Source organism: Embleya sp. NPDC050493, assembly GCF_044458105.1.
In the GTDB taxonomy this organism is placed as follows: Bacteria; Actinomycetota; Actinomycetes; order Streptomycetales; family Streptomycetaceae; genus Embleya.
Genome location: NZ_JBITHP010000018.1, coordinates 1 through 44,032, shown reverse-complemented (window position 1 = coordinate 44,032; position 44,032 = coordinate 1). Strand labels below are relative to the sequence as shown.

The 44,032-nt window shown below is 73.0% G+C and carries 28 protein-coding genes; 15 read left to right on the top strand and 13 right to left on the bottom strand.

What is annotated here, in order from left to right; translation table 11 throughout:
• Positions 1-179: 179 nt before the first annotated feature.
• Positions 180-1,154, bottom strand: coding sequence for a sheath polysaccharide-degrading enzyme (locus ACIBM5_RS29560; protein WP_396009712.1), 975 nt, complete (start codon positions 1,152-1,154; stop codon positions 180-182).
• 252 nt (positions 1,155-1,406) lie between these two features.
• The gene (locus ACIBM5_RS29555; protein ID WP_396009574.1) at positions 1,407-2,246 is read right to left on the bottom strand and encodes an NmrA family NAD(P)-binding protein; all 840 of its coding nucleotides are present in this window, start codon (positions 2,244-2,246) and stop codon (positions 1,407-1,409) included.
• A 200-nt stretch (positions 2,247-2,446) separates the two neighbouring features.
• Here ACIBM5_RS29555 and ACIBM5_RS29550 point away from each other — a divergent pair, with 200 nt between their 5' ends.
• Entirely contained in the window at positions 2,447-2,866 is a 420-nt protein-coding gene (locus tag ACIBM5_RS29550) for a helix-turn-helix domain-containing protein (protein WP_396009573.1), read from the top strand.
• A 56-nt stretch (positions 2,867-2,922) separates the two neighbouring features.
• Here ACIBM5_RS29550 and ACIBM5_RS29545 read toward each other — a convergent pair whose 3' ends face one another.
• A complete protein-coding gene (locus tag ACIBM5_RS29545; protein ID WP_396009572.1) occupies positions 2,923-3,510 on the bottom strand; it encodes a ClpP family protease in 588 nt (195 codons plus the stop codon).
• Positions 3,507-4,136 (bottom strand): ClpP family protease, encoded by a 630-nt coding sequence (locus tag ACIBM5_RS29540; RefSeq protein WP_391584564.1) that lies wholly within the window; start codon positions 4,134-4,136, stop codon positions 3,507-3,509. Before ACIBM5_RS29540 ends, ACIBM5_RS29545 begins: the two co-directional genes overlap by 4 nt.
• A gap of 198 nt (positions 4,137-4,334) precedes the next feature.
• Here ACIBM5_RS29540 and ACIBM5_RS29535 point away from each other — a divergent pair, with 198 nt between their 5' ends.
• A complete protein-coding gene (locus ACIBM5_RS29535) occupies positions 4,335-5,543 on the top strand; it encodes a serine hydrolase domain-containing protein (RefSeq protein WP_396009571.1) in 1,209 nt (402 codons plus the stop codon).
• 70 nt (positions 5,544-5,613) lie between these two features.
• On the opposite strand, the gene ACIBM5_RS29530 is transcribed toward ACIBM5_RS29535, so the two are convergent.
• The 6 genes from ACIBM5_RS29530 to ACIBM5_RS29505 form a co-directional block, all read right to left on the bottom strand.
• Positions 5,614-7,110, bottom strand: a complete 1,497-nt coding sequence (locus tag ACIBM5_RS29530; RefSeq protein ID WP_396009570.1) for a purine-cytosine permease family protein — start codon at positions 7,108-7,110, stop codon at positions 5,614-5,616.
• A gap of 26 nt (positions 7,111-7,136) precedes the next feature.
• Entirely contained in the window at positions 7,137-8,417 is a 1,281-nt protein-coding gene (locus ACIBM5_RS29525) for a M20 family metallopeptidase (RefSeq protein WP_396009569.1), read from the bottom strand.
• A complete protein-coding gene (locus ACIBM5_RS29520; RefSeq protein ID WP_396009568.1) occupies positions 8,414-9,355 on the bottom strand; it encodes a DUF1028 domain-containing protein in 942 nt (313 codons plus the stop codon). The genes ACIBM5_RS29525 and ACIBM5_RS29520 overlap by 4 nt, the downstream gene beginning before the upstream one ends.
• A 154-nt stretch (positions 9,356-9,509) precedes the next feature.
• Positions 9,510-10,508, bottom strand: coding sequence for an LLM class flavin-dependent oxidoreductase (locus ACIBM5_RS29515; RefSeq protein WP_396009567.1), 999 nt, complete (start codon positions 10,506-10,508; stop codon positions 9,510-9,512).
• A gap of 2 nt (positions 10,509-10,510) precedes the next feature.
• Entirely contained in the window at positions 10,511-11,059 is a 549-nt protein-coding gene (locus ACIBM5_RS29510) for a YybH family protein (protein WP_396009566.1), read from the bottom strand.
• Positions 11,056-11,958 carry an alpha/beta fold hydrolase gene (locus tag ACIBM5_RS29505; RefSeq protein ID WP_396009565.1) on the bottom strand — a complete coding sequence of 301 codons (903 nt, stop codon included), beginning with the start codon at positions 11,956-11,958 and terminating at the stop codon, positions 11,056-11,058. Before ACIBM5_RS29505 ends, ACIBM5_RS29510 begins: the two co-directional genes overlap by 4 nt.
• A 101-nt stretch (positions 11,959-12,059) precedes the next feature.
• Here ACIBM5_RS29505 and ACIBM5_RS29500 point away from each other — a divergent pair, with 101 nt between their 5' ends.
• A complete protein-coding gene (locus ACIBM5_RS29500) occupies positions 12,060-12,965 on the top strand; it encodes a MerR family transcriptional regulator (RefSeq protein ID WP_396009564.1) in 906 nt (301 codons plus the stop codon).
• Positions 12,966-13,175: 210 nt separating this feature from the next.
• Here the strand turns inward: ACIBM5_RS29500 and ACIBM5_RS29495 are convergent, their stop codons facing one another.
• Positions 13,176-13,619: a DUF6314 family protein gene (locus ACIBM5_RS29495; RefSeq protein ID WP_396009563.1), complete on the bottom strand. Its 444-nt coding sequence runs from the start codon at positions 13,617-13,619 to the stop codon at positions 13,176-13,178.
• Between the two features lie 242 nt (positions 13,620-13,861).
• Here ACIBM5_RS29495 and ACIBM5_RS29490 point away from each other — a divergent pair, with 242 nt between their 5' ends.
• The 9 genes from ACIBM5_RS29490 to ACIBM5_RS29450 all read left to right on the top strand — a co-directional run bounded on the left by ACIBM5_RS29490 (position 13,862) and on the right by ACIBM5_RS29450 (position 35,808).
• Positions 13,862-18,052: an amino acid adenylation domain-containing protein gene (locus ACIBM5_RS29490; protein WP_396009562.1), complete on the top strand. Its 4,191-nt coding sequence runs from the start codon at positions 13,862-13,864 to the stop codon at positions 18,050-18,052.
• The gene (locus ACIBM5_RS29485; protein WP_396009561.1) at positions 18,049-25,689 is read left to right on the top strand and encodes a beta-ketoacyl synthase N-terminal-like domain-containing protein; all 7,641 of its coding nucleotides are present in this window, start codon (positions 18,049-18,051) and stop codon (positions 25,687-25,689) included. The genes ACIBM5_RS29490 and ACIBM5_RS29485 overlap by 4 nt, the downstream gene beginning before the upstream one ends.
• Positions 25,690-25,789: 100 nt before the next feature.
• Positions 25,790-27,355 (top strand): ABC transporter substrate-binding protein, encoded by a 1,566-nt coding sequence (locus ACIBM5_RS29480; protein WP_396009560.1) that lies wholly within the window; start codon positions 25,790-25,792, stop codon positions 27,353-27,355.
• A gap of 168 nt (positions 27,356-27,523) precedes the next feature.
• Positions 27,524-28,429 carry an ABC transporter permease gene (locus ACIBM5_RS29475; protein WP_396009559.1) on the top strand — a complete coding sequence of 302 codons (906 nt, stop codon included), beginning with the start codon at positions 27,524-27,526 and terminating at the stop codon, positions 28,427-28,429.
• On the top strand, positions 28,426-29,262 hold the full coding sequence (locus ACIBM5_RS29470) for an ABC transporter permease subunit (RefSeq protein WP_396009558.1): 837 nt from the start codon (positions 28,426-28,428) through the stop codon (positions 29,260-29,262). Before ACIBM5_RS29475 ends, ACIBM5_RS29470 begins: the two co-directional genes overlap by 4 nt.
• Complete coding sequence (locus ACIBM5_RS29465) at positions 29,259-30,992, top strand: ABC transporter ATP-binding protein (RefSeq protein ID WP_396009557.1); 1,734 nt, start codon at positions 29,259-29,261, stop codon at positions 30,990-30,992. Before ACIBM5_RS29470 ends, ACIBM5_RS29465 begins: the two co-directional genes overlap by 4 nt.
• Positions 30,989-32,281, top strand: coding sequence for a class I SAM-dependent methyltransferase (locus tag ACIBM5_RS29460; RefSeq protein ID WP_396009556.1), 1,293 nt, complete (start codon positions 30,989-30,991; stop codon positions 32,279-32,281). Before ACIBM5_RS29465 ends, ACIBM5_RS29460 begins: the two co-directional genes overlap by 4 nt.
• Entirely contained in the window at positions 32,271-33,656 is a 1,386-nt protein-coding gene (locus ACIBM5_RS29455) for a class I SAM-dependent methyltransferase (protein WP_396009555.1), read from the top strand. Before ACIBM5_RS29460 ends, ACIBM5_RS29455 begins: the two co-directional genes overlap by 11 nt.
• Positions 33,657-33,831: 175 nt before the next feature.
• The gene (locus ACIBM5_RS29450) at positions 33,832-35,808 is read left to right on the top strand and encodes a condensation domain-containing protein (RefSeq protein ID WP_396009554.1); all 1,977 of its coding nucleotides are present in this window, start codon (positions 33,832-33,834) and stop codon (positions 35,806-35,808) included.
• A 145-nt stretch (positions 35,809-35,953) separates the two neighbouring features.
• On the opposite strand, the gene ACIBM5_RS29445 is transcribed toward ACIBM5_RS29450, so the two are convergent.
• On the bottom strand, positions 35,954-36,976 hold the full coding sequence (locus tag ACIBM5_RS29445) for an NAD(P)/FAD-dependent oxidoreductase (RefSeq protein ID WP_396009553.1): 1,023 nt from the start codon (positions 36,974-36,976) through the stop codon (positions 35,954-35,956).
• A 154-nt stretch (positions 36,977-37,130) separates the two neighbouring features.
• On the opposite strand from ACIBM5_RS29445, the gene ACIBM5_RS29440 reads away from it, so the two are divergent.
• Positions 37,131-37,886 carry a class I SAM-dependent methyltransferase gene (locus ACIBM5_RS29440; protein ID WP_396009552.1) on the top strand — a complete coding sequence of 252 codons (756 nt, stop codon included), beginning with the start codon at positions 37,131-37,133 and terminating at the stop codon, positions 37,884-37,886.
• Positions 37,887-38,136: 250 nt separating this feature from the next.
• Entirely contained in the window at positions 38,137-40,536 is a 2,400-nt protein-coding gene (locus tag ACIBM5_RS29435) for an ATP-binding cassette domain-containing protein (RefSeq protein ID WP_396009551.1), read from the top strand.
• An 89-nt stretch (positions 40,537-40,625) separates the two neighbouring features.
• Here the strand turns inward: ACIBM5_RS29435 and ACIBM5_RS29430 are convergent, their stop codons facing one another.
• Entirely contained in the window at positions 40,626-41,036 is a 411-nt protein-coding gene (locus tag ACIBM5_RS29430; RefSeq protein ID WP_396009550.1) for a Fur family transcriptional regulator, read from the bottom strand.
• Positions 41,037-41,604: 568 nt separating this feature from the next.
• Between ACIBM5_RS29430 and katG the strand changes: the two genes are divergently transcribed.
• Positions 41,605-43,836, top strand: coding sequence for a catalase/peroxidase HPI (gene katG / locus ACIBM5_RS29425; protein ID WP_396009549.1), 2,232 nt, complete (start codon positions 41,605-41,607; stop codon positions 43,834-43,836).
• Positions 43,837-44,032 lie beyond the last annotated feature (196 nt).

Genomic DNA, 44,032 nt, shown 5'->3' with positions numbered 1-44,032 from the left:
AAGGCGTTGCGCCGTGCTTCGCCCTGTTGGGGGCGCGCGCGGTGCGGTGCGCCGCCGCGCTGGGCCGGGGGCGCGTCGTCCCCCTCGGGGGTCTGGGCCCGGTCCCGGCCCGAAGCGATGGACAGGACGATGGCGCGGCCGGATCGACGGCGCGTGGCGCGGTCGCATCGACGACGCGATCAGGGGATGACCGGCACGCCCGGATCGACCAGGCCGTTGCCTCCCGTGAACGTGTTGTCGGCGGTGACCGTGGTCGGGCAGCCGGGGCGGTACGAGACGGGGTGGATCGCGAGTCGGTCGGGGCCGGTCGCACCGGTCAGGTCGGCGTGATTCGTGTGGAAGACCGTGCCACAGCCCCATCCCGGAGCCTGTGCGTGCACCTCGAACCCGTTGTTGGTGGTGTTCCGGCCGGTGTTGTGCTCGATCAGGTAGTCGTTGCCCTTCACGTCGACCCACGAGTCGTCGTAGTTGTTGCCGGTCAGGCCCGTGCCGTCGAAGGTGTTGTCCGCGACCCGGCCGCCGGTGGTGCCCTCCTTCAGGTCCACCGCCTCGCCGCGCACCCCGGGGCCGATCACGTTGCGCAGGATCCGTACCCGGTCGCTGCGGTCGGACAGCGTGTTGGCGGTGCCGACGTACACGCCCTCGCCCATGCCGCGGTTGTCCCGGCCGGTGTCGAAGATGCGCGAGTCCACGATCTCGCCGTCGCTGCTGGAGTTGCGGAAGTGCACGCCCTCCATGGTGAGTTCGTGCACCGTGACGGAGTCCACCAGTACGCCGCGGGCGGCGTCGATCATGATGCCCTTCTGGGCGTGGGTGAGCGTGATGCCACGCACGGTCCAGTAGGAGGCGCCGTTGAGATGGAGGGCGTTGCCGCCGCCGGTGCCGGTGCGCAGCACGGCATTCGCGGAGCCGGCCAAGGTGATCCGCGCATCGGCGCGACCGGCCTTCACCGCTTGGAAGTTGCCCGTGTAGGTGCCGTCGGCGAGGCGGATGGTGTCGCCCGGTACGGCCGCGGCCAACGCCGCCTTGAGTTGCGTCGACGTCGACACGAGCACGACCGACGCGCGCGTGGACGCGGGCGCGGCACCGGCGGACGGGGCGCAGCCGAGCGCGGCGGCGACGGTGGTCACGAGGGCGAGCGAGAGGGTGCGCATGCGCATGGGGGAGCCTTCCGTCGACGTGGTGACGGCACGGATCGTCCCGATGCCGGTCCCCACACCGGCAACGGGCCGAGCAGATGGCATCCAGCGTGCGGCATGAGGGCGTAAAGGTCTAGACCAACATCGGTCCGGATTCATGGCCCGCGGGCGCGCGGCGGCGTCCGGGCCGACGCGTGCCGCTCCACATCCCGGTGTCGAATCCCACCGGGTATGCCGGTCGTGCGCGTCGGCCGTGCGCCCGTGTGCTCAGGCGAAGTCGGCGCGGTGGTCGGCAGCCCACTCGGCGAAGGTGCGGGCCGGGTGACCGGTGAGGCGCTCGACGACGTCCGTGAGCGGTGCGGGCTTGCCGACGGTCGCGGCCATCAGGTCGAACAGGGCGTTGACGAACGGGCCGTCCAGGAACCGGCTCAGCTGCTCGCGGACGTCCGCGTCGGGCAACTCCTCGAACACGAGCGGTCGTCCGAGCACGTCGCCCAGCACCCGCACCTGCTCGGCCTGGGTGAGGGACGCCGGTCCGGCCAGATCGTAGGTGCGGCCGGCGTGCCCGTCGCCGGTCAGCACCGCGGCGGCGACCTCGGCAACGTCGCGCTCGTGCACGACGGACGCGGCGGCATCGGCGTACGCGCCGCGCACCACGTCGGACCCCTTGAGTTGCATCGCGAACGACAGCGCGTTGACGGCGGGAAACAGCAGCCGCAGGAACGTCCACGCGATGCCGCTCTCCGCGATCGCGCGCTCGACACCGGCGTGGTAGGTCGCGATCACGTCCGGCTGCACGTCCGCACCGTCGACCACCGCCCCGGAAGACAGGAACACGATGTGCCGCACACCCGCGTGGGCGGCCTCGGTGAGCAGCGCGTCCGGTGCCATGCCGTAGGGGAGGACGAGAAACAGGGTCCGGGCCCCTTGCAGGGCGGGTCGAAGCGAGGCGGCGTCGGTGAGATCGCCGCGCACGACGTCGACGCCCGCGGGCAGAGCCGCCCTGTCGGGGGTGCGCGACAGCGCCCGTACCGGTGCACCCGCGGCCGCCAGTGCCTCGACGGTCTCGCGTCCGAAATGTGCCGTTGCGCCGACGACCAGAATCATGCCCACTCCCACCGATTGGCTTGCTTGGATGCGATGACCGTAGGCATCGATCAGGAAGAGTCGGTTCCTGAATCCGGCGGGCCCCGCGTTGCGTTCGGGGTCGGGAGACGCAAAGGCCGTGTCCTCGGCTCGACGCCTCGCCGGATTTCGCTGCGGGCGGACAACGGGGAAAGCTCGCGGGGTCCGGCCTACGATGAGGCATGGCCGAGACCGCCCCACCGCTTTCGCACCGTACCGACGACAACAGGCAGGCCGCCCCGGCGCCGGCGCCGAGGCCCGAGCGCACACCCGCGCCCGTGCCGGTGCACCGCCGATCGAGCACGCCCGGTCGCGAGCCGCTGTGGCGGGATGTGCTGGGCGAGCACCTGCGGTCGCTGCGCCACGAACGCGGCGAGACGCTCGTCGAGACGGCGGGCCGTGCCGGCGTTTCGCCGCAGTACCTCTCCGAGGTGGAGCGCGGTATCAAGGAACCGTCGAGCGAGATGATCGCGGCGATGGCCGGCGCACTGGGCGTGGGCCTGGTCGATCTGACCCTCGCGGTGAGCGAAAACCTGCGGAGCACCCGCCCGGCGGGCCGTTCGAACGCGGTCTGCCGCGCCGCCTTCGCCCTGACGGCGTGACGGCACCGCGGTAGCGGCACGATCGGGAGCGGCGCCGGCGCGCCGGGCGGGGTGGGTCATCGCTCGTCGAGTACCACGTCGACGAGTCCGTACTCCTTTGCCGCCGTCGCGGTGAAGACCCGGTCGTGGTCGGTGTCCGCACGCAGGGTGGCCGTGCTTTGGCCGGTGTGCCGGGAGAGGATGTGTTCGATGTCCGCGCGGACGCGCACCACTTCGTCCGCCTGGAGGATCAGGTCCGGAATCGCGCCGCGTCCCTGTGCGGCGGGCTGGTGCAGCACCACCCGCGCATGGGGCAGCGCGGCGCGCTTGCCGGGCGCGCCCGCGGCGAGCAGTACGGCGCCCACCGCGACGGCCTGGCCCACGCACGTGGTGGCGATCTCCGACCGCACGTAGCGCATCGTGTCGTACACCGCCAGCATCGCGCTGGGGTCGCCGCCCTCGCAGTTGATGTAGAACTGGATCTCCTGTTCGTGGTTGTCCGCCTCCAGGAACAACAACTGCGCCACGAGCGCGTTGGCGACGCCCGCGTCGATGGCGGTTCCCAGGTAGACGACGCGCTCCGCGAGCAGGTGCGAATACACGTCCATGATGCGTTCGCCGCGGGAGTCGCGGGTGATGACGTTCGGAATGGCGTAGGTACTCATGCCGAGGCTCCCTGGAATCCGGCGTTCTTGGCGACTCGGCGAGCACCGCGCGGGGCGATCTCGTCGAAGGTCTGGACGATCGCGTCGATGAAGCCGTAGTCGAGGGCCTCCTGTGCGGTGTACCAGCGGTCGTGCAGCGAGTCCTCGAAGACCCGTTCGATGGGCTGGCCGGTGTCCTCCGCGATCAGGCCGAGCACGGTGTCGCGGGTGTGACGCAGGTCGTTGGCCTGCAACTCGATGTCCACGGCCGTCCCGGCGATGCCGGCGGAGCCCTGGTGCATGAGCACCCGCGCGTGCGGCAGCGCCCGGCGCTTGCCCGGTTCTCCCGACGAGAGCAGGAACTGGCCCGCGCTGTAGGCGATACCGAGGACCAGGGTGGACACGTCGCACGGGACGACCCGCATGACATCGCGGATCGCGAGCATCGCCGGCACCGAACCACCGGGCGAGTGAATCCACAACGCGATGTCCGCAGTGGGGTCTTCCGCGGCCAGGGTGAGCAACTGGGTGGTGAGCAACGTGCCGTTGTCGTCGTCCAACGGGCCGTCGAGGAGCAGCACGCGCTGCGCGTACAGCTCGCGCCGCGTGTGCTCGGGGAAAAGCGGGGCCTTCGTGTCATCGCTCATGGCTCCACCCTGGGCCGACGCCCACGGCGACGCCAAGCCGATCTGCCCACAGCGGATCTGCTCCGAGCGGATCGACGCCGTCGGGGCCGTTCGGGTGGACTCGCCGCGCGGCGTTCGTGCGGCGCGGGGCCGGTCCGACGCGAAGGGTGATCTTGGTCGGGCAAGGTCCCCTCGACCCCCCGGAAGAGACGTCCCGTCATGCGCCGTGCCCCCGCCTGTCGCCTCGCCACCGCCCTGTTCGCCCTCTCCGCGCTGGTCCCGCTCACCCTGACCGCGCCCTCGGCCCAGGCCACCCCGGCCACGGCGGCCGTCGCCACCGCCGATCCACACGACGACTGCCCGCCGCACGGCCTGGACCCCGCGCTCGTGGCCCGCCTCGACGAGGCGATCGAGCGCACCCGTCGGGAAGCCGGCATCCCCGGGGTGACCGTGGGCCTGTGGCTGCCCGGCCGGGGCAGCTACGTGCGCTCGACCGGGGTGGCCGACACCGCGACCGGCGCTCCGATGACGCCCGATCTCCACATGCGGATCGGCAGCGAGACCAAGACCTTCACCGTCACGGCCCTGCTGGAACTGGTCGACGACGGCCTGATCGGGCTGGACGATCCGATCTCCGCCTACCTCGACGGCGTTCCCGACGGGGAGCACATCACCATCCGGCAACTGGCGGAGATGCGCAGTGGCCTGTTCTCGTACACCTTCGACCCGGACTTCGTGAACACCCTGCTGGCCGATCCGACCCGCTCGTTCACTCCGCAGGAACTGCTGACGTACGCCTTCCGGCACCCGAACGTCTTCGCCCCGGGGGCGCAGTTCCAGTACTCCAACACCAACACCGTCCTCCTCGGACTCGTCGTGGAGAAGCTCGGCCGGATGCCCCTCGCCGACTTCATCCACAAGCGCGTCACCGGGCCGGCGAGGCTGCACCACACCCTGTTCCCCCGGGGCGCCGAATTCCCGGAGCCGCACGCGCACGGCTACACGAACCAGACACCGACCGGCGCGGTCGCCGACGCGACCGACTGGAACCCGAGTTGGGGCTGGGCGGCCGGCGCGATGATCTCCGACCTGGAGGACCTGCGCCGCTGGGCCAAGGTGGTCGCCACCGGCACCCTGCTCTCCCCGGCTACCCAGGCGGAGCGGGAGAAGTTCATCACGGTGCCCGGCTTCGACGGCGCCGGGTACGGCCTGGGCCTGTTCCGGACCCACGGTTGGGTCGGGCACAACGGCTCGTTGCCGGGCTACGAGAGCGTGACGATGTACCTGCCGGAGCAGGACGCCACGATGGTCATCCTGCTCAACACCGACATCGTGCACGACGGTTACGAGCCGAGCACCCTGGTCGCCCGTGCGGTCACCTCCGTCATCACCCCGGACCACGTCTACGAACTCCCCGCCCAGGGTTGACCCGGCGCCCCGCGACAGGTGTGCCGGGTCGACGACTCCGCGTTCGCGGCAGGCGTCGACCCGGCACGGGTCATCCGGTGACGCGAGGTCTGGAGCGGACGACGGCGTTGCTACCGTCGAGGTGCAACTTGCTGCGCTCGACGGCCTGTTGCTCGGCGTCGAGGTCGAATCCCCGGGTGCCGAGCCAGTAGGCCGCCCCCGAGACCACGAGTCCGACGACGAAGGCGATGTCGGCGCCGTCGAGTGTGTCGACCATGGGTCCCGTGTAGAAGCCGGTGACCATGAACGGCACCAGGGCCGCGACGCCCAGCGCGTAGGAGAGCAGACCGCGCCAACCCCAGCGCCCGTAGATGCTGTTCGGGCTGAAGATCTCGGTGATGGCGTAGTGGCCCCGGCGGACGAAGTAGTAGTCGATCAGGTTCACCGCGGTCCACGGCGCCAGGACGTAGAGGATCAGGGTGATGAAGTCGTTGAAGCTGCCGAGGTATTTCGCCGGCAGGCCCTCGGCCACGGCGAGCGCGAGCGCCGCGCCGGCCAGGATGCCGGCAATGCGGGTGCGTACGGTCAGCGCGATCGGGCGGAAGGCCTGGACGATGCTCAGTCCCGAGAGCATCGCGCCGTAGAGGTTGACACCCATGACCGCGATCGCGCTGGGGACCAGGATGGCGACCACGGCGGTCTTGCCGAAGCCGGTGAACAGGGTGTCGCCGATGTCCTGGAGGTTGACCAGCGCATCGGGTACCGGCACCGAACCGGCGATGAAGTTGCCGAGCACCATGAGCCAGATCGCCGACAACGCGGCCCCGGCATAGGTCCAGCCGATGACGCCGCGTTCGGAGGTGTCCGCGGGCAGGTACCTGGAGTAGTCCGAGACATACACGGCGTACCCGAGTTGGTAGCCGGCCGCCGCGACGAACTGGGCGAGTGCCGCCGCGGGGGTGAAGGCCGAGGAGTGGGCGACCGGGTGCGGCTCCAGGTGCATCAGCGCCAGCACGGTCAGGATCGCGAACACCGGTACCACCAGGTACGGCAGCAGGCGCAGCACGGTGTGCAGCAGGTCGTAGCCGACGATCGCCACGGTGGCCGCGAGCAGCACGATGACGACCGCCCACAGCGTCGCGGAGCCGGGCAGGACCGATTCCAGGACCTGGGAGGCCAGGAGCACGCCGAACGCGCTGAAGCCGATGTACACGCAGATGACGGCGAGCATCGGCACGAGTGCGCCGCGGGTGCCGAACTGGGCGCGGGACTGGATCATCTGGGGCAGGCCCATGGTGGGCCCCTGGTTCGCGTGGAAGGCCATGAAGCAGGTGCCGAACAGGATGCCGAGCACGGTGGCCGTGATCGACCAGCCGATCGACAGGCCCATGACCGGGCCCGCGAAGCCGACGACCATCGTGGTCGGCACGAACTGCCCGGTGAACCAGAACGGCGCCTGATGCCAGGCGCGGCCGTGCCGCTCGGACTGTGGGACGTAGTCGATGGAGCGGGTTTCCAGCACCGGACCGCGGGCGTGCCCGGTTCCTGCTGCCTGCCGGCCTGTCACCGCACCTGAGTGGTCAGCCATGTGCCCTCCTTCGTGTGGGGCAGAATCTACATTTTTCCGGTTGTTTGTCTGCTCTGGTTCCGGTCGGTGGCGGCACCGTCCGCCGCGAAGTCGGCGAACCCCGCCATGGCGCGGGCGAGGGTGCGCGCGGCCGCGGTGAGGTCGTCGAGGGCCACCCACTCGTCGGCGCCGTGCGCCTGACGGATCGAACCCGGGCCGTGGACGACGGTGGGAATGCGCAGGTCGTTGCGCAGGAAGCGGGCGTCGGAGCCGAGGTACAGGCCGACGAAGCCCTGGTCCGGGCCGGCGCCGGGCCCGACCGGGTCCCGGTCCGGCCGGGCGTCGAGCCGGCAGGCGTCGACGAAGTCCGCGAAGGGGTGCGGGAGCGGCAGCTCGGAGGCCTCGCAGAAGAAGGTGGGGACCACGCGGTAGTCGACGTCCGGGCAGGACGCGTCGATCATCGCGAGGATCGAGGCGTGCACGTCCTCGGCGCTCTCCCCGGGCAGCGTGCGCCGGTCGATGGTCAACTCGCAGCTCGGCGCGATCACATTGGCCGCGACACCGCCGCGCACCATCGCCACGTTGCACGTCGGGCTGCCCAGCAGCGGATGCGGGCGGGCATGGAACCGGGCCAGATGCAGCGCGGTGGTGATCCGCGCCGCGTCGGCGACCGCGGACCGTCCCCGCCCCGGGTCGCCGCCGTGCCCGGCGGTGCCGAACACCTCGATCCGAGCCTGCCAGGAGCCGCGTTCGGCCACCGCGACGCGCAACTCGGTGGGCTCGGGGACGATGCACGCGTCGGCCCGCACCAGACCGGCGGCCACCAGTTCGGCCGTGCCGTGATCGCCGCCGGTCTCCTCGTCGGCGACGAGGTGGAACACGATGTCGGCGCCGAGTTCGACCCCGGAGTCGATGCAGGCGCGCAGTCCCTCGATCGCCGCGGCGATGCCGCCCTTCATGTCCGCCGCGCCGCGCCCGATCAGGCGCCCGTCGCGCACGAGACCCTCGAACGGGGGCACCGTCCAGTCCGACTCGACGACCGGTACGACGTCCACGTGGCCGTTGATCAGCAGCGTCGGCCGGCCCGGCGTGCCGCGGCCGTACCCGGCGATCACCGAGGGCCGCCCGGAGCGCGAGGTGAACACGTCGGTGTCGCAGCCGAGCGCGTTCAGGAGGTTCGACAGCGCCGGTACGGCCGCGGACTCCCGGCCGGGTGGATTCCGGGTGTCGATGCGCACAAGTTCGGCCGCCGTCTCGCATACCCGGTCGGCCCGGACGAAGGTCTCGACCGACGGCCGGTTGGGGTCGGCAGCCCGGGCCGGCCTCACGGTCGCACCTCGGCCCTCGGGAGGATCCCGACCCGTTCCAGGCCGCGGGCGAATTCGCGCAATTGCGGCCGAGCGGACGTGAGTTCGGCCAGGAGCGTGCCGCCCGCGTCGAACTCGCCGCAGCGCAGCAGGATCACCGCCCGCCACAGGTCCGCCTCGGAATTGCCGCCCAGGCCGGCCGCGGCCGCCGTGAGCGCCTCGACCATCTCCCGGGCGTCGGCCGCGGCGATGCCCGACGGGTCGCCGATGACCAGGGGAGGGGCGAACAACGCGGCTCCGATCGTGCGGAAGCCTTCGTGCACGGGCAGCAGGCGACGCAACTCGCGCACCGGGTCTGCGTGGTCGTCGACCCGGATGTCGGCGAGCACGTGTCGCCACGGCCGCTCGCCGCGAACGCCGTCGACCACCTTGACCACCGCCGACTGCGACCCTCGGGCGTCGCCGCCGGCCCGCTCGCCGGCGAGGAGCGCGCGCACCAGCCGACGCGCGTGCGTCGACGCCGATTCCGGGTCGCCGTGATCGCCGGGTTCGCCGTGACCGTCGTGTGCGGCGACCATGGCCCGGCACACCTCGTCCGAGGCCAGCATGTTTCCCGCCGCGGCCACGCCTTCGCCCCGGGCGACGCCGGTGTGCGGTGCGCAACTGCCGCCGGTGAAGCAGGCGTATGCGCCGGTGGCGTCCATGACGATCGCCTGGCGGTAGTCGGCGAGCGGGTCGCCCGCGATCAGTGCTTCGAGCACGTCGTCGGGGGTCGCGCCGGCCCGCAGCAGCGACAACCCCTCGTGCGGCCAGTCGGTGTTGGCGAAGGCCTGGCTGACCACCACGCCGACGCCGGCCTCGGCATCGCCGACCACCGAGCCCACGGCGAAGAAGTGCGACTGCGCGGCGAACCCGAGGGAGCCGTCGTGCGGATGGAAACTCACTATCGAATAGGTCATCCCGATCTCCGATCTCGGACCGCTGATGTGTGCCGTGCCGATGTGTGCGCCGGCGTCCCGGCGGCCCCGACGCTTCGGTGCGTACGGGGACGGCGTCGCCGCCCGGCGGCCGGACCGGCGCCCCGGTCGAGGGCCCGCCCGGCCGCCGGACGGGTCACCCGCCGGCCCGGGCCCGGACCAGCGGGAGCAGGTCGCGGGAGAGCCGGTCGACCTGCGCTGCGCCGTCCTCGTCGGGGAGCAGGCACAGTGCGACGCAGTCCGCCCCGGCCTCGGCCAGCGCGCCGATCCGCTTCGCGCAGTCCGCGGGTGTGCCGACCACCGCCAAGTCGTCGATCCACGCGTCCGGAATGGCGCGTACCGCGTCCTCGAAGTCCAGCGCGGCCAGTGCCTCGGCCTCGTCGGCGATGCCGTGGGCCTCGGTCATCGGGTTGCGCGGTCCGGCCAGCAGGTAGAGCCCGAACAACTCGCGCAACCGCTCGCGGGCGACCGCGGCGTCGTCGTGCATCGAGCAGAAGACGTATGCCACCAGGTCGTGTTCGGGGCCTGCGCCGCCGTTCGCGACGGTGCGGGCCGCCCACTCGACGTAGCGCGTCCCGGCGAGCACGGAGAGCACGGTCCCGTCCGCGGACGCGCCCGACATGGCGAGCGCCTTGGGACCGCCCACCCCCGCCAGGATCGGCGGCACGATCGCGGGCGGGTGGGCCAGTCGCACCTCGCGGGCCCGGTACGAGGACGCCTCGACGGTCAGCGTGTCGCCCGCGAGCAGGGTGCGCAGCCCGGCGATGACGTCCCGGACCGAGGACAGCGGGGTCTTCGAGCGAATCGCCATTTGATCGAGCCAGTCGGGGACACCCGCCCCCACCCCGGCCCTGAGCCGGCCCGGGTACAGGCCGGCCAGGGTGGCCAACTCCATCGCCAGGAGCGCGGGATGGCGCGAGGTGGTGGGCACGATGCCGATGCCGACCGGGAGTTGCGTGGCGGCCAGCACGGCGCCGGCCGAGGCGATGGCGCCGGTGTAGAAGTAGTCCTCGCCGACCCACAGTTCGTCGAAGCCGCCGCGTTCGGCGGCCCTGGCCGAGGCGACGATCTCGGCCGGGTTCTGCGAGCTGCCGAGGACCAGGGAGATGCGCGGGGAATGTGCCGCGACGGTCATGGTCAGATGCCCTTCGGGAGCGGGTTCCACGGCACCCGGCCCAGGCCGCGGCTGTTGGTGGAGTCGGCGAATCCGGGCCGCGTCTCGTCCGGGTCGGGCAGCGCGGTGATGTGGGTGTGCCACATGCGCCACCGGGGTGCGCCGGTGCCGTCGTCGCGGTGGTAGATCTCGGTGGCCCGCCCGATGGTCGCGTCGACCGAGTCCGCGGTCCACTCGCCGCCGTCGAGCATCTCCGCCTCGATGGTGAACTCGCAGGCCAGCCAGGCGGTGTCGGCACGCACCTCCAAGCGCATGATCTCGGTCCGCAGGCCGCCCGTCTGAGCGATGATCTCGCGGTACCACTTCCACAACGCGACCTTCTCGGTCATGTCGAAGTACGGATGGCCGTTGAAGTTGAACATCAGATACTCGTGGCCCGGGGACGGGAACACCTCGACCATGCGGTCGATGTCCCAGCCGATGTTCGACTCCCACCACTGCTTGTGGAGCCTGAGGATCTCGGCGATGTCCGCCTTCGGCGCGGTTCGCTCCGCGAACGGGGTTTCGGTCATGATCGACTTCCTGTTTCGGTGCTGAGGTTTCCGGTGCCGAGGCTTTCGGTGCCGAAGTTTCCGGTACCGAGGCTTCCGCTGTCGGGACTTCCGCCGGGGGCGGGATTTCGGTCGCGGCCGTGGTGCTCGGGTGTGCCGTCGACGAGGGATGCGAGGTGGGCCGCGACCCGGGTGGGGGCGGTGTACATCGGCAGGTGTCCGTGTTCGACGAGGACCGCGAGCCGGCCGCCGGTGAGTTCGGCGAAGGCCCGGGAGTCCTCGACGGGACAACCCAGGTCCCGGTCCCCGACGATGGCGAGCGTCGGGCACCGCAATCGGGGGGCGGCGTCCAGTCCGGCGGCCGCGGCCGCCGCCGTCCAGATGCGCGCGGCCTGAGTGTCGGACTCGACACCGATGTCGGCGGCGACGCCGGCCACGAGAACCTCGTCCAGGCCGGGTTCGCTCGCCAGGATGTCCAGTACGGCGTTGCGCGCACCCCTGGCGGCGACGGCCGCGAGGAACTCCCGCGAGGCGGTGGGGTCGGCGGGGCGGAAGGCGCCGCCGACCGTGGTGACGCTCTCGACGCGGTCCGGGTGGGCGGCGGCCAGTTCCACGGCCACGGCCGCGCCGACGGAGGCGCCGACCACGTGCACGTCCGCGACCTCGCGGGCGTCCAGCAGTTCGACGCACTCGCGCACCCACCCGGCGAGGTCGTACGCGTCGCGGCGCGCCGACGACCCGTGTCCGGACAGGTCGATCGCCAGACACGTCCACGCGTCCGGCACCGCCGCCAGGACCGCCCGCCAGCAGCGGGCCTGCAGGTTGGCCGGGTGTACGAAGAGCACCGTCGGCGACCCGGGAACTGCGCCGCGCCTGGCCAACGCCGACCCCGAGCCGGCGCCGAAGACGATTCGATCCACGGACGACATTGGGCTTCCCCTCTCCGCTTGGGGCGCCATAGTTACAGTAACGATGTAAGTTTGTCGAGAGTCGGGACGACGTCCGGCCTAGACTCCCGAGCATGAATTGGCGAAGCATCGGCGATGTCGCCGCCGAGGTCGGGGTCAGCCCTCAGACGCTCCGGGCATGGGAGAAACAAGACCTGCTCGTGCCGGACCGCACACCCGGCGGACAGCGCCGCTACGGCCCCGAGCACGTGAGCCGGGCCCGCCGGATCGCCGACCTGCGGCAGCGGCACGGCTGGAACCCCGCGGCCATTCGCACCTCGTTGAGCGGCCCCGACGACGTCCCGGTACCGGACGAGCCCGCGGACGGCGGTCGGTTGCGCCGCGCCCGACTGGCAAGTGGCCTGTCCCTCAAGGAACTCGCCGCGATGACGGACACCTCCGTGTCGCACCTGTCATCGATCGAACGCAGCGTCGAGCGCGCCTCGACCCAGCTGATCGCCCGCATCACCGACGCGCTCGGCGTCCCGATGAGCAGCCTGGCGTCGTTCACCCGGACCGACGCCAGCGTGGTCCGCGCCGACGAGCGCGCGACCGTGGTCCTCGAAGGCGGCGTGCAATGGGAGGAACTCCTCCTGCCCGGCCACGATCTCGAACCGGCGCTGCTGTCCATCCCGCCGCACGGCTCCAGCGGCGGCCCCTACTCGCGCCCGGGGGAGACCTTCGCCTTCCTGATGTCCGGGACGCTGCGCTTTCGGGTCGGCGGCGGGCTGGGCGACCACGCGCAGGTCGCGGAGCCGATAGACGTCGCCGAAGGCGACTCGGTCTCCTTCCCGTCCCGGACGCTGATCTCCTGGGAGAACGTCGGCCGCAAGACCGCCCGCGCGATCTGGATCGAGGTGTTGTCCCCCAAGGCCTGGTCGGACCCGATGACCAGACGCATCGTCCGGGCGGCCTCCGGCTTCACCCCGCAGGAGCCCGCCGCCGGAGCGGAACCGGAGCGGGGAGCCGACCTCCGCTGACCTGCACCTGCGCGGCGACGGGCGCGCGGCCGACCCGTGCGAGGAGCCGGCCCCGGCCCACCTGCCCGGGAAGACCGCGCGCACCCGGCGGGCGCACCCCGCCACCCCGCCCCCGGGTCGACCCCCTCGACGGCTCGACCCGGGGGTGCGAGTGCGTCCCGTCCCGGTGCCGAGCCGGGGCACTCGTACCCGGTGAGCCGCGTGAGTCGCTCAGGATGCGGGGTGGAGGCGTCGGTAGACGGACGTGAGCGACTGTGTCTTCGCCGGACCCTCCACCCACCAGCGCAGATGCCACTCGTCCGGCGACACGACGGTGAAGTCGCCGTCGTAGCGGTCGGCCGCGCAGGGGTGCCGGGTGGTCCAGTGGCCGGTGCGCAGGTCGAGGTGATGGAAGGGCCTGCCGTCGGCGAAGAGCACGTCCGCGGTGCCGTCGACCCGCGGGACCAGCCGATGGGTGCGGCTCGCCGGGTTGGCGACCCCGGCCCAGACGAACTCACCGGATTCCGCCTCGACCAGCTCGTCGTCGACCCGGCGGAAGACGGCGGTACCCACGAACGTGCCCCGCGCGCCGGAGCGCTCGTCGATCACGGTGCGGTCGATGCTCCAGCGTCCGGCGAGATAGGCGGCGGCGTCGGGAACGGGAACGGGATGCATGCGCCCATGATCCCCGCCCCGGCCGGCGCGGTCCCGGCCGGCCCGGGCGGCGGTGGTGTGCGTGCATCGCCAATCGGTATTGGAAATCATTTTCAATAGTGATAGAAATGGCGGCAGCCCGCGGGGATTGCGGCTGCGGCGCATGTCCTGCCGGTGGCGCGGTGACGCCTGCCTGCCCGCCCGCCGCCCCGACGCCCCGACGCCCCGTCCTTCCGCCTCGTTCCGTCTGCTCAGGAGAGCCCATGCCCCGGTCCGGCACGCCCGTTCACCTCGATCCGATATCCGCCGTCGCGAGTTGTGTCGCCGAGGTGCTGGGGATCGACGCCGGTCCGGACGGCGGTCCGGATGTCGGCCCCGCCGTGGACCCCGACGTTCGGCTGACCGAACTGGGCCTGGAGTCCTTCACGGCAGTACGACTGCGGCGTCGGCTGCGCGAACGCACCGGGGCCGACCTGCCGATCGCCGACTTCCTGGGCGAGGCCACCGCCCGCTCGCTGGCCGCACGCCTCCCGGATCCGCTCGCTGGCGACCCGGCGACCCGACCGGCGCCATCCACCGGATCCGCCGAGGCGGTCCGGCCGGCCCGACCCGCCGAAACACCCGCCCACCCCGTGCCGCCCCCGGACGCGTTCCCCCTCACACCGGTGCAATCCGCCTACTGGGTCGGCCGCGACCCCTCGTTCCCCCTCGGTGGGGTGGCCACCTTCTACTTCCACGAGTTCGACCGGGTTTTGCCCGACGGCGACCACGACGGCGATCTGACCCGGCTCGAAGACGCGTGGAACATCCTCGTGCGCCACCACCCCATGCTGCGGGCGATCGTCGACGACGACGGCATGCAACGCGTCCTCGCCGACCCCGGTCCCTACCGCATCGGGCGCACCGACCTGCGGGCCGTGAGCGCCGACGAACGGGCCGCCGCCCTGGCCCGCCTGCGCGCCGAGCGCTCGCATCAGACCCGCCGTACGGACACCTGGCCGCTGTACGACATCCACGCCGCGCTGCTCCCGGACGGCGGTACGCGGCTGTACGTGGGCATGGACGTGCTCGCGCTGGACATGACGAGTTGGCTGCTTCTCATGCGCCAGTGGGGTGCGCTCGTCGCCGACCCCACCGCGCTGCCCGCGCCCTGTACCACCGACTTCGGCACCGTGCTGCGCGAACGGGCGGCCGATCCGCAGGAGTTGCAGCGGCGCGAGCGCGCGGGCGCGTACTGGGCGCGCCGCGCGGCCGAGCTGCCGCCGGGCCCCGCGCTGCCGTGGACCGCGGCGGCGAACGAACCCGGTCCGCCGCGCTTCACCCGGCACCAGGACGGCCTGACCGCCGCGGAATGGACCCGACTGCGATCCCGCGCCGCCGAACACGGACTCAGCCCCACCGGCGTACTGCTGGCCGCATTCGCCCTGACCCTGAACCGACGCGGCGCCGGTGCGCCCTTCTGCCTCAACACCACCCTGTTCGATAGGCCCGACGACCCCCAACTCCTGGACATCGTCGGCGACTTCACCACGACAGTGCTGGTCGAGCCGCCGCTGCCCGACCTGTCCCGGCCGTGGACGTTCGCCGCGTGGGCCGGCGAGGTCAACCGGCGCTTCTGGTCCGACCTCGAACACCGGGCCGTCTCCGGCGTGGAGGTGCTGCGCCGCGCCGGCCGCGTCGGCGGAACCCCCGCCCACCCGGTCGTGTTCACCAGCGGCATCGGCCTCGCCGACGGCGACCGTCCGGTGACCGCATGGCTGGGGGAGGAGGTGTACGCGATCTCGCAGACGCCGCAGATCCTGCTCGACCACATCGTGCGCGACGACGGGGGAGCGCTGCGGATCGTATGGGACAGCGTGGACGGTGCGTTGCCCGCCGACTGGATCCGCGACTGCCTCGCCGCCGAGATCAGGCTGTTGCGCCGGCTGACCGAACCGCACGCCTGGACCTCGCCGACCCTCGCGGCAGACCCCGCGTTCCTGCCCGACGAACCGCCCGCCCCCAACCCGTTCCCCACCGCCGGCCCCCTCCTGGACGACCCGTGGGCCGCCGCCGCCCGCCGTACCCCCGACGCCCCCGCGCTGCTCGGTATCGGCCGCCGCCTGGACCACGGCGAACTCGCGCACCGCGTACGATCCTTCGCCGCGACGCTGGCTGCGAGCGGAGTCGCCGCCGGCACACCGGTGGCCATCGCCCTGGACGAGGGGCACGACCGGATCACCGCGGTCCTGGCGGTCGGCGCACTCGGTGCCTGGTACGTACCCGTGGAGCCGACCTGGCCCGCCGCGCGGGTCGCCTCGGTCTGCGCGCGCACCGGGCTCACCCACGCGGTCGCCGAGCCCGACGCGGCGCCCGCGTGGCCGGCGGGCATCGTGATCGTCGCCCCGGACCGGGCACCCGGCCCGAAGCCCGCCGAACCCGGTGGACCCGCCGAACTTCCCGAACCCGCGGGCGGTCGCCCCGAACCGGACGACCTCGCCTACGCCGTCTTCACCTCCGGCTCCACCGGCACGCCCAAGGGCGTCGCGATCGAGCACGCGGCCGCCCGCACCACCGTGGACGACATCGTCGAGCGCTTCGACATCGGGCCCGGGGACCGGGTGCTGGGCCTGTCCGCGCTGAGCTTCGACCTGTCGGTCTTCGACGTGTTCGGCCTCCTCGGCGCCGGCGGCGCCCTCGTGCTCCCCGACCCCGATCGCTCACGCGACCCCGAACACTGGCTCGACCTCGCCGACACCCACGCCGTCACGGTATGGAACACCGCCCCCGCCCTGCTGGAGATGCTCGTCGAGTACGGCGAACTCGAACCCGAGCGCACCGGCCGGCAACTGCGGTCCCTGCGCCTGGTGATGCTCTCCGGCGACTGGATCCCGATCACCCTGCCGGACCGCCTGCGGGCGCTGGCACCCCAAGCCCGATTCGTCAGCCTCGGCGGCGCCACCGAGGCATCGATCTGGTCGGTGATCCACCCCGTCGAACGCGTCGACCCGTCCTGGACGAGCATCCCCTACGGCCGCGCACTGCGCGGACAGAGCTTTCGCATCCTGGACGAGAACGGGACCCCGGTCCCGCTCGGTCAGGCCGGCGAACTGCACATCGGCGGCGCCGGTTTGGCGCGCTGCTACGTCGCCGACCCGGAACAGACCGACGGGCGCTTCGCGTTCCACCCGCAGCTCGGCGAACGCCTGTACCGCACCGGGGACCTGGGCCGCTGGCGGCAGGACGGGACGATCGAATTCCTCGGCCGGGTCGATCGCCAGGTCAAGATCCGCGGTCACCGGATCGAGTTGGGCGAGATCGAGGCGGTCCTGGGCCGCGAGCCGGGCGTGCGCCAATGCGTGGCCTCGGCCGTACGCACGGCGGACCGACGACTGCGGCTGATCGCCCATGTCGTGCCCGAACACGGCCGGCGCCCCGACGCCGACACCGAACGACGCTGGACCCGGGCGCTGCGCGAACGACTGCCCGCCTACATGATCCCGACGCGCTACGTCGTCCTGGACCGCCTGCCGGTCACCGCGAACGGCAAGATCGACCACGCCGCGCTGGCCGAACCCGGCCCGAACCCGGCCGACGTCGTCGCATCGCCCCACGCCCCGGAGCCACCGGAGCCGGACGCCCGCCTCGACCCCACCGCCTGGCTGCGCGAAGCCGTGGCGCATGCCCACCGACTGGGCCTGGAACCGATCCTGACGGTACGTCAGGCCGACGGCGCGCGGCTCGACCCGCTCGACGCGCTGCACGCGGCGGCGGACTGGGCCCACGCCTGCCGGCGACAGGCGCACGAACACGACCCGACGCCGACCCTGGAAACCGCCGGCGCCGGGGCTCTGGCGGCCTTCCGGATCCCGGCGGACCCGACTCCGCGCGGTACGGACGACACCGCGGCTGGGGGTTCCGGGCCGAGAATCGGCACGCTCGCGCCGATCGCGGACACCTTTGCGCCGACTGCGGGCACCGTTGCGTCGGCCACGGGCACCTTCGAGTCGACCGCCGGAACGCCCGCGTCGAACACCCGGTCGGCCCGGATCGACCCGGCCACGCTGGACACGGTCGTCGGCGTCTTCACCGAACTGCTGGATCGACCGGTCGAACCACATACGTCGTTCTTCGTACTGGGTGCGTCCTCGCTCGACCTGGTCCGCGCCCACCGCCGACTCCGCGGCTTGGGCGTCGGCGACCTCGCCGTGGTCGACCTGTTCGAACACCCCACCGCACACGCCCTTGCGACCCGGATCGTCCGCGGGGCAGCGGAGTCCCGAACCCCGACGATCGCGAGCACCACGACGGGCACCCGTGCGAATACCGCCGCGGATGTCGCTGCGAATGCCGCCATGAACACCGGTGCGAGCACTGCCGCGCGTACCGCCGTGAATGCCGCCACGAATGCCGCCGCGCCCGGGCGCCAGTCCAGGCTGACCGCCCGTGCCCGCGCCCAGGAGATCTCCCGATGAGCCATCCCGATCCCGCGATCCCGTCCGCCATCGCCGTCGTCGGCCTGGCCTGCCGCTTCCCGGGCGCACCCGACGCCGACGCCTACTGGGACCTTCTGCTCGGTGCCCGGGAAGGTCTGACCCGGTTCACCCCCGACGAACTCGCCGACCGCGGCGTCCCGGCCGAACTGCTGCGCCGCCCCGGGTACGTTCCGGTCGGCGCGGTCATCGACGGCCAGGACCTGTTCGACCCCGACCTGTTCGGCATGACCGACGCCGAAGGCGCTCTCGCCGACCCACAGCAGCGCCTGTTCCTGGAATGTTGCCGGCAGGCACTGGACGACGCCGGACACGGGGAAGGCGCCGATGCGGGAGTCGTCGGCGTCTACGCCGGATCCGCACACAGTGCCTACCTCGCCCACAACCTGCGCGACCGGCACGACCCCACCGGCGCCGACCCGATCGGCAGCCTCCAGGCCGCCATGGCCGGCGTCGCCGACTACCTGCCGCTGCACGTCGCGCACCGGCTCGGTCTCACCGGTCCCGCCCTGGCGATCAACACCACCTGCTCGACGTCGCTGGTCGCCGTGCACGTCGCCGCACAGGCGCTGCTCGCCGGCGAATGCGACACCGCGCTCGCGGGCGGCGTCTCGCTGATCGTGCCGCAGGGGCGCGGCTATCTGCACGTGCCCGACGCGATGTTCTCCGCCGACGGGCGCGTACGCCCGTTCAGCGCTCGCGGCACGGGCATCGTGCACAGCCAGGGCGTGGGCGCGGTCGTGCTGCGCCGCCTGGAGGACGCGGTTGCGGCGGGCGACCGCGTCCTGGCCGTACTGCTGGGATCCGCCGTCGACAACGACGGCGCCGACCGGGTCGGGTTCACCGCACCCTCTCCCCGAGGTCAGGCCCGCGCGGTGGCCGAAGCCCTCGCCGTCGCCGGCCTCGAACCCACCGAGATCGGCTACATCGAGGCACATGGCACCGCCACCCCGCTCGGCGACGCCGTCGAAGTAGCGGCGCTGCGCAAGGTGTTCGGCGCAGCGGGCCCCGCATGGTGTGCCCTGGGCTCGGTCAAGGGCAACATCGGGCACACCAACTCCGCCGCCGGCATCGCCGGTTTCGTCAAGGCCGTCCTGGCCGTGCACCACGGCGTCATTCCCGCATCGCTGCACTGCGACCCGGTCAACCCCGCACTCGACCTCGCCGACTCGCCGTTCACCCTCGCCGACACCACCCGCCCCTGGCCGGGCGTACGGCACGCCGGCGTGAGTGCCTTCGGGATCGGCGGCACCAATTGCCACATCGTCCTGGGCCAGGCCCCGCCACGCACGGCGCCCGCGCCCGACCCCCGCCCGCAACTCCTCCTCCTGTCAGCGCACTCCGCCGCCGCACTGCCGACCGCGGTCGATGCCCTCGCCGACGTCCTGACCGCCTGCGACGAATCGGCGGACCGCGCCGAGGTTTTGGCCGACCTCAGCGAACTTGCGGACTGTGGCGCAGATTTGGCGGCGTCCTTCCCTGCGGCCCGGGCCGAGGTTTTGGCCGGCCTCGGCGAACCTGCGGACCACGTCGAGGTTTTGGCGGCGTCTGCGGTCCCTGCGGCCCAGGCCGAGGTTTCGGCTGACCTTGCCGAACCCGCGGACCGCGCCGAGGATTCGGCGGAGACTGCCGATCCTGTGGGCGGCGCGGGATTCCTGGCCTGCCCCGAGGACCGCACCGAATTCCCTTCCGGGCCGACCGGCCCTTCCGGCCCGCCGGGCCCCGCCGATCGTGCGGATCGCGCCGGAGTCCGGACGGACCCCGCGGACCCTGCCCGCCGCGCCGGGGTCCGGATCGGCCCCGCCGGGCTTGCCGAGCCGCACGCTCTCGCCGACATTGCCGCGACCCTGCACAGCGGTCGCCCCGCGCTGCGGTACCGCGTCGCTGCCGTGGGCACCGACCATGCCGGAGCCGCCGCGGCGTTGCGGGCGGCCACCGGTCGCGAAGTCGAACCCACCGCCCCGCGGCTGATCCTCGCGTTTCCCGGCGGCGGCGCCCAGTACGCCGGAATGGGTGCCGAACTCTACCGGGACGAACCGGAGTTCACCGCCGCCATCGATGCCTGCACCGCCCACTTCGCCGACCCGGTGCGCGACCTACTGCTCACGCACCCGCGCGGATCCGTCGCCGACGCCGCCGCCCGGGATCCGCGGGTGGGCCTGCCCGCCCTGTTCACCGTATCGGTGGCCACCGCCCGGCTGCTGCGTTCGTGGGGCATCGAACCCGACGTGGTGCTCGGGCACAGCCTGGGCGAGTACGCAGCCGCGGTCACCGCCGGCATCCTGAGCCTGAAGGACGCCGCCGAACTCGTCACCGTGCGCTGCACCGGCATGGCCGCAGCCGCCGGAGCGGGTGCCATGCTCGCGGTGCAGGTGTCCGAGGCCGAGGCCCGCCACCTGACCCGCCGGCATCCGCACCTGGACCTGGCCGTGGTCAACGCGCCCGACGCGTGTGTGCTCGCCGGACCGACCGACGCGATCCTGGCCCTGCAACACGAACTGCGGGCTCGCGGGGTCGACGCGACGCGCCTGCGGCTGGACGCGGCAGCCCACTCGCGCCTGGTCGATCCCGTACTCGCCGACCTGCGCGCCGCCGCCCGCCGCGTACACCCGGCGCCGGGCACGATTGCGCTGATCACCAGCGTCACCGGCGAGGAACTGCGTGCCGACGAACGCGCGGACCCGGAGCACTGGGTACGCCATCTGCGCTCCACCGTGCTGTTCTCGCGTGCGCTGCGCACCGCCGTGGGGCGGCAGCCGAGCATCCTGCTCCAAGCCGGCCCCGGCAGCGAACTCGCCCTGGCCGCACGGCGACAACAACCGCCCGCCCTGCTCGCCGCCCTGGCCGGATTCGGCGCCGCCGACCACGGCACGGAACGTGCCGCGCTGCTCAGCGCCGCCGGGCGACTGTGGACCCACGGCATCGACCTCGACGCCCGCGCGCTGCACCGCCCCGGACGCCGCCGCGTCGTGCTGCCCGGCCACCCCACCCGCCGCCGCCGACTGTGGATCGAACCAGCATCCGCCGAACGGCCGCCGCTGCACCACGACCTGCTCCTCCAGACTCCGGTCTGGCACGAGAGCGCACCACCGGCCGCAGCCATGCTGCACGGCGAACGCTGGATCGTGGCCGACCACACCACGGCTACGACGAGCCCGCCCGAGCAAGAGGACCGGGCACGGCCCGAGCACCCCGCCCACGCGGTACGCCGCGCCCTCGAAGCAGCCGGCGCCGAAACCGCCACGATCGACGACGAATGCCCGTGCACAGGAGCGGTTTTCGTATACGACGCCGCACCGGTGGCGGACGGCAGCGAAGCGGCCGTGGCAGCCGCCGTCGCCGCCTTCGCCCGCTTCGCCGCACGCCTGGCGGAGCGCGCGGACGCCCCCAGCCGCTTGATGGTGCTCACCCGAAATGGCGAACGGGTCGAGCACACCGATGCGTTCGACCCGGCCGCCGCCGCGATCCGCGCGCTGCCGCGGGTACTCGCCCAGGAGACCCCGGGCCTGCGCTGGCGCGCACTGGACCTCGGTGCGCACGATCCGATGCGTGCCCTCGCCCGCGAGGCCGCCGACCTGCGGACCGGCGACAACGCGCGGGAGGTCGCCGTGCGCGGCCAAACCCGCCGGGTGCGCTCGTTCGCCGCCTGGAATCCCACCGACCGCACGCCGGCCATCGACCCCGGTGACACCGTCGTCATCCTCGGCGGCCTGGGCGACGTCGGCTTCACCCTCGCCGAACACCTCACCCACACCCACCGGGCCCGAGTGGTGCTCACCTCCCGCACCGGGATCCCGAACACGGAGGAGGCCACGCCGCGACCGGACACCGCACCCGAACCCATCACCGCGGACCGGTCGCCGGCGACGCGCTCGGCGTCGTTCCGCGCGGCGTCGAACGACGCGGAGCCGGATCGATCGGTGTCGGAATGCCCGGTGTCGGACCGGACCGTGGCGGATCACCCGGCGCCGCACCGTGAGCTGTCGGCCGGCGGCGCGACCGTGAACCGGACGGTGTCGGACGGCACAGAATCGGACGGCGTGGTACCCGCTCGCACCGTGCCCGACCGCGCCGGGTCGGACCGCTCCGCGCCCGACGGTCCCGTGCCCGAGCGGACCGCGGCGGGCCGTCGGGCGTGGCTCGATCACCTGCGATTGCGCGGCCTGTGCGTCGAGATCGCCGTCTGCGATGCCGCGGACCCGGCTGCCGTGCACGGACTCCTGCACGACCTGGGCGAACGACACGGCCGCCCCCGACTCGTCATCCACGCCGCGGGCGTCGTCGCCTCCGCCGGCATCGCACCGCTGCGTGCGAGCGACCCCGCGACGATCGCCGCGCACGTACGTGCCAAGGTCGGCGCCGCCGATGCCCTGCGCATCGCCATCGGCGAACTCCCCGAGGCGCTGCGCCCGCCGACCGTCCTGGTGATGTCCTCCGCCACCGCGGCGGTGGGCGGCCTGGGCCTGGGCCCGTACGCCGCCGCCAATCGGGCATTGGAAGCGATCTCCGCGCGTCACAGCGACGACCACACCACCTGGCTCTGCGCGGCCTGGGACGGCTGGCGGGTCGGACCCGCCGGCCGCGAACGCGTCGTGGCCGCAGCCCATTCGCTCGGCGCCGAGGACGGTACCCGCGCCCTGGACCTGCTGCTGGCCGCAGCAGCCGATGACACGGCGCCGAGCGTGGTCGCCGTTTCCCCGGCCGACCTGGCCGCCCGGCTGCGGCACGATGCGACACCGGCACCAACCGCGGCGCCCACCGCGGTACCCACGCCGGCGGGTCCGTCGCCGGACGTACCCGATTCCGACCGCCGAACGGATCCGCGAGCGCACGCCATCGCGGCGATCTGGTCCGACCTGCTCGGTTTCACCGTTGCGGACCCGGACGCGGACTTCTTCGCGCTCGGCGGACACTCGCTGCTCGCGACCCGCATGCTCGCCCGCGTACACGACGCGTTCGGCGTGCGCCTGCGCCTGGCGGACCTCCTCGACCACCCCACCGCGGCCGGCCTGGCCCATCTCCTCGACCGCACCGGGTCGAACAGCACGACGCGGCCGGAACCGCCCGAACCGTCCGCATCGCATGTACCGGTTGTGGCGGGGGACGTCGCGCCGCATTCCGAGCCGCTTCGATCGGTTCCGTCGCCCGCGAGTGGCGATCTCCCCCCAGGCTCCGATCCGCTCCGATCGGTTCCGGCGCCCGCGAGTGGCGACCTTCCCCCACACTCCGAGCCGCCTCGACCGGATGCGTCGCCCGCGCCCCGGGACCTCTCGACCGTTCACGAGCCGCCTCGGTCGGCTGCGTCGCCCGTGGTGCGGGACTTCCCGCTCACGCGTGTCCAGCATGCCTACTGGGTCGGGGGCGGCGGAGGCTATCGGCACGGTGGGACCGCGTGCCACTTCTTTCTCGAACACCACTGCCCCGACCTGGACGTGCAGCGCTACCAGGACGCGCTGAACCGGGTCATCGCCCGGCACCCGATGTTGCGCGCCGTGATCACGCCCGAGGGCCGCAACCGCATCCTGGACCGGGTGCCCCGCTACCGCATCCGCGTGCACGACCTCACCCGCCTGGACCCGGCCGAACGCGACGCCGAACTGGTCGAGTTGCGCGCCAGGCTCTCCCACCGCGCCCCACGTCCCGACCGCTGGCCGTTGTTCGAGGTGACCGCCGCGCGGCTGCCCGACGGCGCGATCCGACTGTTCACCGGGTTCGACGTGTTGGTCTGCGACACCGCGAGCTATCTGCTGGTGGACCGCGAGATCAAACACTTCCACGACCATCCGCACGACGAACTTCCGCTCCCGGAAATCGATTTCGCCACCTGCGCGGCAGCCCTGGAGGCCCGCCGCAGCGGAGCCGCGTTCGATGCCGCCGCCGAATTCTGGCGTGCGCGACTGGCCGACCTCCCGGGACCGCCCGCACTTGCCCAGACCACCGGGACGACGACGGAGCAGCCGCCCCGATTCGTCCGCCGCTCGGCCCGCCTCGCCCCCGATACCTGGCGCCGACTGCGCGACGCGGCGGCCCGCCGACGTCTCACACCCACCGCGGTACTGCTGGCCGCCTACACCGAAACCCTCGCCCACTGGTCCGGAAGCGACCGGTTCTGCGTCAATCTCACCCTGTTCGACCGACCCGCGATCCACCGCGACGTGGACCGTGTGGTCGGCGACTTCACCACGCTGCTGCTGCACGAGAGCCGGCACCCCACGCCGACCCCGACGTTCGCCGCACGAGCCGCGACGACGCAGCGGCGGTTGTTCTCGGACCTGGACCATCGCGACTTCGGCGCCCTGGACGTCCTGGCCGAACAGGCCGCCCGCACCGGTCGGTTGCACACCGCCCCTGTCGTGTTCACCAGTGCACTGGGCCTGGCCGACGTCCTCGACGGTGGCCACGACCTGGACTGGGTCGGCACTCCGGTCCACGGCGTGAGTCAGACGCCGCAGGTGTGGCTGGACCACCAGGCGTTCGAGCAGGGCGGCGCCCTGCTGCTGCAATGGGACGCCGCGGAGACGATCCTCGAACCGGTCGACGTGGACGCGGCGTTCACGCGGTACGTGGCGACGGTGCGTCGACTCGCGGACGATCCGCGAGCGTGGGGTGGGCAACTCGACCCCGACGGCGTGGCAACGACACTCGACGCGGTCGAGGACCCCGACGACGTGGCCCTGTTGCTGCGTGCCGGCGCGCACCCGCGCCCGTTGTTCCTGATCCATCCCTCCGGCGGTGACGTGTTGTGCTACGGCGAGTTGGCCCGAAGGCTGACCACCGACCGTCCGGTGATCGGCCTGACCGACCCGCAACTCGTCGGCGCGGAAGCCCCCGTCGACGCGGAGGCGCTGGTCGAACGCCACCTCCGGGCGATCCGGTTCCGCCAACCGCGCGGACCGTACGCCCTCGGCGGCTGGTCCATGGGCGGCATCCTCGCCCACGAGATCGCCGGCCGACTGCACGCCGCCGGGGAGCGCGTCGAACTGCTCGTCCTGCTCGACGCCAACCTGCCCGACCACATCCGCACCTTCCCCGAGGAAGCGGACCAGACCCGCGACACCGAACCGACCCTGCGCTATCTCGCCTCCCTCGAAGCGTTCCTCGACCTCGACCTCGGCCTCGACCCCAACCTCGGCCTCGACCCCAACCTCGACCGAGCGGACCCCGACCCGGCGGGCTCCGACGCGGGCTTCGCCGCGCTGCCGCCCGCCGAGCGCATCCCCGAGGCCACCCGCCGACTGCGCGCGGCCGGCCTGCTCGGCGCCCGGGACACGGCCGCCGAGCGGATCGAGGTGTTCACCCGCCACCTGCGCCTGTTGGGCCTGCATACGGCCCGCCCGCTGAAGGACGCCGGCACCGACACGCTCATCGTGCGCGCCGGGCAACGCTCGCCGCGAAACAGCGGAACGGGCATGGGCGTGGACGACGTTCCCGGCGGCACCGACCTCGGATGGACGCCTTTCCTGAGCGCACCACCGCGCTGCGTCGACGTCGACGCCCACCACTACGCCCTTTTGCGCGAACCCGCACTCGGCCACATCGTCGCGCTCGTGGACCGAGCGCTGCGCGACCTTCCGGTAGCGGCCGAACCCGACGCGGCGGCCGAGCGCCCGAGGTCCTGACCGCTTTCGCAGGTCACCCCCCGCTCCCGCCCGCGCCCACGCACGTGCTCCCGCCCGCGCGTCGCCTTCCCGTTCCCTGTTCCATCACCCCGAGGACCCCATGCGCATCGCCCGATCCCGGCCGACCGGCCCACACCGCGCCGCTCGCAACCTCGTTCGTCTCGCCGCCGCGGCCTGCCTCCTGGCCGCCTGCTCCGCCCGGACCGACACGCCCACCCCCGAGGCCGCCGCCCCCACCGGCGCGCCGCGCGACGGCGGCACGCTGCGCTACGCCCTCGCCGGCAGCCCGGCGACCGCGAGCAACGACCCGCACGGCGGACTCGCCAACGAATCCGACGTGCAGCGCTTCGCGCTGATGTACGACGTGTTGACCGTGCCCGGCGGCAACGGCCGCGCCGCACCGCGCCTCGCCGCATCCTGGGACGCCGACCCGTCGGCGACCCGGTGGACGCTGCACCTGCGCGCGGACGCGCGGTTCACCGACGGGCGCCCGGTGCGGGCCGCGGACGTGCTGTACTCGCTGCGCCGCATCCAGGGCAAGGCCGCGGAGAACTACGGCCGGCTCGCCCAGTTCGACACGGACGCCTCCTCCGCCGCGGACGAGCACACCGTGGTCCTGGTCAGCCGCACCCCCGATGCCCTGGTGCCCGAGGCGCTCGAATCCGTCACCTTCGTCGTACCCGACGGCACCACCGACTTCGCCCGCCCCGCGCCCGGTTCCGGACCCTTCCGGCTGGACACGGCCGACGCGCAGACCGCGACCCTGAGCCGCAACCCCCAGTGGTGGGGCCCGCGTCCGCACCCGGACCGAGTACACATTCGGGCCGTCGCCGACCCCCAGGCCCGCGCGGCGGCCGTCACCTCCGGACAGGTCGATGCGGCCGGCAGCGTCGGGCCCGCCGCCGCGAAGACCGCCGGGAGCGGTGCCCGGGTGGTCCGCCGGACCGGCGTCACCGCCTACCCGTTCGTGATGCGGCTGGACCGGGCGCCCTTCGACGACCCCCGTGTGCGCGAGGCGTTCAAGCTCGCCGCCGACCGCAAGGCCCTGGTGGACACCGTCTTCCTGGGCTTCGGCGGCATCGGCAACGACCTCCCGACGCCGTACGACCCCTCGTACCCCAAGGATCTCGCCCAGCGTCCCCGAGGCCTCGCCCGAGCCCGGCAACTGCTCGCCGAGGCGGGACACCCGGACGGACTGCGCGTCACGCTGCGCACCACCACCTCCTACCCGGGCATGGACACCGCGGCGGCCCTGTACGCCCGCCAACTCGCCGACATCGGCGTCGTGGTGACCGTTCGCAACGAGCCACCCGACACCTACTTCACCGCGGTATGGGGCACCGCCGACTTCTACACCGGCTACTTCGGCGGCATTCCGTTCACCGACGTCGCGCGCGTCACGCTGTTGTCGACCTCGCCCGGCAACGAGAGCGCCTGGCGGCGACCCGGGTGGGACGCCGGCTTCCGCGAGGCGATGGGCAATCGGGACGACCAGACCCGACAGACGCACCTGGGCGCGCTCCAGAAGGAACTGTGGGCGGACGGTGGCTATCTCGTCTGGGGTCTGGGGGACGGGCTCGACCTGACCTCCGCGGCCGTGCACGGGATGCCCACCACGCCGGGGTTCGGACGGTTTCTCCTGGACTCGGTCTGGATGGCCCGGTAGGCGATGATCACGACCCGCCCGTCCCGGAAGCCGCTCGCCGGTGCGCCCGAGTCGCGTTCCCGTCGGCCGACGCCATGGCCGCGGCCATGGCGCCGACAGTCACGGCCCCTGCCGTCTCGGGCCCGACCGCCACAGCCTCGACGGCCACGGTTTCGGCTGCTCGGCGCCGTGTTGCGCGCCGCGCTCCTGCTCCTGGCCGTCTCCGCAACGGTGTTCGCCGCCGGTGAGGCGCTCCCGGGCGATGCCGCGGACACCCTCGGCGGCGGGCGGGTCACACCCACCGGACTGGACGAACTACGCGCCCGGCGCGGCCTGACCGACCCCGAGTGGCTGCGCTGGCTGCACACCGTCGGGGACCTGGCCGGCCGGGACGGCGGACATTCGCTGCTCACCGGCCGCCCGGTGTACCAGGTGATCGGCGAACGACTGCCCGCGACCCTGATCCTGGCCGGACTCTCGCTCGCCTGCGCCGCGTTCGGATGCCTGGTCGGCTGCCTGCTCACCGGGCGCCGGGCGCTGCGTCGCCCGCACACCGGGCCGTCCGGCCTCGCCACCGCACTCGCGGCCGTCCCGCAACCCGTGGTGGCCGCCGGGCTGACCGCTCTGCTCACGGGCGGCCTCGCCCTGCTGCCTCCCGTGTCGCTGCTGCCACCCGGCGGCAATCCCCTGACGGAGCCCCGCATCCTGATCCTGCCCGTACTCACCATCGCCCTGCCCACCGCCGCGTTCGCCACCGCGCTGCTCGGCGGTGCCGTAGCCGACGCGCTCCTGGCCCCGCACGCCGTCGACGCGCGCCTGCGCGGCGTCCCACCCGGCCGTATCCTGCGCCGGCACGTCGCACCCGCACTCGCCGTGCCCGCGCTGCGGGTGCTCGCGGTCGCCGTCTCGGCCACGACCGCCGGAACCGCCCTGGCCGAGAGCACCTTCGGCTACGCCGGTGCGGGCGAACTCCTGGTCACCGCAGTCGCCACCCGGGACACCCCCGTGGTCCACCTGCTCGCCGTCGGCTCGGCGGTCGTGGTGTCGGGCATCCTGCTCGTCGCCGACCTGGTCGCCGGGCGGGTGGACCGGTGAGCGCCGTCGACCGCCGGTCACCGCGGCTCGCGGTGCGCCCGCGGGCGCTGCTTCCGGCCGCCGCCGCGTGCCTGCTCGTCGCGTTCGTCGTCGTCGGGCCCGCGCTGACCCCGTACGACCCGGCGGCGCCCGTCGGTGCGCCGTGGACCCCCGCGGGCGGGCGGCACGTGCTGGGTACCGACGTCCTGGGCCGCGACGTGCTCTCCCGGGCCATGGCCGGCGGGCACCGGCTGCTTGCGGTCGGCGCCCTGGCCGCCGCGTGCACGTGCCTGATCGGCACTGCGGCCGGCTTGATCGCCGCGGGCGGGCGGCCGGGCACCGGCTACGCCGTCGACCTCGCCGCCGATCTGCTGATCGCGGTGCCGGCACTGCTGCCCGCGCTGCTCCTGGCGGCCGTACTGCCCGGGACCGGTGCGGTGATCGCCGCGACCGTCGTGTCCGGGGCGCCGCTCACCGCGCGGCTCGTGGCCGATGCCGCGACCCGCGCCCTGGCCTCCGGCTACGTTCGGGCGGCGCGGCTGCGGGCGGAACGGTCGCCGACGATCCTGGTCCGCGAGGTGCTTCCGTCGATGTCCGCGCTGCTCGCCGCCGACTTCGGGCTTCGTTTCGTCACCGCGCTGCAACTCTCGTGCGCCCTCGGCGTGCTGGGACTCGGCGGTACCGTGCCGGCGGCGGGGGACTGGGCGGCGATGTTGCGTGAGAACCTGCCCGGCGCGGCCCTGAACCCCGCCGCCCTGGCCGCGCCCGCCGTGCTGCTCACCGCCCTGGCTCTCGCCGTCGCCGGCAGCGCACACACGGCCGCGCGGGCGGCTACCGGATCGGGGCTTCGATGAGCGCCCCCGAAACCACGACGCGCCCGATCGCCGCCCCCACGCACCCGCTCGACGCCGGCGAGGGCCTCCGGGCGGACGGCATCCGGGTCGTGGACGCGGCCGGCCGCCCGGTCCTGGACGGGTTCACCGCACACGCGCCGGCCGGCGGCGTACTCGCGCTGGTCGGCCCGTCCGGCTGCGGCAAGACCACGGCGCTGCGTGCCCTGCTCGGCCCGCTTCCCGTCGGGCTGCGCAGCACCGCCGGTACGGTGACCTGGCACGGCGCGCCCCGCCCGACCGCGCACGCGGGCCGAGCCTGGCGACTGCGCCACGTCGGCCTGCTCGGTCAGGATCCGCACGGCGCGCTCGACCCACGCCGAACGATCCTCGACCTGGTCGCCGAGGCCGCCGCGGACCGCGGTGTCGCCCGCCGGGCCGCCCGCGAACAGGCCCTCGAACTGCTGGATCGGCTCGGGCTGGATGCCGGGCTCGCCGCGCAGCGGCCACCCGCGCTGTCCGGAGGCCAGGCACAACGCGCCGCCCTGGCCGTCGCGTTGGTCGCGGACCCGGTGCTCGTCTTCCTCGACGAGCCCACCGCAAGCCTGGACCGGGAGACCGCCGGCCGGGTGACGAACCTGATCCGCGAACGACACCACGATCGCTCCCGGGTGACCGTGACGGCCACCCACGATCCGTACCTGATCGCCGAACTCGCCGACCGTGTACTGCGATTCGACCGGCCCGGGATCCGCCGAAGCGTGCCCCGTCGCGAGCGGGCGCTCATCGGGCCGCCGATTCTGGCCGCACACGCAGTGGAACTGGCCGGCGCCGACCGCGCCGTCACGCCGTCCGCCGGGGGCGGGCCCGAGGCGGGCGCCGCTTCGTTCACCACGGCGGCGTCCATCGGATCGAAACTGCAGAGCGTGCGGGAACCGGAACCGGAGCCGGAACCGGGACCGGGACTGGGACCGGGACCGGAATCCGATTCGGGAACGGATCCTGCGCCGGCTCGCCGGGAGTTCGCTGCACCGCTGCTCAGGGGTGTCGAACTCAGCCTGCACGCCGGTGAGTTCGTCGCGCTGATCGGACCGTCCGGCAGCGGCAAGAGCACCTTGCTGCGCGCCCTGGCCGGACTCCATCCACCTCGCGCGGGCACCCTCCACCTCGGCACGGACCTGGGTCCGCTCGCCGCATCCGCCGCCGCTCGTTCGCGCGCCGAACTTCGGCGCATTCAATACGTCGGGCAGGATCCACGCGACGAGCTCAACCCCGCACACCGGGTGATCGGCGCCGTTGCCCGCCCCCTGCGCGGCCCGGACGGGCTCGCCCGCACCCCGGCGCGGCACGAGGCACTGCGGCTGCTCGCCGCCGTCGGCCTCGACGCCGAGACGGCCCGACGTCGACCCGGTCGGCTCTCCGGCGGGCAACGCCAACGAGTCGCCCTCGCCCGGGCTTTGGCGGCCCGGCCGCAGATCCTGCTCGCCGACGAGGTCACCTCCGCGCTGGACGCCGACACCGCCGCCGCGCTCCTCGACCTGCTCGACGGTCTACGCGCCGAGGGCCTCGCGGTGTTGATGGCCACCCACGACCCCCACATCGCGGCCCGCGCCGACCGCGTCCTGCACATCACCGGGGGCGCCCTGACCGAGGGCACACCCGCCCCCGACCACCGCGCTCCCGGCCTCCGTCACCCCGGCCATCCCGACCCCGGCCGCCCCGACCGATCCGACCGATCCGAAGGAAGTACATGAGCCACGATCGAGACGACCTTCTGCGCGAACTGCGCGCGCACCCGTGGGTCGGCGACGCCCGACGCGCACCCGACGGCGGGCTGGTCGTCGTGCCGCACCCGGAGGCATCGGCACTTCGGCCCACCCCCGGGGGTCTGCTCCGCGAGTTTCTGGAGCACTGGAGCGACGTCTACGACTGGGTGTACGACCGGCCCCGCGGCCCGGAACACCCCGTCGACGCGGACCTGTCGGGATGGCTCGCCTCCGACACCGGACGGCCGCTGCCCGCCGCACACATGGCGGACTGGCGCGACACCACCACCGCGCTCGCGCTGTCCTGCCGGCCCACCCGAGTCCTGGAACCCGGCTGCGGAAGCGGGATGTTCGTGCGCGCGCTCGGTGCCCATGTCACCGCGTACGTGGGCACCGACGTGTCCGCCGCGGCCGTCGACCGCCTGCGCAACCAGGATCTCGCGTACGCCACGATCGTGCCGGCCGGCGCACACGAGCTGCGCTCGCCGGCGGTCACCCGGGCGTCGGCCGCGGCGTTCGGGCCGGATGTGCCGCCGGACCTGGTCCTGATCAACTCCGTCACGCAGTGCTTTCCCGACCTGGCCTACCTGCGGGCCGTGTTGCACGACGCGATCGCGTTGCCTGCCCCGGGCGGGAGTGTGCTGGTCGGCGACATCCGCCACGCCGGTCTGCTCGATCACTACGCCCGCTGGGTCGAGCGGGCCAAGGACCCCGGCGCCGCACCCGACGAGATCCGACGCCGGGCACGGGAACGCGCGAGGCACGAGGAGGAGATGCTGCTCGACCCGCGTGCGCTGGCATGGGCCGCGACCGGGACCGGTCGCCGGGTCGAACTCTCGATACGAGCCCGCACGATGGCCGCCGACACCGAACTCACCCGCTACCGCTACGACGCGCTGCTGCGCGTCGACGCCGCACCCGGCCCGACGCCGACCCGCCCGGAATCGCCCGTACCCAACGCGCTGTTGACCGACCACCCCGATGCCCGCACCCCGCACGACCTGCACACCGAGGCCGCGGCCCGGGACGCCGTCGTGCTGGTCGACCCGGACGACCCCACCCGCCTGGCCGTGGCCGGCCCCGACAGCGCCCGCTTTCGGCCGGTCGAGGACATCGCCGACGGCACCGCACCCGCGCACGAACCCCTGCACGCCTTCATCGCCCGGCGCCTGCCCGAAGTCCTGCGCGACCACCTGCGCACCCGGCTGCCCGGGCGCACCCCGCCGCGCCTGTCCGTGGCGCCGCCCACCACCCGCGAGGCCGCCCGTGTCCGCTGACCACGACCTGCTCCGCGTTCGCGAGGTGCTCGAAGCGCTGCCGGGCGTGGCCGCAGCCGAGGTGTTCCGGATCGCCCACGGCCCGGTCGCCGCCGTCGCCGCGTTGGTCCGCGGTCACCACCCGCCCGATCCCACCACCCCCGGAACCCCGGCCCCGAGTCCGCCGTACACCGGCCCCGACGTGACGCCCGCCATTGCCGCACTGGACCGGGCCGCGGTCCTGGCGATGGCACACACGCTGCACGGGGCAGGTCTGTTCACGCCGGGCAACACGCACACCGCGACCGAGATCTGCGAGCGGCTGCGCGTCCCCGAACGCCATCGCTGGATCATCCGCCGCTGGCTGACCGCGCTGACCGAACACGATCTGCTCGCCGCCGTCCCGGCGCAGGCGCGATACGGTCCGCTGCGCGCCGTCACGCGAGCCGAACTCGGTGTCGCCATGGTCGGTCTGGACGCCGCCCGCCGCGAACTCGGCTACCCGCCGGCGATGGGCCGCTTCCTCCAGACCACACTGCGCGCCCTGCCCGCTCTCGTCAGCGGGCAACGCACCGTACAGGCCTCCCTGTTCGAGGGCGGAGCCACCGACACCGCGACCGGCAACTACCGGGACAACGTGATCAGTCGGCACGTCAACGCCGTGGCCGCGACGGCGGTGGCGCACGCCGCGGGCCGCGCCGCGGGGCGACCACGTGTCCTGGAGATCGGGGCGGGAGTGGGCGCCACCACCGAAAGCGTGCTGTCCGAACTCGGCTCGGTCGACTACCTGTTCACCGACGTGTCGAGCTTCTTCCTGGACGCCGGCCGACGACGTTTCGCCGGCCGCCCGGGTCTGCGCTACACGCTCGTCGACATCAACGCGCCGAGGTCGTCCCGGCTCGCGGCCGAACCGCCGTTCGACGTGATCCTCGCCGCCAATGTGCTGCACAACGCCCGACATGCCACCCGCGGCCTCGCTCTGCTGCGCGAACTCCTGGCGCCGGACGGCACCCTGGTCTTCCTGGAGTCGTGCCGCGAGCACGCCGTGCTCTCGACCGGGATGCAGTTCCTGATGTCGGCGCGCGCCGACGATCCGGTGCCCGGCTTCGCCGACTTCCGCGCCGGCGGGGACCGGATCTTCCCGACGGTCGGGGAATGGACCACCTCCCTGCACGCGGCCGGGTTCGACCACGTCGCCGTGGACCCGGGACCGGGCGATCCCCTGGCCGCCGCGGGGCAACACGTGTTCACCGCCCGCCCCCGCGAGCCCAGCCGGCCGCGCCCCGACCCGGGTGCGGTCCGGGCAGCCGCCGCCGACCTGTTGCCCACCGCCCTTGCCCCGATCGAAGTACACGCGGTCGACGCCCTCGCCCCATCCACCGTGCCCGCCCCATGACACCGCCCCGGAGGAACCCGTGCCCACCACCCCCGGCCCCACGAGCCCGACCGCATCGCCCGCGCCCGGCACCTTCCGTCCCACGAGCCCGACCGCATCGCCCGCGCCCGGTGCTCCCGGTGCTCCCGGCGCTCCTGCCGGTACTCCCGGCCACCCCACGGATCCGATCGACGCGATGACCCTGGTCCGCCGCATCTGGGCGGACATCCTGGATCTGCCCGCGGTCGACATCGGCCCCGACGACACCTTCCTGTCCCTGGGCGGGGACTCGATCCTCGCCGTGCGCACCGCCGCGCTGGTGCGCCGCCGCGCGGGAGCCGTACTCGCGTTGTCCGACGTGCGCGTGGAGAACACCCTCGCGGAGTTCGCGACGGCCGTCGCCACGCGGGCACCCGCCTCCGGCGCGGCGAGCGTCCCGGACCTGGAGGTGACGCCGCGTCCGGATCCGCGCGCGGCGTTCCCGCTGCTCCCGTTGCAGCAGGGCTACTTCGTCGGTCAACAGGACGCCTGGGAGTTGTCCTACGCGTCCGCCCACCACTACCTCGACTTCGCGCTGCGCGACGTGGACGCCGACGAGGCGCCCGAGGCGCTGCGCGACGCGCTGTACCGCCTGATGATCCATCAGCCCATGCTGCGCGCCCGGATCACCGCGGACGGCCGGCAACACATCCTCGACCCCGACGACCCGGACGCGATCGTGGCACCGACCGTGTACGACTGGCGTGACGCGGACCCGGAGGAAGCCCGCCTGCGGGTGGGCGAGTTGCGCGAGCGCATGCGGCACCACGGGCCGGATCCGCAGACCGGGCCCGGTATCGACGTGCGGCTGAGCCTGCTGCCGGGCGGGCGTGCCCGGATCCACTCGGCGACCAGCCTGCTCCTGATCGACGGCTGGTCCTCGGGCCTGCTCTACCGGGACCTGCTGGCCTTCGCCGCCGACTGGAACGCCGTGCCGGCGCCGCTGGACGTGGATTTCGGCGACTACGCGACCGCGCTGGCCGCCCTGCCGGCGACCCCGAGGTGGATCGCCGACCGCGATTGGTGGTGGCGACGGCTGTCGCAGTTGCCGCAACCGCCCGCGCTGCCGCTGGCGGTACAGCCGGACGCGGTGGCCGAACCGGTGATGACGAGCCGCGAGTCGCGCCTGTCACCGGCGCGTTGGCAAGCCCTCCGGGACCTGTGCCGCAGCCACGCGGTGACGCCGTCGTCCGCCGCGCTGGCCGCCTACACCGTGGCCCTCGCGCGGATGGCCGGCCATCGACGCTTCCTGGTGGGCAGCCTGCAATTGGGTCGACTGCCGCTGCACCCCGACGTGCATCGGATGATCGGGCCCTTCTCCACGACCGTCCCGCTCGCGATCGAGCTCGACGCGCGCACCACGCTCGCCGAGGCCGCCCGGTCGACGGGCGAGCACCTGGGTCGGGCACTGGCCCACAACCTGGTGTCCGGGGTCGAGATCGGTCGCGAGCTGGCCCGCAGGCGCGGCACCACCCGTCCGGTGGCACCGGTGGTGTTCCAGAGCACCCTGGGCGTCGACGCGGCGATGGGCAGCGCGGTCCCCGAGGACGCCGGACCGCTGGGCGCGGTGGACCTCAAGGACCACCACCAGGAACTGCGCACGCCACAGGTCGCCCTGGAGGCCCGCCTGTACGAGGCGCGCGACGAACTGGTGATCGGGATGTCCGCGGTCGAGGAACTGTTCGCCCCCGCCGCCCTGGACGCGCTCTTCACCCACTTCACAAGCCTTGTCGCAGCCCTCGCCGAGCCCGAGGGATGGCAGGTCGAACACTCGCTCCCGCAGCCGCTCGACCCCACCGACGACCCGGCGGCGCCACGCCTGCACGCGCGTGCTCGGACCGTCGTACGAACTGCGGGCGGCCTCCCTCGCGATGCCCTCGAACAGGCCATCGCGGATGCCTGGCGCACGGTGCTGGGGCTGCCCGAGCACGAACCGATCGACCGGGCGACGGACTTCTTCGCCACGGGCGGCGACTCGTTGCTGGCGGTACGCATGCTCGCGATGCTCGCACGAACCGGCGTGGGCCGGGTGCCGCCCCGCGCGTTCCTGACGGCGCCGACCGTGGCAGCCCTCGCGGAGGCGGTCCGCACGGCTTCGGCGGAACGCGAGGACGAGCACGAGCCGTTGCGCTGAGCGCCCCCGCACCCTTACCCGGAGCCGCACCCGCACCCGCACCGCGCCGAAGCGCACCCGCGCCGGACGGAAGCCATCCGTCCGGCGCGGGTGCGCTCGATGCCGATCCGACCGAGGCCGACGAAGGCCGACCGAAAGCGTCCGGCTACAGTCCCGCGTCCGCCCTGAACAGTTCCTGATCCGCCCACACCGCGGCGCGGGCGCCGTCCGCCGCGCCGGTGACCACGAACGTCAGCGGATCCGGCAACGCCGCCAGGCGGGCCATGTCGCCGGCCGCGAAGACGCCCGGCACGGACGTGCGTTGGAACTCGTCCACGCGCACGCAGCCGTCCGGGAGATGCGCGCAGCCCAGGCGCGCGGCGAGCGCGGAGTGCTGGTGGATCCGGGTGCGGTGGAAGACCGCCCCTCGGGCCAACGGCGATCCGGCGGCGAACTCCAGCGTCAGGGAGCCGGGTTCGCCGATGATCGAGGTCAATTGCTCCACGCGCAGCCCGACTCCGGCCTTGGCGAGCAGGGCGCGCTGCTCGTCGGTCGGCACCTGCCCGTGGGTGGCCAGGACCACGTCGTCGGAGAAGCGGTCGGCCACGTAGCGGGCCAACATCACCGAGGCGGGATCCGACCCGACGACGGCGAGCGGCATGTCGCGGGTCTCGTAGCCGTGGCAGAACGGGCAATGGAAGACCCCGCGGCCGAACCGCTCGGCCAGACCGGGGATGTCGACCAGGACATCGACCTGCCCGGTGGCCAGGATCAGCTTGCGGGTGTGCTCGACCCGCCCGTCCGCGAGCACGAGTTCGAATCCGCAGTCCAGTGCGCGGGCGTCGGTCACCTCGCCCGCGCGGGTCTCGACGGTGGCATACGCCGCCAGGTCGGCACGGGCGGCCGCGCGCAACGCGGCGGGGGAGAAGCCGTCCCGACTGAGCAACATGTGGGTCTCGGGGGAGGGGGCGTTGCGGGGCCGGCCGCTGTCGATCAGCAATACGCGGCGACGCTGCCGTCCGGAGACCAGGGCCGCATTCAACCCCGCCGGGCCGGCCCCGACCACGACGACATCGAACGGCTCACCGGTTCGGCCCGTCTCGCTCGTCTCGCCCGCTTCGCCTATCTCGGGTGCTTCACGCGTTCCGGATGCTTCATCCGCCTCGCGCGCCGTGCTCGTCTCGCTCACGGGAACCTTCCCTCTCGTCGGCGGGACCCGGACGGGAGATGCCCGGCCCCTGGACACCACACCCTATAGCTCATGATAATCGTTTCCATTAACGGTCATGCACTCCGAACGCCCGAGGGCCCGACCGACACCGCATCCCGCCCGAGAGGCCTCCGTGAACGACCCCTACGCCGTGACCGCCGACTACTACCACCTGATGTCCGAGCCCTACTGGCGGCAGTTGCGCCCGGTCCTGGCCGACGCCCTGCGCCAGGTGGACCCCGCGGTGGGCCCGGTCCTGGACATCGGCGCGGGCACGGGCCTGTCCACCCGAGTCGTGGCGGACGCACTGCCCGCCGCGCGCATCGTCGCGCTCGAACCGTCCACCGCGATGTGCGCCGTGCTGCGTACCCGCACGGCTGACGATCCGGCGCTGCGCGGGCGGGTGACGATCCATGCCGCGACGCTCGCCGAAGCCGAGCCCGCGCTGCCGCCGGTCCTGTCCGCCGTCGTGGCCACCGCCGTCCTGCATCACTTCGACGCCGACGAACGTCGTCTGCTGACCCGCCTGCTGGCGGAGCGACTGGCTCCGGGGGCACCGGCGTTCGTCGAGGTGCAGGAGCCGCCCGCGCCCTGCCGCATCCCACGAACCCGCTATCACGCCAGTGCCGTGGGCGATCTCGTGTACGAGGGCTGGATGGGAGCCGAACCCAGCGGGGCCGACACGATGGACTGGACGATGACCTACCGCACCACCAGGGCCGGACGCGTGCTCGACGAGCGCTCGGCGGGCTTCACGATGCATCCCATCCCGCTCGCGCGGATGGAAGCCGAGGCCGCCGAAGCCGGCCTCGCCACCCGCCGCCTGGGCTCCGGCCTCCTGGAACTGCGCACACCCGGGGCCGGGCAGGACCCGAAGCGCGCCGGATGATCGTATTGCGGCCGGATCGATCAGGAATCGAGAAGCGCGACCGACCGGGCCGCGGCTAGCGTGATGATCACGGACGGCGCCCTGCCGGCCGGCCGACACCGCGGCCGACGGCGGCGCCCTCCCCGGGCCGCTCCGCCGGCCGAGGCGCACGAGCACCGGATGTACGGTTCGACCCCGATCGGATCGAGCCGGGCGACGCCGGCGGAGGCCGCGAAAGCGGTCCCGCCCGAGAGATGGAGACACGACGAGCATGGCCAAGAGAACGGACTCGCAGTCGCCTGCGCCGCACGTTGCCGACAGCCACGACCTGATCCGGGTGCACGGCGCGCGCGTGAACAATCTCAAGGACGTCAGCGTCGAGATCCCCAAGCGTCGACTGACGGTGTTCACCGGCGTCTCCGGCTCGGGCAAGAGTTCCCTGGTGTTCGGCACGATCGCCGCGGAGTCGCAGCGGCTGATCAACGAGACGTACAGCGCCTTCGTGCAGGGCTTCATGCCGACGCTCGCGCGGCCGGAGGTCGACGTCCTCGAAGGGCTGACCACCGCGATCCTCGTCGACCAGCAGCGCATGGGCGCCGACCCGCGTTCCACGGTGGGCACCGCCACCGACGCGAACGCGCTGTTGCGCATCCTGTTCAGCCGACTCGGCAAGCCGCACATCGGCCCGCCCAGCGCGTACGCCTTCAACGTGCCCTCGGTCCGCGCGAGCGGCGCGATCACCGTCGAGCGCGGTGCCAGGAAGGCGGTGAAGGCGACCTTCGACCGCACCGGCGGCATGTGTTCGCGCTGCGAGGGCCGCGGCACGGTCTCCGACATCGACCTCACCCAGCTCTACGACGACTCCAAGTCGCTCAACGAGGGCGCGATCACGGTCCCCGGCTACAGCATGGACGGCTGGTACGGGCGGATCTTCGGCGGCTGCGGTTTCTTCGACCCGGACAAGCCGATCCGCAGGTTCACCAAGCGGGAACTGAACGACCTCCTGCACAAGGAGCCGACCAAGATCAAGGTCGAGGGGGTCAACCTGACCTATGAGGGGCTGATCCCCAGGATCCGCAAGTCGATGCTGGCCAAGGACATCGACGCACTACAGCCGCACATCCGCGCGTTCGTGGAGCGGGCGATGACGTTCACCACGTGCCCCGAGTGCGCCGGTACCCGGCTGAGCGAGGGTGCCCGATCCTCGAAGATCAAGCGGATCAGCATCGCCGACGCGTGCGCGATGCAGATCACCGACCTGGTCGCCTGGATCCGCGACCTGGACGAGCCGTCGGTGGCGCCGCTGCTCGACACGCTGCGGCACACCCTCGACTCGTTCGTGGAGATCGGGCTGGGCTACCTCTCGCTCGACCGGCCCGCGGGCACCCTGTCCGGCGGCGAGGCGCAGCGCGTCAAGATGATCCGACACCTCGGGTCCTCGCTGACCGACACCACGTACGTCTTCGACGAGCCCACTATCGGGATGCACCCGCACGACATCCAGCGCATGAACGGCCTGCTGCTGCGGCTGCGGGACAAGGGCAACACGGTGCTCGTGGTGGAGCACAAGCCGGAGACGATCGCGATCGCCGACCACGTGATCGACCTCGGCCCGGGCGCCGGCGCGGGGGGCGGCACCATCTGCTTCGAGGGCACCGTGGCGGGACTGCGGACGGGCGGCACCGTCACCGGCCGCCATTTCGACGATCGGGCCGTCCTCAAGGAGAAGGTACGCACGCCCACCGGCGCGCTGGAGATCCGCGGCGCGAGCACGCACAACCTGCGCAACGTGGACGTGGACGTCCCGCTCGGGGTGCTGGTCGTCGTCACCGGGGTCGCCGGCTCCGGCAAGAGCTCGCTCGTGAACGGGTCGCTGGTCAAGGATTCGGAGGCCGCCGCGGGCGCGGGTGTGGTGTCGGTCGACCAGAGTGCGATCCGCGGATCGCGGCGGAGCAACCCGGCCACGTACACCGGCCTGCTCGACCCGATCCGCAAGGCGTTCGCGAAGGCCAACGGGGTGAAGCCGGGGCTGTTCAGCGCCAACTCCGAGGGCGCCTGCCCCACCTGCAACGGCGTGGGCGTCGTCTTCACCGACCTGGCGATGATGGCCGGCGTCGCGAGCGTGTGCGAGGAGTGCGAGGGGAAGCGGTTCGAGGCGTCGGTGCTGGAGTATCGGCTCGGCGGTCGCGACATCAGCGAGGTGCTCGCCATGTCGGTGACCGAGGCCCGGGAGTTCTTCGGCTCCGGTGCCGCGCACACGCCGGCCGCGCACGCCGTCCTGGTGCGGCTCGCCGATGTCGGGCTGGGCTACCTCAGCCTGGGCCGGCCGCTCACCACGCTGTCCGGCGGTGAGCGGCAGCGGCTCAAGCTGGCCACGCACATGGCCGAGAAGGGCGGCATCTACGTCCTCGACGAGCCGACCACCGGACTGCACCTCGCCGATGTCGAGCAGTTGCTCGGCCTGCTCGACCGGCTCGTCGACGCCGGCAAGTCGGTCATCGTGATCGAACACCACCAGGCGGTGATGGCACACGCCGACTGGATCATCGACCTCGGCCCCGGCGCCGGCCACGACGGCGGCCTGGTCGTCTTCGAGGGCACGCCCGCCGACCTCGTCGCCGACCGCTCCACGCTGACCGGCGAGTACCTCGCGGCCTACGTCGGCGCCTGAACAACCGGCATCGGCGCGACACCCGACCGGCGGCCACGCCGCCGTGCCCTCGTCGAACAGGGCCTGTGGACCGGGCCTGCGAACAGGACCTAGGCGCAGGACGGGCACAGACCGCGGTAGGTGACCTCGGCCTCGGAGACGGTGAAGCCGAACCGCTGGTCCGGCGGCAGGTCGGCCAGCGGGTTGCCGGTCGGGTGCACGTCGCGCACGGTGCCGCAGGCCGAGCACACCAGGTGCTGGTGCGGGTGGTGGGCGTTGGGGTCGTAACGCTTGGCGCGGCCGTCGGTGGAGACCTCCTTGACCTCGCCGAGCGAGACCAACTCGCCCAACGCGTTGTAGACGGTTGCCCGGGAGATCTCGGGCAACCGCCGCGCCGCACGGGCGTGTACCTCGTCGGCCGTCAGATGTACGTGGTCGCCGTCGAGGACCTCCGCAACGACACGCCGCTGGGAGGTCATCCGCCAACCGCGCTCTCGCAGCCGCTCCAGCAGGTCGCTCATGTCGGTTCACCTATTCAGGCTCGGTGGGATACCGAAGTTTACCGGTGGACGTCCGGATTCCGGTTGGGTACGGGATTGGCGAGCATCTTGACTTGGACTCTGTCCATCGTAGGATCGGTTCCGGCGGTAGCCAAGGGGCAGCAGAAGACTCCACTACGGCAGGAGACGCAGACGTGACGGCACCACCGTCGAGAAGCCGCGCGGTACCGGCCTGCGCATGACGGCCATCCGCGTCGCGCTGCTCCGGAGCATTCCGGACGGTGACCACCTCGGTGTCGAGGCGATCGCCTTCCGGGCGTGCGGTGGGTATGGGACGAACGTGATCACATTCCCCTTCGGACCGCACCCCGGGACCTCGACCCGCTCCCGCCGGCGCGACCCGTTCACCGCCTCGAACCGGTTGGCGCCTCGACCCGGTTCGACCGGCGACGTCGTGTCGTCGCCGACCCGGGCCGCTGCCCCGACCATTCCACCGCCCACGCAGTCCCCCGGCTCCGTGACCCGCAGTTCCGAGCACCGCGATCCGCAGTTCCGAGCACCGTGATCCGCCTGGTCCGGAAGGATTCCCATGTCTGAGAACCATGATGCAATCGTCGTAGACGCGAAGACGGAGGGCGAGGGGGGCTGCCCGGTCGCACACGGACGCGCCCCGCACCCGACGCAGGGCGGCGGCAACCGGCAGTGGTGGCCGGAGCGGCTCAACCTGAAGATCCTCGCCAAGAACCCGGCCGTGGCCAACCCGTTCGGCGAGGACTTCGACTACGCCGAGGCGTTCAACACCCTCGACCTCGCCGCCGTCAAGCGGGACATCGCCGAGGTGCTGACCACCTCGCAGGACTGGTGGCCCGCCGACTTCGGCAACTACGGCCCCCTGATGATCCGGATGGCCTGGCACAGCGCCGGCACCTACCGGATCAGCGACGGCCGCGGCGGCGCCGGCTCCGGCCAGCAGCGCTTCGCCCCGCTCAACAGCTGGCCGGACAACGCGAGCCTGGACAAGGCCCGCCGGTTGTTGTGGCCGGTCAAGAAGAAGTACGGCCGCAACCTCTCGTGGGCCGACCTGCTGGTCCTCACCGGCAACGTCGCCCTGGAGTCGATGGGCTTCGAGACCTTCGGCTTCGGCGGCGGTCGGGCGGACGTGTGGGAGCCCGACGAGGACGTGTACTGGGGCCCGGAGACCACCTGGCTCGGCGACGAGCGGTACACCGGCGACCGGGATCTGGAGAACCCGCTCGGCGCGGTCCAGATGGGCCTGATCTACGTCAACCCCGAGGGCCCGAACGGCAACCCGGACCCGCTGGCCGCGGCCCGCGACATCCGCGAGACGTTCCGCCGGATGGCGATGAACGACGAGGAGACGGTGGCCCTGATCGCGGGCGGCCACACCTTCGGCAAGACCCACGGCGCGGGCCCGGCGGACAGCGTCGGCCCCGACCCCGAGGCCGCGCCGCTCGAACAGCAGGGCCTGGGCTGGAAGAACTCCTACGGCACCGGCAAGGGCGGCGACGCGATCACCAGCGGTCTGGAGGGCATCTGGACCAACACCCCCACGACGTGGGACAACAGCTTCTTCGAGATTCTGTTCGGCTACGAGTGGGAGCTGTTCCAGAGCCCGGCCGGCGCGCACCAGTGGCGGCCGAAGGACGGCGGCGGTGCCGGCACCGTGCCGGATGCGCACGACGCGTCCAAGACGCACGCGCCGACGATGTTGACGACCGACCTCTCGCTCCGGTTCGACCCGGCCTACGAGCAGATCTCGCGGCGCTTCCTGAACAACCCCGCCGAGTTCGCGGACGCCTTCGCCCGCGCGTGGTTCAAGCTGACCCACCGCGACATGGGCCCGGTCGTGCGCTACCTCGGTCCGGAGGTCCCCACCGAGACGCTGCTGTGGCAGGACCCGCTGCCGGCGGTGACGCACGAGCTCGTCGACACCGCGGACGTCGCCGCGCTCAAGAGCCGGATCCTCGACTCGGGCCTGTCGGTGTCCCAGCTCGTGTCCACCGCGTGGGCGTCGGCCTCGTCCTTCCGCGGCAGCGACAAGCGCGGCGGCGCCAACGGTGCGCGCATCCGCCTCCAGCCGCAGATCGGGTGGGAGGTCAACGAGCCCGACGAGCTGGCCACGGTGCTGAGCGCACTGGAGGGAATCCAGGAGGCGTTCAACGCCGACCGCACCGACGGCAAGCGGATCTCGCTCGCCGACCTGATCGTGCTCGCCGGCGCCGCCGCGGTCGAGCGGGCCGCCAAGGACGCCGGCTTCGACGTCGAGGTCCCGTTCACGGCGGGCCGCGTGGACGCCTCGCAGGAACAGACCGACGTGGAGTCCTTCACCGCGCTCGAACCGGCTGCCGACGGATTCCGCAACTACCTCGGCAAGGGCAATCGGCTGCCGGCCGAGTACCTGCTGATCGACCGGGCGAACCTGCTGACCCTGAGCGCCCCGGAGACGACCGCCCTCGTCGGCGGCCTGCGGGTCCTGGGCGCGAACCACCAGCAGTCCCCGCTCGGCGCCTTCACGGCGACCCCCGGGGTGCTGACCAACGACTTCTTCGTCAACCTGCTCGACCTGGGCACGACGTGGAAGGCGACCTCCGAGGACGCGAGCACGTTCGAGGGTCGCGACGCCGCCACCGGCGAGGTCCGGTGGACCGGCAGCCGGGTCGACCTCGTCTTCGGGTCCAACTCCGAGCTGCGCGCGCTCGCCGAGGTCTACGCGAGCGACGACGCGAAGGAGAAGTTCGTGCACGACTTCGTCGCCGCGTGGGACAAGGTGATGAACCTGGACCGGTTCGACCTGGCGTGAGCACGACGTCCGGGTCGGCCCGCGCCGGGCCGACCCGGACGCCCGCGCCCTCGCCGCGGCCGCCGCCCCCCCCCGCGCCCGGGGGCGCCCCCCCAACACCCACCGGGCCCCACCCCGCGGGGGACCCCCCCGTTTCCGCGCCGGCGTCCGGCGGTCAGTAGCGGGTGGCGACCGGTTCGCGCAGTTCGGCGTCGTC

Excerpts from the sequence above, each read along its gene's own strand:
- ACIBM5_RS29430 (WP_396009550.1), bottom strand. The coding sequence starts at position 41,036 with ATGAGCGACCTGCTGGAGCGGCTGCGAGAGCGCGGTTGGCGGATGACC.
- ACIBM5_RS29460 (WP_396009556.1), top strand. The coding sequence starts at position 30,989 with ATGAGCCACGATCGAGACGACCTTCTGCGCGAACTGCGCGCGCACCCG.
- ACIBM5_RS29435 (WP_396009551.1), top strand. The coding sequence starts at position 38,137 with ATGGCCAAGAGAACGGACTCGCAGTCGCCTGCGCCGCACGTTGCCGAC.
- ACIBM5_RS29550 (WP_396009573.1), top strand. The coding sequence starts at position 2,447 with ATGGCCGAGACCGCCCCACCGCTTTCGCACCGTACCGACGACAACAGG.
- ACIBM5_RS29535 (WP_396009571.1), top strand. The coding sequence starts at position 4,335 with ATGCGCCGTGCCCCCGCCTGTCGCCTCGCCACCGCCCTGTTCGCCCTC.
- ACIBM5_RS29480 (WP_396009560.1), top strand. The coding sequence starts at position 25,790 with ATGCGCATCGCCCGATCCCGGCCGACCGGCCCACACCGCGCCGCTCGC.
- ACIBM5_RS29450 (WP_396009554.1), top strand. The coding sequence starts at position 33,832 with ATGACCCTGGTCCGCCGCATCTGGGCGGACATCCTGGATCTGCCCGCG.
- ACIBM5_RS29485 (WP_396009561.1), top strand. The coding sequence starts at position 18,049 with ATGAGCCATCCCGATCCCGCGATCCCGTCCGCCATCGCCGTCGTCGGC.
- ACIBM5_RS29555 (WP_396009574.1), bottom strand. The coding sequence starts at position 2,246 with ATGATTCTGGTCGTCGGCGCAACGGCACATTTCGGACGCGAGACCGTC.
- ACIBM5_RS29540 (WP_391584564.1), bottom strand. The coding sequence starts at position 4,136 with ATGAGCGATGACACGAAGGCCCCGCTTTTCCCCGAGCACACGCGGCGC.
- ACIBM5_RS29510 (WP_396009566.1), bottom strand. The coding sequence starts at position 11,059 with ATGACCGAAACCCCGTTCGCGGAGCGAACCGCGCCGAAGGCGGACATC.
- ACIBM5_RS29560 (WP_396009712.1), bottom strand. The coding sequence starts at position 1,154 with ATGCGCACCCTCTCGCTCGCCCTCGTGACCACCGTCGCCGCCGCGCTC.
- ACIBM5_RS29465 (WP_396009557.1), top strand. The coding sequence starts at position 29,259 with ATGAGCGCCCCCGAAACCACGACGCGCCCGATCGCCGCCCCCACGCAC.
- ACIBM5_RS29490 (WP_396009562.1), top strand. The coding sequence starts at position 13,862 with ATGCCCCGGTCCGGCACGCCCGTTCACCTCGATCCGATATCCGCCGTC.
- ACIBM5_RS29545 (WP_396009572.1), bottom strand. The coding sequence starts at position 3,510 with ATGAGTACCTACGCCATTCCGAACGTCATCACCCGCGACTCCCGCGGC.
- ACIBM5_RS29520 (WP_396009568.1), bottom strand. The coding sequence starts at position 9,355 with ATGACCTATTCGATAGTGAGTTTCCATCCGCACGACGGCTCCCTCGGG.
- katG (WP_396009549.1), top strand. The coding sequence starts at position 41,605 with ATGTCTGAGAACCATGATGCAATCGTCGTAGACGCGAAGACGGAGGGC.
- ACIBM5_RS29515 (WP_396009567.1), bottom strand. The coding sequence starts at position 10,508 with ATGACCGTCGCGGCACATTCCCCGCGCATCTCCCTGGTCCTCGGCAGC.
- ACIBM5_RS29500 (WP_396009564.1), top strand. The coding sequence starts at position 12,060 with ATGAATTGGCGAAGCATCGGCGATGTCGCCGCCGAGGTCGGGGTCAGC.
- ACIBM5_RS29530 (WP_396009570.1), bottom strand. The coding sequence starts at position 7,110 with ATGGCTGACCACTCAGGTGCGGTGACAGGCCGGCAGGCAGCAGGAACC.
- ACIBM5_RS29495 (WP_396009563.1), bottom strand. The coding sequence starts at position 13,619 with ATGCATCCCGTTCCCGTTCCCGACGCCGCCGCCTATCTCGCCGGACGC.